A 56815-nucleotide genomic window follows, 5' to 3' on the forward strand; every position below is an offset into this window, starting at 1 on the left:
CACATAGTCGGCGTGGCCTGGGCAGTCAACGTGTGCGTAGTGACGAGTCGGGGTTTCATACTCAACGTGAGAAGTGTTGATGGTGATACCACGAGCCTTCTCTTCTGGCGCGTTATCGATCTGATCAAACGCGCGAGCCTGGCCGCCGTAAGTTTTAGACAGAACGGTAGTGATTGCTGCAGTCAGAGTGGTTTTACCGTGGTCGACGTGACCGATGGTGCCCACGTTTACGTGCAGTTTGTTACGCTGAAATTGCTCTTTCGCCATGGCGATAATTCCTTACGTTATGCCTTCATCATTTGGATGAAGGCATCAGTTCAAATTTAAACCGTAGCCTTATTTGCTACGAGCTTCAATAACGGCCTGCGCTACGTTGTTCGGCGCATCGTCATACTTCAAGAACTCCATGGAGTAAGAAGCACGACCTTTGGTCAGAGAACGCAGCTGAGTTGCGTATCCGAACATCTCAGACAACGGAACTTCAGCGTGAATCTGAACGCCAGTAGCGTTAGATTCCTGCCCTTTGAGCATACCACGACGACGGCTAAGGTCACCGATGACATCACCCGTGTTCTCTTCTGGCGTTTCAACTTCAACCTTCATGATAGGTTCAAGCAGAACAGGTGTCGCTTGTTTAAAGCCTTGTTTGAAGGCAATAGACGCGGCCAGTTTAAACGCCAGCTCTGAGGAGTCGACATCGTGGTAAGAACCGAAGTGCAGACGCACGCCCAGATCCACAACCGGGTAACCAGCCAGAGGGCCTGATTTCAGCTGCTCCTGGATACCTTTGTCAACCGCAGGGATGTATTCACCAGGAATCACACCACCTTTGATGTCGTTGACAAATTCGTAGCCTTTCGGGTTCGAACCTGGCTCCAGTGGGTACATGTCGATAACAACATGACCATACTGACCACGACCACCAGACTGCTTGGCGTGTTTACCTTCAACATCGGTAACTTTGTTGCGAATCGCTTCACGGTAAGCAACCTGTGGTTTACCCACGTTTGCTTCAACGTTGAACTCACGCTTCATACGGTCAACGATGATGTCGAGGTGCAATTCACCCATACCGGCGATGATGGTCTGGTTAGATTCTTCATCAGTCCATACGCGGAATGATGGGTCTTCTTTTGCCAGACGGCCCAGAGCCAGACCCATTTTTTCCTGGTCAGCTTTGGTTTTTGGCTCAACGGCGATAGAGATTACCGGCTCCGGGAACTCCATGCGCTCAAGGATGATGACGTTATCTGGGTCACACAGGGTGTCACCAGTGGTCACATCTTTCAGGCCGATCGCAGCTGCGATATCACCCGCACGAACTTCTTTAATCTCTTCACGCTTGTTAGCGTGCATCTGAACGATACGGCCCAGACGCTCACGGTTTGACTTAACCGGGTTGAAGACGGTGTCACCCGTGTTAACAACACCAGAGTAAACGCGGAAGAAGGTTAAGTTACCCACGAACGGGTCGGTAGCGATTTTGAACGCCAGTGCAGCAAACGGCTCGTTGTCATCAGAGTGACGAACAGCCGGCGTGTCTTTACCGTCGTCCAGCATACCGTTGATCGCGGTAACGTCAGTCGGTGCTGGCAGATATTCAACAACTGCATCCAGCATCGCCTGAACACCTTTGTTCTTAAATGCAGAACCACAGGTTACCAGGATAATTTCGTTGTTCAGAACACGCTTACGCAGAGATGTTTTGATCTCTTCTTCAGTCAGTTCTTCACCACCGAAGAATTTCTCCATCAGCTCATCAGAGCCTTCAGCAGCGGCTTCAACCAGTTTCGCATGCCATTCTTCAGCCAGTTCCTGCATATCAGCTGGAATATCTTCGTAGTCGAAGGTTACACCCTGGTCTGCGTCGTTCCAGTTGATTGCTTTCATTTTCACCAGGTCAACAACACCGGTGAATTTCTCTTCTGCGCCGATAGCCAGCTGCAGAGGAACTGGAGTTGCGCCCAGACGAACTTCCATCTGCTTAACAACTTTCAGGAAGTTAGCACCCATGCGGTCCATTTTGTTAACGAACGCAATGCGTGGAACTTTATATTTGTTAGCCTGACGCCATACGGTCTCAGACTGTGGCTGAACGCCACCAACTGCACAGTAAACCATTACCGCGCCATCAAGCACACGCATAGAACGTTCAACTTCGATGGTGAAGTCAACGTGTCCTGGGGTGTCGATGATGTTGATGTGGTGTGGTTCAAACTGCTTGGCCATACCAGACCAGTAACAGGTGGTCGCAGCGGAAGTGATGGTAATACCACGTTCCTGTTCCTGCTCCATCCAGTCCATGGTTGCTGCGCCGTCATGTACTTCACCGATTTTGTGGTTTACACCGGTGTAGAACAGAACGCGTTCGGTAGTGGTAGTCTTACCGGCGTCGATGTGCGCACTGATACCGATATTACGGTAGCGAGCAATGGGTGTTTTACGAGCCATTTGATTCCTCTGATTCTCGGACGTTCAAAGTAAGTTGAACCCAGCGGGTTAGCTTTTTGAGCGCCCGCTGGTTTAACAACAACTACGTGGCTATTACCAGCGGTAGTGAGCGAACGCCTTGTTGGCTTCTGCCATGCGGTGAACGTCTTCACGTTTCTTAACTGCAGTACCTTTGTTCTCTGCAGCATCAGAAAGTTCGTTCGCCAGGCGGAGAGCCATAGATTTATCACCGCGTTTACGAGCAGCATCTACGATCCAACGCATTGCCAGAGCATTACGACGAACCGGACGGACTTCTACTGGTACTTGGTAAGTAGAACCACCAACGCGACGTGACTTAACTTCGACAGTCGGACGCACGTTTTCGAGGGCTACTTCAAAAGCTTCCAGGGAGTTTTTACCAGAACGTTGAGCCAGGGTCTCAAGAGCGGTATAAACGATTGTTTCTGCAGTAGATTTTTTACCATCTACCATCAGGATATTTACAAATTTGGCCAGCAGCTCTGATCCGAACTTAGGATCTGGCAGAATTTTACGCTGACCAATGACGCGACGACGTGGCATGGAAATACTCCGTTGTTAATTCAGGATTGTCCAAAACTCTATGAGTTTATTTTGACATTTAATTTAAAACGTTTGGCCTTACTTAACGGAGAACCATTAAGCCTTTGGCTTCTTCACGCCGTACTTGGAGCGAGCCTGCTTACGGTCTTTAACACCTGAGCAGTCAAGCGCGCCACGAACGGTGTGGTAACGCACACCTGGCAGGTCTTTTACACGACCGCCACGGATCAGGATCACGGAGTGTTCCTGCAGGTTATGACCTTCACCACCAATGTAGGAGGTAACTTCAAAACCGTTGGTCAAACGCACACGGCAGACTTTACGCAGTGCGGAGTTTGGTTTCTTAGGAGTGGTGGTGTACACACGAGTACAAACGCCACGTTTTTGCGGGCAAGCTTCCAGCGCCGGCACGTTGCTCTTTGCAACTTTGCGGACGCGTGGTTTGCGAACCAGCTGGTTAACTGTTGCCATTAAATAGCTCCTGGATTTGCTTTTGCTTCGTAAACACGTAATAAATCGCCTCGTAGAATTACGAGGAGGCAGAATTTTAGGGCTGAGTCAAAGGGGTGTCAAGAAATAACCAGGTTTTACCTCATTACCAGGTCATTTGTTGTGAATGCTTTTCTGTCAGCGCGACGAAACCATTATAGTTCACTGGCTGTATTTTGGTTGAAGTTTGTTCAGCCAGGCCGCGCGCCATCAGGTCTTCTTCCAATACCCACAAGGTTGCTGGTGTGCTTAACAGCCGTGCCAGCGCCCGACTTCCATTCAATGCAGCGAAAACACCATCCTGCATGAGCAAGACATCATCTTCAGCGTTAAGGAGCAAAAGTAAGGTATCAAGATCGCTATAAGCAGGAGAATGCATCAAGGTGTGCAGCATGAGTCTCTCTTAAAAAGTCAGAATGCGATCATACTGTGCCAGCTTTTGACGCAGCGCAGCAGCGGCAACGAGTTCTACATCCAATATGCGCGATTGCTCAGCAGCCAGTCCCCGCGTCTTGAGGGAATCCAGGCAAAGATAGCAGTGTTCAATATCATAGAGTGCTAGCACGCCGAACGTTGCAGCATAGTGACGACTAAGAATCGCATCAGGTTGCTGGTTCATCATTAATTGCAGCACGCCATCACCTATAAAAAACAGGCCGACCTGATCGCTGAGCGCAGCGGTGGCCAATGCCGCATCTAAACCTTCTCGCCCTGCACTGCTACCATGTGGGCCGCGAGTAAAAACAAAAGCCACGCGATTCATTAAAGAAGCACCTTGTTAAAATTGCACCAGACGGTCGCAGCTCAATGCAGCTTCTGCCAGCGCACCCAAACCACTTAACTCAAAACCGGGCTGCAGATTATTTCCTGAAAGCTGTAAACGCTCCGCCTCTTGCGCATCGGCTACACCGCGTCGCAATGCCGCCGCCACACAAATGTTCAATGCCACGCCCTCTTCATTACTTAGCTTCTGCCAGGCCCGCACCAGATCATATTCATCATTTGCCGGTGCAGTGAGCTGATTAGCGTTCATCACACCTTCGCGATAAAAGAAGACGCTTTCCAGGTGATGCCCTGCCGCTAATAACGCCCGGGCAAACAGCAGCGCACTGCTGGCTTGCTGCGTACCATAGGCAGGACCTGTCACCAACAAGGTGTAGCGCATCAACGATCCTGTCCCTGAAAATCGCCATTCTTGAATTGGCGAATATAAAGGTAAACCGTATGCTTTGAGATATTAAGGCGATCGGCGACCTGGTTGATGGCATCTTTAATGTCAAAAATACCTTTCTCGTACAGATTCAATACTATCTGGCGATTCTTAGCATTGTTTGAAACGTTACGATCTGCGCTCACTTCTTCAATAGTGAACTCCAGCGTTTGCATCACCAAATCGTCCACTGAGCTGGCAAAGTTAACATTCGAATCAACCTGCTGCATTTCGGGCGGCATAAATGTCGACATGATTTGCGAGAACGGCACATCCAGATTCATGTTGATACACAACAAACCGATGACACGTTGCTGGCGATTACGAATGGCAATAGTCACCGATTTCATTAGCACGCCACTCTTGGCGCGTGTGAAATAGGCGCGGGAAACGTTGCTGTCTGCGCCGTGCATATCGTGCAGCATGCGCAGCGCCAGATCGGTAATCGGCGATCCCACTTTACGTCCCGTGTGCTCACCATTTGCGATGCGCACGGCGGAACATTTCAGGTCTTCCAGAGAATGCAGGACAATTTCGCAATGCGAGCCAATTAACATCGCCAGACCATCAACAACGGCCTCGTACGACTTTAAGATATCGTAATCGCTTTGTTCGAACGGACGCTGCTCCAGAAGATCGAAGTCGCTTAGTTCGCCGGGATTGAATGGATTAGACATTGAAGACATCACCCTAAGTGGCTGGAGCCTGTCACAGCGCTGCAGGGCAGACTCAATATTGGGATAGTTATGCAGGCGCTAGTCTGGCAAATGTCGCCCGCTTATGCCAGAGGTTTGTGGTGATGCGGAAATGAAACCGCCGCCCGAAGGCGGCGGTGAACAGATTACTGCGATTTTTTCGCGTCAGCCGCAGGAGCCTGCGCTTTTTCATCTGCTTTAGGTGCAGGTTTGATGTCGAGCAGTTCTACATCAAATACCAGCGTGGAGTTTGCCGGAATACCCGGAACGCCGTTTTTACCGTAAGCCAACTGCGGTGGGATAACCAGTTTGATCTTGCCACCTTTTTTCACGTGCTTCAGACCTTCGGTCCAGCCTGGAATCACGCCGTCTAAACGGAATGACAGCGGCTCGCCACGTGTATAAGAGTTGTCGAACTCAGTACCGTCAGTCAATGTACCTTTGTAGTTCACAACCACAGTGTCGCTGTCTTTCGGTGCGTCACCGGTACCTTCTTTCTCGACTTTATACAGCAGACCACTTTCAGTCTTCTTCACACCGCTTTCTTTAGCAAATTTGGTCGCATAAGCGTCGCCTTTGTCGGCATTTTCTTTCGCGTCTTTTTCCATCTTCGCTTGGGCTGCGCCTTTCACGCGGCCTTCGAATGCTTGCAGAGTCTGCTCAATTTCTTCATCGGACAGTTTGCTTTTGCCACCAAACGCATCCTGAACACCAGAAATCAGCTGATCTTTATCCAGTTTGATGCCCAGTTTTTCCTGCTCCTTCAGGGAGTTGTCCATGTAGCGACCCAACGAGGCGCCCAGCGCGTAAGCGGATTGCTGATCTTCATTTTTGAAGGCCGCATTTTTTGGAGCCTGAGGTGCAGACGTCGCTGCTGCTGCTGCTGGTGCAGCGGCAGTTTCTGCAGCCATTGCCAGCGGAGCATTCAGCGCGACGGCCATGGTGGTAGCTAACAATGTGACTTTTAACAGTGATTTCATCCTTTCTCCAAAACCGAAGCCTCTAACCTCGGGAATCATTGCAGACTTGAGGGCCCACACTATAACTGTACGTGGCAGTGGCGAACACTCCCACAACGTAATTACCCGGTTAACCTCCGACCTTTTTTGCGACAGGAAGTTTCATCAGAGATGATGCCGTAATGTGCTTTTTCAAGCGTAACGCCAGAGAATGGTAAAAAATCGGGTAATTCTGTGCCGTCAGGCCGTAGAATCACGCCCTTAGCCAATCACATCACCCATATTATGAGGAGGGGTCATGCAACAATCAGAGTGGGAACAACGTCTCGAAACGCTGGAAAGCAAACTGGCCTTTCAGGAAATGACCATTGATCAACTGAACACCACCGTGGTGCAACACGAATTGGAAATGGTAAAAATGCGCGAACAGATGCGCATATTACTGGATAAACTGAAAGCCAGCGCGCCATCAATGATTGCTTCGCAATCGGAAGAAACACCGCCACCTCATTATTAAGTCTGGCGCGGCCCGCGCAGTCACGAGACAAGCCCTTACGATACCAAAAGAAAGGCCACCCGAAGGTGGCCTTTTTATCACGCTTTACTTAGTGGCTGCAGCCACAACCGCCCGTACCGCAACCACCTTTACCGTGGTCATGGTCATGGTCGTGATCATGGTCGTGGTGATGACCATCAGCACCGTGAACGTGGCCATGAGCCAATTCTTCCGGCGTTGCTTCACGAATCGCTACCACTTCAACATTGAAGTTCAGGTTCTGACCCGCCAGCATGTGGTTACCGTCGACCACGACGTGATCGTCTTCCACTTCGGTGATTTCAACCGGAACGGGACCTTGATCGGTTTCTGCCAGGAAGCGCATGCCAACCTGCAGTTCGTCAACGCCCATAAATACATCTTTTGGTACACGCTGAACCAGGTTGTCATCGTACTGACCATACGCATCGTTAGCGGGAATATGCACGTCAAACTTATCGCCTGCTACGTGATTTTCCAATGCGTTTTCCAGACCAGAAATCAGGGAACCATGACCGTGCAGATAGTCCAACGGTGCACTCACCGGTGACTCGTCAACCAACACGCCGTCTTCTGTACGTACCTGATAGGCCAGGCTTACCACCAGGTCTTTTGCTACTTTCATGATATCTCCTAACCGTTGAGAGCTGAGATCCCGTCTCATTGGTCTATTTTTGCGTGCAATAACACCAACCAGAAAGGTTCGGGGCTGGGTACGAGAGGGTTTTACTTTCTCTCGCGACCTCAGCGTTAATGGCGCCAATTGTAACGGAATTCAATCCCGCTGTAAGTTCAAGCTTAAAAAAAGCTGCGCCATTCCGCTACTCAGGATGGAAAATTCCAATAACTTGTTCATTGCTGCGAACCTGATCGCGAGCCTGCTTATCAGCCTCACGCATCTGATGGCCGCATTTTACACACTCAACCACATCAACATTATTTTCACGCCACATCGCTAGCGTGTCTTTTTCCTGACAGTGCGGACAGACCGCACCAGCAATAAATCGTTTACGCATTGTGTCCTGCCTGTGTTGTCTTTTTACTCGTCATCATCCCAACCATCCAGCTGACGCTTCTCCTGTTGCATCTCGCGGCGGAAGATATCTTCCAGTTCACGACGCGCCTCACGAACACGAGAAACCTGCGCGCTGTCCGCATGGTTAGGCATAAGCTCACGTAACATGCGCATATCCAAACGACGGAAATGCAGCTGCGCGCGCTGTGCCTGATGTGGATGCATGCCTAACGACATTAATGCCTTACGGCCCAGCTCCAGCGCACTGGAGAACGTCTCACGTGAGAATTGTGTCACGCCCGACAGTAGCAGTTCGTGAGCTTCAACACGTCCACGCGCGCGCGCCAAAATCTGCAACTGCGGAAAATGCTGTTGGCAAAGATGAACAATAGTCATAGTGTCTTCGGGTTCATTACAGGTAATCACAATGGATTGGGCGCTGGCTGCACCTGCTGCACGCAGCAACTCCAGCTCAGTTGCATCACCGTAATAAACCTTGTAACCATATTTGCGCATCAGGCTGACCGCGCTGATGTCACGTTCCAAAACGGTAATCCGCTTGTTATTAGCCATCAACAAGCGTCCGATAACCTGACCAAAACGTCCAAAACCGACCACAATCACCTGCGGCTGGTCGTCTTCAACAAAATGCTTCTCTGCATTCTCATCCGTTTCGTTGAAACGGCGCGCCAGTAGCCGATCAATTCCTTTCATCAGCAGCGGCGTGGTCATCATTGATAAGGTTACTGTCACCAGCAGCAACGGCAGCTGATCGCCAGAGAACAATTTTGCCGATGAAGCGGCGGAAAAGAGCACGAAGGCGAATTCACCACCTTGACTTAACACACCGGCAAACTGCTGACGCTCTGAACTGCGCAAGCCGAACATTCTGCCCAACACATACAGCACCAGCGTTTTAACCACTACCAGAATCAGCACGCCGAGTAAGATGGTAAAGATATGGGTATAAAGCACGCCAAGGTTTAACGCCATGCCCACGGAAATAAAGAACAAGCCCAGCAGCAAGCCTTTGAAGGGATCAATAGCCACTTCCAGCTCATGGCGATATTCGCTTTCCGCCAGCAGAATCCCGGCGATGAATGTGCCAAGCGCCATAGACAAACCCAGCGCGTCCATAAACAGCGCCGATCCCAGCACCAACAGCAGCGACGCGGCAGTAAACACCTCACGCACGCCCGAAGCGGCGATGTAACGGAATATCGGGCGCAGCAAATAGCGGCCACCAATCAACATGCCCGCAAACGCCAGCACTTTCATGCCAAGTTTTAGCCAGTCGATGTGTCCGCTGTCGGTTCCGGCTAAAAGAGGTATCAATGCCAGCGCTGGAATAACCGCGATGTCCTGAAATAGCAGCACAGAAAAGCCCAGCTGCCCTGACTCGCTGCGGTTCATGCCTTTGTCACGCATCAACTGCAATGCCATTGCGGTGGAGGACATGGCTAAACCAATCCCGCCAATCACTGCAGCTTGCCAGTCAAAATGACTCAACCAGAGCAGCGTGCCAAGAATCGCGGCTGAGAAGATAACCTGAGCGGCGCCTACGCCAAAGATTGATCGACGAAGTGACCAAAGCTTTGAAGGGTTCAGCTCCAGCCCAATGATAAACATCAGGAAAACAACGCCAAGTTCGGAGAAATGCAAAATTTCTTCGACGTCGCTAATAAATCCTAATCCCCACGGGCCGATAGCGATGCCCGCCACCAAATACCCCAAAACTGCACCAATACCGAGGCGAGCCGCCACGGGTACAATCAGCACCGCCGCAACCAGATAAATCACTCCTGCGGTCAGCAGCGTTTGTCCTCCCATTACAACCCTCCATTCGACAGCGGTGCTGCCAGCCAATCGCCATAGGCGCGGGCATAATTTTTCATCAACTCGGGATTCTGGCGGCGCGCCCAATAGATAATCATCGGTGGCATCCAGTGCATACTGCACATCTGCGCGGTCAGCTCAAACGGCAGCATGATGTCATTCATGCGATAGCGATTCAGGCCCTGGCTTTGAAAAGCGCCTTCAGGTTCCCCGGTCGTCACCACGCTGCGCCAATATTTCCCTTCCAGCGCATTGCCATCGATACCATTGGCAAACCCGCGCGACAATACGCGATCCAGCCACTCTTTCAGCAGCGATGGACAGCTATAAGTATAAAGTGGGTGTTGAAAAACAATGACCTGATGTTCACGCAAGAGTTCTTGCTCGCGGTGAATATCAATAAAAAAGTCCGGATAGATCGCGTAGAGATCGCGAACCGTGACATGTTCCATTGCCTGAGCCGGTTGCAGCAAAATCCGATTAGCAACCGAATCCTGTGATTCCGGGTGGGCGTAAAGCAGCAAAATCTTCGGTGGCTGCGACATCGTTACCCTCCAAATCGTCGTCATTGGTGCGCTTTTCCGCTACCATGCACGACCAGCAAAATCTTATTATGTTGCCTGTAAATTAACATATTCTGACGATACGGCGCTTATGATTGTCTTTTCAGCCTTACAAATACGCCGCGGCATCCGCGTCTTGCTCGACAATGCCACCGCCACCATCAATCCTGGCCAGAAAGTCGGATTAGTGGGGAAAAACGGCTGTGGTAAATCCACACTGCTGTCGCTGCTAAAAGGTGAGATCACCAGCGATGCCGGCAGCATGACCTTTCCTGGTAACTGGGCATTGGCCTGGGTTAATCAGGAAACCCCTGCCTTGAGCAAACCGGCTCTTGACTACGTTATTGATGGCGATCGCGAATTCCGCCAGCTTGAATCTGAATTAGCTGACGCGAATGCACGCAACGATGGCAACGCCATTGCGCTTTTGCACGGCAAACTGGATGCGGTTCAGGCGTGGAGCATACCGGCTCGCGCCTCAAGTCTGCTGCACGGTTTGGGCTTTAGTCAGGAACAATTGCAACGTCCGGTAAGCGACTTCTCCGGTGGCTGGCGTATGCGCCTCAACCTGGCACAAGCGCTGATTTGCCGCTCTGATTTGCTGCTGCTGGATGAACCAACAAACCACCTCGATCTTGACGCGGTGATTTGGCTGGAGCGCTGGCTTAAAAGCTATGAAGGCACGCTGATCCTGATTTCCCATGACCGTGATTTCCTCGATCCCGTTGTGGACAAGATCATCCATATTGAACAGCAATCGCTGTTTGAATATACCGGCAATTACACGTCGTTTGAGCGTCAGCGCGTCGCCAAACTGGCACAGCAGCAGTCGCTGTATGAAAGCCAGCAAGAAAAGGTGGCGCATTTACACAGCTACATTGATCGCTTCCGCGCCAAAGCATCTAAAGCTAAACAGGCGCAAAGCCGCATCAAAATGCTGGAACGCATGGAGATGATTGCGCCTGCGCACGTGGATAACCCGTTCACCTTCAGTTTCCGTCCACCGGAAAGCTTGCCGAATCCATTACTCAAAATGGAGAAAGTCACCGCCGGCTATGGTGATCGCATCATTCTTGACGCCATCAAACTGAACCTGGTGCCGGGTTCGCGCATCGGTTTACTGGGCCGTAATGGCGCGGGTAAATCAACGCTGATTAAGCTATTGGCAGGCGAACTGGATGCGCTTCAAGGTCAGATTGGTTTAGCAAAAGGCATCAAACTGGGCTACTTCGCTCAGCATCAGTTGGAATTTTTGCGCGCCGATGAATCACCATTGCAACATCTCGCCCGCATTGCGCCCAAGGTATTGGAACAGCAGTTGCGTGATTATTTAGGCGGCTTTGGTTTCCAGGGCGATAAAGTCAGTGAAATTACTGAACGCTTTTCTGGCGGTGAAAAAGCGCGTCTGGTGTTGGCACTGATTGTCTGGCAGCGCCCTAACCTGCTGTTGCTTGATGAACCGACCAACCACCTTGATTTAGACATGCGTCAAGCGCTGACTGAAGCATTGATCGACTTTGAAGGCGCGCTGGTGGTGGTGTCGCACGATCGTCACCTGCTCCGCGCCACCACCGACGATCTCTATTTAGTTCATGACGGTAAAGTTGATGTTTTCCCGGGCGATCTGGAAGATTACCAGCAATGGTTGAGTGATTTGCAGAAGCAGCAGGCGCAACAAGATAGCGCGCCCAAGCAGGATAACGTCAACAGCGCGCAGTCGCGTAAAGATCAAAAGCGCCGTGATGCCGAATTGCGTAGCCAAACTCAGCCGCTGCGTAAAGAGATCGAGAAGCTGGAAAAGCAGATGAGCAAATGGCAAAGCCAGTTGGCTGACGCTGAAGCGCAGCTTTCCGACAGCGCTATTTACGATCAAAGCCGCAAAGCCGATTTAACCGCCGCGCTGCAGCTTCAGGCAGAGAGTAAATCGGCGCTGGAAGAGGTCGAAATGGCGTGGCTTGATGCGCAAGAGAAGTTAGAGCAGATGATGGCGTCAATTTAAGGCGCTTTGCGTGCGAGGTCGTTTGTCCCCCACCTCAGTCCTCCCCCATACATGGGGGAGGAAAATGCTGCAACATGCGAATTCGGTGTCAGCATGTGGCAGCACTTTACCAGCATGTGGCAGCGTCTCCTTCCCCCGCTTAGCGGGGGAAGGCCGGGATGGGGGACAGCCAGCACTGTCTGAGGCACAAACTTCGAATCCAGCCCGCAAAATCAAACCGGTTTATCGCCTAACACTGTCGCCCGATGCATCACCCGCCGCGCCGGATAATAATCCGCATTGGCATAATGCTGTGTTACGCGATTATCCCAAATAGCGACATCGTTCGGCTGCCAGCGCCAGCGCACCTGAAACTCAGGTTTAGTCGCATGGGCAAACAAAAAGCCTAATAGCGCCTCGCTCTCTTTCTCACTCAAATCAACAATCCGCGTAGTAAAGCCTTCATTAACGAACAATGCTTTTTTACCGCTGACCGGATGGGTACGAATAACCGGGTGTTGTACCGGCGGATGCTTCGCCACCGCTTGCTGCCAGCGCTGATGCTCTTCTTCACTCTTGCGGTATTTAAATTCCTGAAACGATTTTTTGAAATCGTGTTCGGCATGCAATTCCGCCAGCAATGTTTTAAGCGGCGTAGAAAGCGCTTCATAGGCGGCAATGCCGCTGGTCCACAACGTATCGCCGCCAGACTCCGGCAACACCTTTGACGCTAAAATCGCAATCGCGGGTGGCGTATCGATAAACGTGACGTCGGTATGCCAGTTATCGTTGTCTGGTGGATTATCCTGATGCGTATCCAGCACGATAATCTCTTCCACGCCTTCAGCATGCGGATAAACCGGATGAATATGTAAATCGCCAAATCGTATTGCCAGCGCCCGCTGCTGCTCCGGGGTAATCACCTGATCGCGTAAAAAAAGCACCTGATGACGCAGCAAGCCATGATAAAGCTGCTCAAACTGCGCATCGCTTAAGGGACGCGCTAAATCAAGGTTAGCAACCTGCGCACCAATGTTCGGACCCAGTGCAGTGATATTCAGACGTTCGTTCATTGTTGTTCTCCATTCCAGGGCGTCAGGCGGCGCTGCAATGCACGCAGCCCGAGTTCTAAGCTAAAAGCAATCACGGCAATCACGGCAATTCCGGCCAGCACCACATCGGTAGCAAGGAATTCTCCGGCTGACTGCACCATAAAACCGAGTCCACGCGTTGCAGCGATCAGTTCAGCAGCCACCAGCGTTGACCAGCCCACCCCCAAGCCAATACGCAGACCGGTAAGAATTTCTGGCAACGCACCGGGCAAAATAACCCAGCGCAAGATTTGCCAACGGCTGGCACCGAGCGCTTGCGCGGCACGAATGCGCACCTGCTGCGCATTACGTACGCCAGCCAGCGTTGACAGCGCAACCGGCGCGAATATCGCCAGGTAAATCAGCAAAATTTTCGAGGTTTCGCCGATGCCAAACCAGATCACCATCAGCGGCAAATACGCCAGCGGCGGTACTGGGCGATAAAGCTCTATTAGCGGATCGAGTAACCCACGCACTGCCGGACTCAGCCCCATCGCAATGCCAACCGGGATACCGATTGCCGCCGCCGCCAGCAAAGCAATGACCATGCGCGTCAGGCTCGCGGCCAGATGCTGCCACAGCGTGGCGTCCATAAATCCTTGGGCGCTGGCAATCAGGAACAGCTTGCTCAGCACCTGCTGCGGTGAAGGCAAGAACAGCGGCGCAATCAGGCCAAGCGCCGTGACGCCCCACCACACCAGCAACAGCATCAGTAAACTCAGCAAGCTCAGGCTGAGTTGCATGGAGAGCGGCCAATGCAGGCGGCGTCGTGCCACGCTGGTTTTGTCGTTGATTAAGGCGCTCATACAAAAGCCTCTCGCTGGGCAAAGACGCGGCTCAGCACATATTCGCGTTGAGCAATGAACGCTGGATCAGATTTGATACTGCGGCACGCTTCACCGCTGGCAAAGCGCTGTCCAAAATCAAGATGCAGTCGCTCAACAATGCGGCCCGGCCCCGGTGAAAGCAGAATCAATTCGCTGGCGAGAAAAATGGCTTCTTCGATATCGTGGGTAATCAACAGAATCTGTTTGCCGCTGTCGCGCCACAGCGTCAGTAGCAACGTTTGCATCTGTTCGCGGGTAAAGGCGTCAAGTGCCCCAAACGGTTCGTCCAGCAATAACAGTTGTGGATCGGCAGCTAAGGCTCGCGCAATCCCTACACGCTGGCGCTGTCCGCCGGAAAGCTGCCAAATCTGGCGTTTTTCCGCGCCTTCCAGTCCCACTTTTTTGATCAACCGACGCGCAATAGTTTCGCGTTCCTGACGCGCCATGCCGGCTAGCTGTAAGCCAAACGCAACGTTGTCGAGAACATTGCGCCAGGGCAGCAATCCTTCATTTTGAAATACCACGCCACGCTCCGCGCCTGGGCCATTGATCGTCTTGCCTTCCAACGTGATGCTGCCAGATTCAACCGGAAGAAAACCGGCAATCAGGTTGAGCAGCGTGGTTTTGCCGCAACCCGATGGACCCAGCACCACCAGCAGTTCGCTTTTATCCACTTGCAGATTGATGTCTTGCAAGGCGGGTTGTCCGGCGTAACGAGCATTAAGATGCGCGATGCGTAGCATGGTGACTCCTTACAAGGTGACTTAGGGTTTAGCTAACGGCGCAACAAAACGCGTAGTGACGAAGCTGCTGTAGTCACTCTCCGCCTGCGGCACACGGCCCTGCTCTTTCAGGAACTGCGCGGTATCGACAATCGCCTTGTTAACCGGCTTGCCTAACTGCTCAACCTGCTGCTGTGCAGTGAGATAAGTGTTGCCTTTCACCAGCCCCGCAACTTGCGCTTCCGGCACGCCGCTCAGACGAGACAGCTTGCTCAGGTTGTCTGGCTGTTTCAGCCATTCATCGGGGTTATCGATGTAAGGTTTCTGCGCTGCCAATGCACTACGGGCGAAAGCCGTTACGATATCGGGATGCTGTTCGGCGAAGTCTTTGCGTACCACCCAAACGTCGAGGGTTGGCGCGCCCCAGCTGCCCACTTGTGAAGAATCTGTCAGCACCTTGCCCTCTTTCTCCAGCTGGTTAACGGCGGGAGCCCAGACGTAAGCGCCATCAATATCACCACGCTGCCAGGCGGCAATAATGGCGGGCGGTTGAAGGTTAACAAGCTGAACCTGCGAAGGCTTGATGCCCCAATGCTTAAGTGCGGCCAACAAGCTGTAATGCGTCGTTGAAATGAAAGGAACAGCGATGCGTTTACCGATCAGGTCTTTCGGGCTGGTAATGCTTTTTTTCACCACGAACGCTTCTGAATTTCCCAGCTGAGAGGCCAGCAGGAATGCTTCTATGGGTAACTGCTGCGTCGCCGCAACTGCTAGCGGGCTAGAACCGATATTACCGATTTGTACGTCACCCGAAGCGAGTGCACGCAACACGCCTGCACCACTGTCGAATTTGCGCCAGTCAACCGTTGCGCCGCTCTCTTTCGCAAACGTATTGTCCGCCTGCGCAACTTTGGCTGGTTCCGCTGAAGTCTGGTACGCCACTGTGACGTTTACCGCTGCCGCCTGGAATGTCAGCAGCGCCAATGCCGCCGCTAAAATTGACAATCGTCCTTTTACTACCATGATGCTGCACCCCGATGCTTTTATGATGCAGGCAGTTTCACTGAGACGTTTAATTTCATGAAGGAATTAAAAATTATCCCTAATAGAAATAAGTTCTTAGATCAAAATCCGCAAAACTCATGCACTGGATGCAATTAGAAAAGCAGTCAAGACTGCAGTTGATAACGTTAAGAAAGCGTAAAGGAGGAAATAGGTTATGCGCTCACATTCGGGTTGTGATATTGGTATATCCTCTTTTTTTGCTGGCTAATGAAGGGCTTTGTGTTCGATGTCGATAGAGAAAGTTGCTCAGTTGGCTGGCGTATCCAAAGCCACCGTTTCAAGGGTTCTGAACCAACATCCCGGCGTTAAACCGGCTACCCGCCAAAAGGTCTTATCAGCTATTTCCGCCAGCGCTTATCAGCCGAATTTGTTAGCGCGCCAACTGCGTACGTCACAAAGCCATATGTTAATGGTGTTAATTTCTGACATCACTAATCCCTTCTGTTCACGGGTAGTTCAGGGGATTGAAGCTGAGGCTGAAATCCACGGTTATCATATTTTGCTCTGTCATTCGGCTTCACAGCTGCAGCGCGAAGCGGCCTATCTGGCCTTGCTGACCGGGAAAGTAGTGGATGGCGTGATTACTATGGATGCGGCGGCAGGTTTACAAGATCTCAACACCATCATCGGCAATGCGCCTTGGGTGCAGTGTTCGGAATTCGATCCGCTGATTCAGGCTTCTTCTGTCACCATCGATCATCTTGGTGCCGCACGTGACACCGTGCATTATCTGGCAGGCAAAGGGCGTAAACGCATCGGGCTGGTAAACGGCGATATGCGCTATCTCTACTCACATCATCGTGAAAAAGGGTATCGCCAGGCGATTGAAGAACTGGGTTTGGATTGGATGGGCGTGGCCTATGCCGAAAACATCTCCTGCGAAGCGGGTAGCAAAGCGTTACGCGAACTGATGACGAAGCCGGAACCACCGGATGCGGTGTTTGCCGTTTCTGACGTATTAGCGGTTGGCGTGATTCATACCGCGCTGGAAGCCGGGTTTCGGATACCCGAAGATTTAGCCGTTGTGGGCTTTGACGGTATTCCTTTTACCAGCAGCCTGAATCCGCCGTTGACCACTATCGAACAGCCGATGTATCAGCTCGGCGCGCGCAGCGTGCAGCTGCTGCTGGAAAAAATTCGCCATCCACGCGCGCCGATTATTAGGGAAGTGTTGCCCTGGAAGCGCGTTGAACGCGCTTCCAGTTAACTCAATGCCAGATCAACAGCACGCAGGCTGCGGTTAATGCGCCCATTGCCACGTTGAAAATTGTCCAAGCCCGGCGGCTGCGAAGGATGCGGCCAATCATCGCGCCAAACCCCATCCAGATTACCCCTGACAGCAAATTCACAATGAACATGCCAAGGCTAATTGCCATCACGGAATGGCGGTACGCCTCGCCCGCCAGACTAAAGCTGGCTACCGCGCCCAACGCCATTAACCAGGCTTTGGGATTGATTAACTGTAATAATCCGCCCTGCCAAAATGGCATGGGTGCTGCGGGTGCATCATCGGTTTCCAGTTTTTCATAAGCTGCGGTCGCAATCTTCCACGCCAGCCACAATAGATAGAGGCTACCGGCAATCTTAAGGAATAAATGCAGTGAAGGATAAAGCACGATCAGGCCGCCCACACCGAACGCCACCATCAGTAACATGACCTGCATGCCGATCATGATGCCAATCATCAGCGGAATGGTGCGCATAAAGCCAAAATTGGCGCCCGAGGCGGTGAGTAACATATTATTAGGGCCAGGCGTGATCGCGGCGACCCAGAGAAAACCCAACATCGATAAAAAAAGGCTCAGTTCCATGAAAATCGGGTGCTCCTCACCCCATCAAGCAAAAAACCTATCGAAGCTAACAGTGTGATATGGAACAGACAAGCCTTTACGACATGAAATTTACTGGCAGTGCAGATGAACGTTTTAACGCACCCGCGGGCTTACGCAACCCGCATCTGCAAACCGTGCTGCCGCGCCTGCTCAGACGCCATGTAACGTTGCAGCCACACTGGCAGCGGCTCGATCTGCCGGATGGCGATTTTGTTGATCTGGCGTGGAGTGAAAATCCGCAGCAAGCGCAGCACAAGCCGCGCGTGGTTCTGTTTCATGGCCTTGAGGGGAGTTTTACCAGCCCTTATGTACATGGTTTGATGGAGATGTGTCAGGCGCGCGGTTGGCTGGCGGTGGTCATGCATTTTCGCGGTTGCAGTGGCGAGCCAAATCGCCTGAACCGTATTTATCACTCCGGCGAAACCGGCGACGCCAGCTTTTTCCTGCACTGGTTACGCGCGCACTGGGGCCATGTTCCCACCGTGGCGGTTGGTTTCTCGCTTGGCGGTAATATGCTGGGCTGTCTGCTGGGTCAACAAGGCAACGAGGCCGCACTGGATGCAGGCGTAATCGTTTCGGCCCCACTGATGCTTGAGCCCTGTAGCCTCCGGCTGGAGCGAGGTTTCTCACGCTTCTATCAATATTACCTGCTCGCTCAACTCAAGAAAAACGCTGAACGCAAGCTGCTTGCCTGGCCGGAAACGCTGCCGGTGGATTTAACTCAATTGAAGGCGTTGCGCCGTTTACGTGATTTTGATGATGCGATCACCGCACGTGCCCACGGCTTTACGGATGCCAGCGACTATTATCGTCGTGCCAGTGCTTTGCCTTTATTAAAGGCGGTGCGTAAACCGCTGCTGATCATTCATGCCAAAGACGATCCGTTTATGAGCGATGAAGTGATACCGCGCAAAGAACAATTATCTGCCACTATTACTTATCAGCTGACGTCACATGGCGGCCATGTTGGTTTTGTCGGTGGTACGCTGCGTCAACCGCAACTGTGGCTGGAACAGCGCGTGCCGCAATGGATTTCCCCTTTTTTGGATTGCTAACCCGTGATTATTCCCTGGCAAGATGTTTCGCCCGAAACACTCGAAAATCTGATTGAAACCTTTGTCCTGCGAGAAGGTACCGACTACGGCGAGCATGAGCGCAGTCTGGAAGACAAAGTTGCTGATGTGCGCCGCCAGCTTGAGCGTGGCGATGTTGTGCTGGTGTGGTCTGAACTGCATGAAACGGTAAATATCATGCCGCGCAATGAATTTCGCAGCTAATGCGCTAACGAGAAATTCATGCTAACAATGCTCTTCGCCCGACCTCACAGGGAGTTTTTTTATGTCTGCTCGGCATCCAATTATCGCGGTGACCGGCTCCAGCGGAGCCGGAACCACCACCACCAGCCTCGCCTTTCGTAAGATTTTTCAGCAGCTGGATCTGCACGCGGCAGAGCTTGAAGGTGACAGTTTTCACCGCTTTACCCGCCCGGAAATGGACATGGCGATCCGCAAAGCGCGCGATCTTGGACGTCATGTCAGCTATTTCGGTCCCGAAGCCAATGACTTCGGCCTGCTAGAACACTCTTTTATCGAATACGGTAAAAGTGGTCAGGGTGAGTCGCGCAAATATCTGCATACCTATGATGAAGCGGTGCCGTGGAATCAAGTGCCCGGCACGTTTACACCCTGGCAGCCGCTGCCGTCGAATACGGATATTTTATTTTACGAAGGCCTGCACGGCGGCGTTATGACAGCACAACACAATGTGGCTGAAAACGTCGATTTACTGGTTGGCGTAGTGCCGATTGTGAATCTGGAATGGATTCAGAAGCTGGTGCGTGATACCAGCGAACGCGGGCATTCACGTGAAGCGGTGATGGATTCAGTGGTGCGTTCAATGGAGGATTACATCAATTTCATTACCCCACAGTTTTCCCGCACGCATATTAACTTCCAGCGCGTTCCTACCGTAGACACGTCAAACCCGTTTGCCGCACGCACCATTCCGTCGCTGGATGAGAGCTTTGTGGTGATCCATTTTCAGGCGTTGGAAGATATCGATTTTCCTTATCTGCTGGCGATGCTACAGGGATCGTTCATTTCGCACATTAATACGCTGGTGGTGCCGGGCGGCAAGATGGGATTAGCGATGGAGTTGATTATGGGGCCATTGGTAAAACGATTAATGGAAGGTAAGCGGATTGAATAAATATCTACCCTAAATAATTCGAATCGCAGGGAGATGGCAACGAATCAATCCTGATGAGCTGATTAAAGTAGATGATACCGGTGAATGCGGGCAGTCAACGCACCAGCAATTTGAAAAATGATGGATAGAGAGGCCGAGAGTCGGCCTCCAGCAATTACCGTTCTTTCACTTCATAGCTGTGGGTCATTTCTACCCCTTTACCCAACATGATCGCGACTGAGCAATACTTCTCAGCCGAAAGATCGACAGCACGTGCAACCGCTTTATCAGCCAGCGCTTTGCCGCTGACAATAAAGTGCAAATTAATATGCGTAAAAATACGCGGCGCCTCTTCGCGACGTTCGGACGTCAGCTTCACTTCGCAATCCACTACATCATTGCGGCCTTTCTGCAAAATGGTGACTACATCAATCGCGCTGCAACCGCCCGCTGCCATCAACACCATTTCCATTGGGCTAGGGGCTTTATCGCCGGCGTTGCCGTCCATCAAAACCTGATGACCAGAAGAGGATTCGCCAAGAAACGTTAGACCTTCAACCCATTTCACTCTTGCCTGCATGATTTAGCTCCCAGAATATGCTGATTTGCCGCCAGAGTACGCTTTCACCTGGTAAACAGCAATCCAGAGAAATCCGCACTTTGCTGAAGCGAGACAACACAAGACAGTCGGCAAAAGCTGTGCTACAAACAGAGCTGAAAATATTTTTCGTCACTTGATGACGGAGCCGGGAAGAATTAAGCGCACTGCGCCAAATGCAGCCCGAATAATTTCCAAAATGGAAAATGCTTTACGCTTTCATCGCCTGACAGGGAAACTGTCCCCTGTATTTTGGGCACGATTACAACAGAGGATAATAGCGAATGGTTCTCGGCAAACCGCAAACAGACCCTACACTCGAATGGTTCCTGTCCCATTGCCATATTCACAAATATCCATCCAAAAGTACGCTGATTCACCAAGGTGAAAAAGCTGAAACGCTTTACTACATCGTGAAAGGTTCCGTTGCGGTTCTGATCAAAGATGAAGAAGGCAAAGAGATGATTCTCTCCTATCTGAATCAAGGCGATTTTATCGGCGAGCTTGGCCTGTTTGAAGAAGGTCAGGAACGCAGCGCTTGGGTACGTGCGAAAACCGCGTGCGAAGTGGCGGAAATTTCTTACAAGAAATTCCGTCAGTTGATTCAGGTAAACCCGGATATTTTGATGCGACTGTCGTCGCAGATGGCGCGTCGCTTACAGGTAACGTCAGAAAAAGTGGGTAACCTCGCTTTCCTCGACGTGACTGGACGCATTGCACAAACACTGCTTAATCTGGCCAAACAGCCAGACGCCATGACGCATCCCGACGGCATGCAAATTAAAATTACTCGTCAGGAAATTGGCCAAATTGTTGGTTGTTCACGTGAAACCGTGGGCCGTATTTTGAAGATGCTGGAGGATCAGAACCTGATCTCAGCACACGGCAAAACCATCGTCGTTTACGGCACCCGCTAATTCCTGTCACTCCCGGCGTGATGGCAACATCACGCCGTTATTATTTGCGCTGAGCTGATGTGGCGTCGAATCATTTATCATCCTGAGATCAATTATGCCCTGCGGCAAACGCTGGTCCTTTGCGTGCCCGTTGCGCTCGGCTGGCTGTTTGGCGATCTGCAAAAAGGTCTGCTGTTCTCACTGGTTCCCGCTTGCTGCAATATTGCTGGCCTTGATACGCCCCACAAGCGCTTCTTCAAACGCCTGATCGTTGGCGGCGGCCTGTTTGCACTTGGCAGCTTTCTTATTCAGTGGCTCACGCTGAAAGGCATTCCCCTGCCCGCGATTCTGTTTGTCGTGCCGCTTTTGCTGGGTGTAACGGGTGAGATCAGTCCACTTCACGGGCGTTTACTGCCCGGCGCGCTGATCGCCTCAATCTTCACCTTGAGCCTGATGGGTCACATGCCTATCTGGGTTCCGCCGCTGCTCTACATTGGCGGTACGCTGTGGTATGGCCTGTTTAACTGGTTCTGGTTTTGGTTGTGGAAAGAGCAACCAATGCGTGAAAGCCTGAGTCTGGTCTATCGCGAGCTGGCAAATTATTGCGACGCGAAATACACCTTGCTGACACAACTCACCGATCCTGAAAAGGCGCTGCCACCTCTGCTGGCGCGTCAGCAAAAAGCGGTGGATTTGATTAATATCTGCTATCAGCAGATGCATATGCTGTCTGCCAACGGTGATGAAACCCATAAACGCCTGAAGCGGGCTTTTCAAGTTGCGTTGGATTTACAGGAGCATATTTCGGTCAGTCTGCATCAGCCGGAAGAAGTGCAAAAGCTGGTTGAGCAAAGCCATGCCGAAGCGGTGATCCGCTGGAACGCTAAAACCATTTCTGCACGGCTGCGCGTCTTAGCTGACAACATCCTTTATCACCAGCTTCCCGATCGTTTCTCAATGGATAAACAGCTGGGCGCACTGGAAAAAATTACGCGCCAGCATCCCGATAACCCGGTCGGCAATTTTTGTCTTTACCATTTCAACCGCATCGCCCGCGTGTTACGTACGCAAAAGCCGCTCTATCAACGTGACTTAATGGCCGATCGCCAACGTCGCCTTCCGCTTCTGTCTGCGTTGCGTAGCTATCTAAGATTCAGATCCGCCGCACTGCGCACCGCCGGACGGTTTTCTGTGATGCTGATGTTTGGCAGCGCGTTGGCGATGTTTTTCAATATCCCCAAACCCTACTGGATTTTGATGACCATTATGTTCGTCAGCCAGAACAGTTACAGCGCCACGCGGGTTCGTATTCAGCACCGTGCGCTGGGTACTTTTGCTGGATTGGTGATTGCGGCCGCCACGCTGCGCTTCGCCGTCCCGGAATCGCTGGTGCTGTTGATCATGCTGGCCATTACTTTTATCAGTTATGTCTTCACTCGCCAGTTTTATGGTTGGGCAACGATTGGTTTTACCGTCACAGCGGTTTATTCGTTGCAGTTGCTGTCACTGAATGGCGCGCAATTTCTGCTGCCGCGCCTGATGGATACCATAATGGGCTGCCTGATCGCCTTTGGCGGTATGGTGTGGCTGTGGCCACAATGGCAGAGCGGTTTATTGCGTCAAAATGCGCATGATGCGCTGGAAACTTACCAGGATGCGCTGCGCATGTTGCTGGGGCCTGAACAATCGGCTGAAAAACTGGCTTATCAGCGGGTGCTGGTTAATCAGGCACATAACGCCTTGTTCAACTCGCTCAATCAGGCGATGCAGGAGCCGGGTTTTAATTCGCAATATTTAAAAGATATGCGCATGTGGGTGACACACAGTCAGTTCATCGTTGAACACATTAACGCCATGACCATTCTGGCGCGTGAACATACCATGTTGCCCCCTTCACTGGCGGAGAGCTATTTGCAGTCGTGTGAAATTGCCTTGCAGCGTTGTCAGCAGCGGCTGGAGTATGACGGGAACAGTTCTCAGACCAACGTGTTGGAAGCCGCAGAGAACATCAACGAAGGCCCGATTACGGTGTTAGAGCAGCATGTTAAACGCATTCAGGCCCATCTGAGCGTGATGCATACCATCTCGTCTTTGGCCTGGAGCCAGCGCCCGCAACACGGTCGCTGGCTGGTGAGGCATTTGCGGAAAAGCTAATTCACGGAGAAAAGGCGTTACGCGTTAAGCACCTTTTCTACCGCTTTGGCGAAACGCATCATGCCTTCTTCAATATCGGCGGGCTCGATCACCAGCGATGGCGCAAAACGAATCACGTCGGTGCCAGCCACCAAAATCATCAAACCTTCTGCCGCGGCAGCATTCAGGATGTCTCGCGCTTTGCCTGCGTACTGCGGTTTCAGCGCCGCGCCAATCAGCAAACCTTTACCGCGAATATCTGAGAACAGATCGTGCTTCGCATCAATAGCCTTCAGCGCTTCAACATATTGCTGACGACGCGTTTCAACCCCGTCCAGGACTTCCGGTGTGTTGATGATGTCCAACGCAGTTTCGGCAATGGCGCACGCCAGCGGATTACCGCCGTAAGTGGTGCCGTGCACGCCCGGCGCCATGGTCGACGCGATTTCATTGGTGGTCAGCATCGCGCTTACCGGAAAACCGCCGCCCAGCGCTTTGGCCGAGGTCAGAATATCTGGCGTCACGCCATAATGTTCATAGGCAAATAGCTTGCCGCTGCGGCCCATACCGCTTTGTACTTCATCCAACACCAGCAGCGCCTGATGTTGATCGCACAATGCGCGTAGGCCTTGCATAAATTCCGGCGTGGCGGGCATCACGCCGCCCTCACCCTGGATCGGCTCAACCACGATGGCACAGGTGTGATCGTCAATCACCGCTTTGACAGCGTCCAGATCGTTGAAAGGCACATGCACAATATCCGCCGGTTTTGGACCAAAGCCATCGGAATACTTCGGCTGCCCGCCAACCGATACGGTAAACAGCGTGCGGCCATGAAAAGCATTGTGGAAAGCGATGATTTTGCTTTTGAAAGGACTATGACGCTTATAGGCATAATAACGCGCCAGCTTGAAGGCGGCTTCGTTAGCTTCTGCGCCAGAGTTGGCGAAAAAAACGCGGTCAGCAAAGGTGGCGTTGATTAACTTGCTGGCAAGACGCAGCGCCGGTTCGTTAGTAAAAACATTGCTGGTATGCCACAGCGTTTCACCCTGGCTTTTCAGCGTTTCTACCAGCGCCGGATGGCAGTGGCCCAACGCGGTCACCGCGATGCCGCCTGAAAAGTCGATATACTCTTTGCCTTGCTGGTCCCATACGCGACTGCCTTTGCCTTTCACCGGCACAAACTGCGCTGGTGCATAAACAGGCAAAATAACGTTATCGAACGTTTCCCGCGTTACCGCAATTTTTTCCGCTGCCATTGACGACCTCATTTGATTGTTTGTTGAGCCAATGTGAAATAATAATCACAAAATATGCATAAAAAATCATTCAAAGGCAAACAGTGTTTTACTGATCAAGAAAATTGCGCAGCAGTTGATGCCCTTGTTCGCTAAGAATGCTTTCTGGATGGAACTGTACGCCTTCCAGCGCCAGGGTTTTGTGGCGGAACCCCATAATTTCATCGGGTTGCCCGTCGCGCAGGCTCCAGGCGGTAATCTCAAATTCGTCTGGCAACGTATCACGCTGGACGATCAAAGAGTGATAACGCGTTACGGTAAGGGGATTCTTCAGAAGGCGGAACACGCCGCAGCTGGTGTGTTGAATGGCAGAGGTTTTCCCGTGCATCACCTGACGCGCGCGCACCACTTTGGCTCCATATGCTTGCGCGATAGCTTGATGACCCAGACAGACGCCCAGTATCGGTATACGTCCGGCAAAATGGCGAATCGCCGCCAGCGAAATCCCCGATTCATCCGGTGTACAAGGGCCGGGCGAAATCACCAGATGCGTCAAAGGCAGCGCCTCTATTTCTTCCAGCGTGATGGCGTCATTGCGCACCACGCTGACTTCTGCGCCGAGTTCGCAAAAGTATTGGTAGAGATTCCAGGTGAAAGAGTCGTAGTTGTCGATGAGCAGCAGCATGACCAATCCTGAGTGGTTAAAAGCGCCGCCATTCTACAGCTGTTACGCTATCTCACTCACCACTTTCGTAAAGACCTTCTCAAGCGGCTTGAGGTCGCCGGAAGCACCCGCCTGATTTGCAGCGTTCCATGCTTCAGACTCGATTTTTCCCCACTCCAGCAAATAACCTGCATGCAGCGCTAACTGTTCGAAGAAGATGCGTTGCGCGCGGCCATTTCCCTCACGGAAAGGATGCAGCACATTGATCTCGCAATAATAATGCGCCATACGCTGCACAAACGCTTCTGGGGAAAGATCGGCTAAACCATTCTCCTCCTCCAATGCGCTCATGAGGGTATTCCCCTCTTTTTCGATATATTCGAAATGGCAAAATGGCGTATCGCCGCGCCAGATATCGATAGTACGTAGCTCGCCTGCCCAGCTGTACACATCCTGGAAGAGGGTGCGGTGAATATAACAAAGATAGGGCAAACCCAGCGTATAGGTGCTGAGCTCTAACGTAGCAAGCCGCGCTGCGCTGAAGCTTAACTCCGCTTTGCGTAGCTGAGCGGCATCGTGAATATCAAGACGATTTTTCAGCACATCATCGTTATGCCACAGATAAGGATCGCGGGCGGCAGCAATATTATTGGCCATATTGCCTCCTCAACGATTCCAGTCGCGCCTGAGCATCTTCACCTTTCAAAGCCAGCTCATTTAACGTGAAGCCTTCCAGCCGACAGCTCGCCTGATAGCTGGCAGCACGCCGCTGTTGCCAGAGCGCAGATTTTTGTTTGTCTGTGAGTTTATGTGCCATGTCGCCTCCTGCTGGGATTTGCCCTAAGTATAAGAGCAAAATTTTCCTTTGCCGGAGGCGGATAGGGTTCGCCATCGGGAGATGGCGATATAAGTGCGTTAAGGCAGGACTTTTGCGGAAATGATAACTACCGGTTTTGACGGTACATTCTGGTATGGGCCTACATCTTTCGTTGGCACCTGAGAAATTTTATCGGCCACTTCAATGCCTTTCACAATTTTACCAAATACCGCATAACCAAAATCACGCTGGCCGTGATCGAGGAAGGCGTTATCTGCCACGTTCAGGAAGAACTGGCTAGTGGCGCTGTCTTTATCAGCCGTACGCGCCATTGAAATGGTGCCACGCAGGTTACGCAAGCCATTGTCCGCTTCATTTTTGATTGGCGCATTGGTCTGTTTCTGCTGCATATCCGTGGTGAAGCCGCCACCCTGAACCATAAAGCTCGGGATCACACGGTGGAAAATAGTATTGTTATAAAAACCGTTGTTCACATAATCGACAAAGTTTTTCACTGAAACCGGCGCTTTTTGGTCGTTCAGTTCGAGTTCGATATTGCCGGCAGAAGTAGTAAGCAGAACGTGTGTATCGCCTTTAGCGGCTAATGCCGAGGCGGAAACTGAGGAGAGCGCTAACAGGGCAACTGCCGCTGTCAAAGTACGTTTAAACATGAAAGATTCCTTACCTTGGAGAGCGAGCTCAAAACGTGATTGATTGTAAAGAGCATGTAATACAAGAGCCAGCGTTTTACCTTAATTTACGCTGAGCTCAACGAAACAGCGCAAACGTTAAACCCAACGTCTTACGTGACTAAAATCACACATTCAATGAAATATGGATCCTGATTTTCACTGGTTGTTTATTAAGATCACAGTTGCGTTTACACTTTCTGACACTTTTGCCGACCTTCCGGTTCTTAACAGGTTCAGAACATGACAAACCGCAATCGACTAGGCCTTACCTGGATCAGCTTCTTTTCGTATGCGCTTACCGGCGCGCTGGTGATCGTCACCGGCATGGTAATGGGTGATATTGCGAAAGATTTCCAGATCCCTATTTCTAGCATGAGTAATACGTTTACCTTCCTTAATACCGGCATCCTGGCGGCAGTTTTTCTTAACGCCTGGTTGATGGTTATTATCCCGCTGAAGCGCCAGTTGATTTTCGGCTTCATATTAATGGTGTTTGCCATCATTGGCCTGATGACCAGCCGCGATCTCAGCATCTTCTCGCTATGCATGTTCGTGCTGGGTGTGGTCAGCGGCATTACCATGTCGATTGGTACTTTCCTGATTACCCATATGTACGAAGGTCGTCAACGCGGTTCACGCCTGCTGTTTACCGACTCCTTTTTCAGCATGGCAGGCACGCTGTTTCCGGTGCTGGCAGGGATTCTGCTGGCGCGTCAGTTGCCATGGTACTGGGTTTATGTCTGCATCGGCGTTATCTATGTGGCTATTTTTGTTCTGGCGATGTTTATTGAATTCCCCGTGCTGCGCAAACCAGAAAACAGCCCAACCGTAGAAAAAGAGAAATGGGGCGTGGGCGTGCTGCTGCTTTCCGTTGCCGCGCTGTGCTACATCCTCGGCCAGCTTGGCTTTATCTCTTGGGTACCAGAATACGCGACCAAAACCATGGGCATGGATATCGCCAGCGCAGGTCAGTTGGTCGGTAACTTCTGGACAGCCTACATGGTTGGCATGTGGGTGTTCAGCTTCCTGCTGCGTTTCTTCGACCTGCAACGCATTCTAATGGTGTTAGCGGGCCTCGCCACGGTATTGATGTACTGGTTTGTCAGCAGCAACGACGCCAGCATGTTGAGTTGGATCATCATGATTCTGGGTTTCAGCTCCAGCGCAATTTACACCACCATCATCACGCTGGGTTCGCTGCAAACCAAAGTCGCTTCACCGAAGCTGGTGAACTTTATCCTGACCTGCGGCACCGTTGGCACCATGTTGACCTTTGTGGTTACCGGCCCGATTGTTGAAAAGAGTGGCGTACACACTGCGCTCTCTACCGCGAATGGCTTGTATGCTGTGGTGTTCGTCATGTGTGTGCTGCTGGGTTTTGTTACCAAGCATCGCCAGCATGGTCACGTTACGCATTAATCCCCGAAGGCGGCGTTACGGCGCCGCCCTGCCTCGTTCAGCGTTTAAAATCCACCCGCTCTGCTTCCCGTAAATAAATCTCGCTCTGCGCCGGTTGGGTCGCCGCAATCAGTGCGCCACCACGAATCGAATAGCGTACGGGAACCTGCCGCCTTACCGCATCAAAACCGTTCTCTGCCGGTAGAATAATCAGATTGGCATCATTACCGACCTCAAGACCGTAACCGCTGAGATTCATGGTCTTCGCGCTGTTGTGAGTAATCAGCTTTAGTCCTGCATCAATCTGTTCATATCCCATTAGCTGACAAACATGCAGACCCATGTGCAGCACCTGCAGCATGTTGGCGGTGCCAAGCGGATACCAGGGATCAAACACATCATCATGACCAAAGCAGACATTAATATCCGCTTCCAGCAGCTCTTTTACCCGCGTAATACCGCGTCTTTTGGGATAGGTGTCGAAGCGTCCTTGCAGATGAATATTCACCAGTGGATTTGCCACAAAGTTAATGCCTGAAAGGCTGAGCAAACGAAACAAGCGTGAAGCATAAGCGCCGTTATAAGAGTGCATTGCCGTGGTATGACTGGCGGTTACGCGCGCGCACATGCCATCTCGATGTGCCAGCGCCGCCACGGTTTCCACAAAGCGCGACTGCTCATCATCAATCTCATCGCAGTGCACATCCACCAGCTTGTCGTAACGATTAGCAAGGGCAAATGCCTTATGCAGCGACTCCACGCCATATTCGCGGGTAAATTCATAATGGGGGATCGCGCCGACCACATCCGCGCCCATGCGCATCGCCTCTTCCAGCAACGCTTCACCATTGGGATAAGAGAGAATCCCCTCCTGCGGAAACGCCACAATCTGGATATCAATCCACGGCGCCATGTCCGCTTTCAACGCCAGCATGGCTTTCAGCGCGGTCAAGGTGGGATCAGAAACATCTACGTGGGTACGCACAAACTGAATGCCATTCGCGATTTGCCACTTCAGCGTTTGCATCGCGCGCTGCTTTACATCTTCATGGCTGAGCAACGCTTTGCGCTCAGCCCAGCGCTCAATGCCTTCAAACAGCGTGCCGGATTGATTCCACGTCGGTTCGCCCGCCGTTTGCGTGGTATCGAGGTGAATATGCGGCTCAATAAATGGCGCACTGGCTAATCCGCCTTCTGCATCCAGCACCGCATTCATCTGCTCGGTGTGCTGCGACTGCTGATGAATAGCGGCGATCTTGCCTTCAGCAATATCGATCTGCCACTCTCCATCACGCCCGGGCAGGCGCAAATTGATAATCGACTTCAGGGACGGTTTAGTCATAGCGATGCGTTCTCCATTCAGACGTATTCGCTTAAAGCTAGCACGATTCAGCTTCATGATGAGAGCGAGCCAGATAACGCTTTTTTCAGCAATATAAGCGGGTTAGATAAAATCTTTCAAAATCAGCCATATAACTCTAAATAGGTATATAAAGCCCTTATTGATATACATCAATAAGGGCTAAAAACGTCGCGCTATTGTAGCCGCAGATATCGCAAATTTGAGGCAACAATGAGCAAGCACAATGTCGTCATTATTGGTAACGGCATGGTCGGCCACCGCTTCATAGAAGAGCTGATCGACAAAGCTGATCCTGGCCAGTTTTCGTTGACCGTTTTTTGTGAAGAACCCCGCGTCGCCTATGATCGCGTTCACCTTTCTGCATACTTCTCCCACCACACCGCCGAAGAACTTTCCCTGGTTCGCGAAGGTTTTTATGAAAAACATCAGGTCAAGCTGCTGCTTGGCGAACGCGCCATTACCCTCAACCGGGAAGAGAAGCTGATTCACTCTAACACCGGTCGCGCCGTTCATTACGATACGCTGATTTTTGCCACCGGTTCTTATCCCTGGATTCCGCCCATCAAAGGGGCCGAGGGCAGCAACTGCTTTGTTTATCGCACGATTGAAGATCTCAACGCTATCGAAGCCTGTTCACGTCGCAGCAAACGTGGCGCGGTGATTGGCGGTGGATTACTGGGTTTGGAAGCCGCAGGTGCGCTGAAAAATCTGGGTGTCGAGACGCACGTTATTGAGTTTGCGCCCGTCTTAATGGCGGAACAGCTCGACAAACAGGGCGGCGAACAGCTGCGTCGCAAGATTGAAGAGATGGGCGTGCAGGTACATACCGGCAAAAATACCCAACAGATTCTTCATCATGACAAAGGCGGCAAAACGCTGCAGTTTGCGGATGGCAGCGAGTTGCAGGTCGATTTTATTGTCTTCTCAACCGGTATTCGTCCGCAGGACAAACTGGCGAAGCAGTGCGGACTTTCAATCGGTACGCGCGGTGGCATTGCCATTAATAACCGCTGCCAAACCAGCGATCCCACTATTTACGCCATCGGTGAATGCGCCGCCTGGCAAGATCGTGTATTTGGCCTGGTTGCGCCGGGCTATAAAATGGCCCAGGTCGCCTGCGATACGCTATTGGGCCGTGATAACGCTTTTTCTGGCGCGGACATGAGCGCCAAATTAAAACTGCTGGGCGTAGATGTCGGCGGCATTGGCGATGCTCGTGGCAACACGCCGGGCGCGAAAAGTGTTGTCTGGCTGGATGAAAGCAAATCTATCTACAAGCGCCTGATCCTCAGCGAAGATCAGAAAACGCTGCTTGGCGCAGTGCTGGTCGGTGATACCAGCGATTATGGCAATCTACTGCAACTGGTCCTGAATGCGATTCCTTTACCTGGCAATCCGGAAGCGTTGATTCTTCCGACCGGCAGCGGCGAAAAGCCGTCAATTGGCGTGGATGCGCTGCCTGACAACGCGCAGATTTGTTCCTGTTTTGACGTCACTAAAGCCGACATCATCACAGCAGTAAAAGGCGGATGTCACACCGTGGCGGCGTTAAAAGGGGAAACCCGTGCCGGCACCGGATGTGGCGGCTGCATACCGCTGATTACGCAGGTGCTTAACAGCGAGCTTAGCCGTCAGGGCATTGAAGTGAATAATCATCTTTGCGCCCACTTCCCTTATTCGCGCCAGGAGTTGTATCACCTGATTCGGGTAGACGAAATTAAAAGCTTTGATGCGCTGTTGGCTAAATATGGTCAGGGTTACGGCTGCGAAGTGTGTAAACCCACGGTGGGATCGCTGCTGGCTTCTTGCTGGAATGATTATGTCCTGAAACCGCAACATACGCCGCTGCAGGACAGCAATGATGTTTTCCTCGGCAATATTCAGAAAGACGGCACTTATTCAGTGATCCCGCGTTCACCGGGCGGTGAAATCACCCCGCAAGGTCTGCAAGTGATTGGCGAAGTCGCACAGCAGTACAACCTCTACACCAAAATCACCGGTTCACAACGTATTGGCCTGTTTGGTGCCCAGAAAGATGATCTTCCGGCGATTTGGTCCCAGCTGGTTGCTGCGGGCTTTGAAACCGGTCACGCCTATGCGAAAGCATTGCGCATGGCAAAAACCTGCGTTGGCAGCACCTGGTGCCGCTTTGGCGTCGGCGACAGCTTGGGCTTTGGCGTGATGCTGGAAAATCGTTACAAAGGTATTCGTACGCCTCACAAAATGAAATTTGGCGTGTCGGGTTGTACCCGTGAATGTGCTGAAGCTCAAGGCAAAGATGTCGGCGTGATTGCGACTGAGAAAGGCTGGAATCTTTATATCTGCGGCAATGGCGGCATGAAACCTCGCCATGCGGATCTGCTGGCAGCCGATCTCGATCAAGCCACCTTAGTGACCTACCTCGATCGTTTCATGATGTTTTACATCCGTACCGGCGATCGCCTCCAACGCACGTCGTTGTGGCTAGAGAGTCTGGAAGGCGGCGTTGAGTATCTGCGCAGCGTGATCGTTGACGACAAATTAGGCATCAATGCGCAGCTGGAAAGTGAATTGAACCGCCTGCGCGGCAGCGTGAGTTGTGAATGGACCGCCACGCTACAGGATCAACAAAGCCAGGCGCGCTTCGCCCACTTTATCAATTCGCCGCAACGCGATCCCAATGTACAAATCGTGACTGAACGCGATCAACATCGCCCGGCGCGCCCATCTGAACGTATTGCCGTCACGCTGATTGAGGAGAGTGAAGCATGAGCCAGTGGACTGTCGTGTGTCAGTTGACACAAATCTTACCCGCGACCGGCGTCTGTGCGTTGGTCAATGGTCAGCAGATTGCCATTTTCCGTCCACGTGATGATGAGCAGCTGTTTGCCATCAGCAATATCGATCCTTTTGCCGACGCCAGCGTGCTGTCGCGCGGCATTATCGCCGAGCATCAGGATGCATTGTGGGTGGCGAGTCCGCTAAAAAAGCAGCGATTTCGCCTCTATGATGGCCACTGTATGGAAGATGAAGCACGCTCGGTCGCTGCGTATCCGGTGCGCGTTAGCGCGGGCCAGGTCGAAGTTTGCGCCTGAATTTCACTTTATGAGACAACACCATGTTTACTGACACACTGAATAAAAGCGCGGCCAACGCGGCGCGTATTGTCCGTACTGCGCAGGAGAGCCCGCTGGCTTTCTGGATTAGCTCGGCGATGGCGGGTGCTTACGTCGGTTTAGCGATCATTTTGATCTTCACGCTGGGTAATCTTGTCGATCCTGCCCTGCGGCCGTTGGTGATGGGTGCCACTTTTGGCATCGCGCTGACGCTGGTGATCGTTGCGGGTTCGGAACTTTTCACCGGCCATACGATGTTCCTGACGATCGGTGTTAAAGCAGGCAGTATTTCGCAAGGCCAGTTGTGGTGTGTTTTGCCGCAAACCTGGTTGGGTAATTTAGTCGGCTCCGTTGCGGTTGCCCTGATTTACTACTTTGCCGCTGGCCCGCTGCTGCCTAATGCTAATTCGCTTATCCACGCGGCTGCACTGGCGAAAACTGCCCAACCCGCCATGGCCCTGTTCTTCAAAGGCGCACTCTGTAACTGGTTAGTTTGCCTGGCGATTTGGATGGCATTGCGTACTGAAGGCGCAGCGAAAATGATTGCGATTTGGTGGTGCCTGCTGGCGTTTATTGCTTCCGGTTTCGAGCACTCCGTGGCTAACATGACGGTTTTTGCACTCTCTTGGTTCGGTCAGCATAATGAGAGCCTGACATTGGGCGGCATCGGTCACAATCTGCTTTGGGTGACGTTGGGTAACATGCTTTCCGGCATGGTGTTTATGGGGCTCGGTTACTGGTACGCCACACCGCGTGCACAGCGCCCACAACCTGATCTTTCAGTCGGACCGGTTAAAACAGCTTAATCCCCCCTATTTCAGCCCGCTTAACGCGGGCTTTTTTCAGGAGTTTTCATGGAGTATTTCCCCCTGTTTTGTCGTCTACAAGGTAAACGTTGTTTACTGGTGGGCGGCGGTGATGTCGCAGAACGCAAAGCGCGTTTGCTGCTGGCAGCGGGCGCAGACCTGTATGTCGGCGCGCTGGATTTCTCTCCGGCTTTCCAACATTGGGCGCAACAGGGAGAGCTGACTTTACTGGATGGCCATTTTGATCCCCGCTGGTTAAAAAATTGCTGGCTGGTTGTCGCAGCGACTAATGACAACAACATCAATCAGCAGGTGGCAGATACCGCTGAAGCCCAACAAATTTTCTGCAATCTGGTCGATGCCCCCGAACAGGCCAGCGCCATCATGCCATCAATTATTGATCGCTCACCGCTGATGGTTGCGGTGTCGTCGGGTGGATCTGCCCCGGTGTTGGCTCGCTTGTTGCGCGAAAAACTCGAAGCGATGCTGCCACAGAATCTTGGTCAACTTGCGCAGTTCGCCGGTAAACTACGCGCTCGGGTAAAAACAGAATTTCATTCAATGGGTCAGCGCCGCCATTTTTGGGAGCGCTTTTTCAATAGCGATCGTCTGGCGCAAACCCTGGCGAATGGCGACAACCCGCGCGCTCAACAAATAACGGAAACGTTATTCAATGCCGCGCCCGAAGCGCTAGGTGAAGTCGCTTTGGTCGGTGCCGGACCGGGCGATGCGGGATTGTTAACGCTGAAAGGTTTGCAACAGATTCAGCAGGCCGATGTCATTGTTTATGATCGGCTGGTATCAGACGACATTCTCAATCTGGTACGCCGTGACGCTGAGCGGGTATTCGTGGGTAAGCGCGCCGGATATCACTGCGTTCCACAGGATCAGATCAATCAGCTGCTGTTGGAGCAGGCGCAGCGCGGTAAACGCGTGGTGCGATTAAAAGGCGGCGATCCGTTTATCTTTGGTCGAGGCGGTGAAGAGCTGGAAGTACTGGCGCAACATAAGATCCCGTTTAGCGTGGTGCCAGGTATCACGGCTGCGTCAGGCTGCGCAGCGTATAGCGGCATTCCACTTACCCATCGCGATCATGCGCAAAGCGTACGGCTGGTCACTGGACATCTACAAAAAGAGGGCAAACTCGGCTGGCAAAAACTGGCTGCCGAGCAACAGACGCTGGTGTTTTACATGGGGCTGGCGCAAGCCCCGGAAATTCAGCGGCAATTGTTAACGCACGGAATGCGCGCCGATATGCCTGTTGCCTTGGTGGAAAACGGCACCAGTGCTCGCCAACGCGTTGTGACCGGCACGCTGGCACAGTTGGGTGAACTGTCGCAGCAGGTAATCAGCCCGAGCCTGATTATTGTGGGCAGCGTAGTGAGTTTACGCGAAACATTGCGTTGGTTTTAAGCACGACAAAATGCTGTACAGAAAGAGGGTGATGCGCGCCTGTTCTGGGAGGGTGCTGAGTTTTCGCTGCATCGAATAAAATCGGAATAAATAAAAACGGCGGGCTATTTCAGCCCGCCGTTTCTGTTTTTACCGATGAACGCTTATGGCTGCGCAACAAACCCCACAGCCTGATACACCTTTTTCAATGTCTCTTGTGCCTGCGCGCGCGCTTTGCTCGCGCCATCACGCATGATCTGTTCAAGCAACGCTTCATCATTACGGAAATGGTTATAACGCTCCTGCAACTCTGTAAGCATGCCAGAAACCGCATCAGCAACCGCGCCTTTCAGATGGCCATACATTTTGCCTTCGAACTCTTGTTCCAGCTCGGCGATGGTTTTGCCGGTGACGCCGGACAAGATATCCAGCAGGTTAGAAACGCCCGCTTTCTCTTTAATGTCATAACGCACCACTGGCGGTTCTGCTGAGTCGGTCATTGCACGTTTGATCTTTTTCACCACCGACTTAGGATCTTCCAGCAGACCGATAACGTTGTTACGGTTTTCGTCAGACTTGGACATTTTCTTGGTCGGCTCAAGCAGCGACATGACGCGCGCGCCCGATTTTGGAATAAACGGCTCAGGCACTTTGAAGATATCACCATACAGCGCGTTAAAGCGGCTCGCGATATCGCGGCTCAGCTCAAGATGCTGTTTCTGATCTTCGCCTACTGGCACCTGATTAGTTTGATAAAGCAGAATGTCTGCTGCCATCAATACCGGATAATCGAACAAGCCCGCATTAATGTTTTCTTCGTAGCGCGCCGATTTATCTTTGAACTGCGTCATACGGCTGAGTTCGCCGAAGTAGGCATAGCAGTTCAGGATCCAGCTCAGCTGAGTGTGTTCTGGCACATGCGACTGAACAAAAATGGTGCTTTTCTCAGGATCAATACCGCAGGCGAGATAAAGCGCCAGCGTATCCAGCGTGGCTTTACGCAGCGCAGTAGGATCCTGACGAACGGTGATGGCGTGCAGATCGACGATGCAGTAAATGCAGTGGAAATCATCCTGCATCTGCACCCACTGACGCAGCGCACCCATATAGTTGCCAATGGTCAGTTCGCCGGACGGCTGTGCGCCGCTGAAAACAATGGGTTTGCTCATGCTTATGTCCTGATAATTACAGCCCGATAGCGGGCAAAAGTTCTTCGAAAGAGTCGAGTGTTAAATCGGGCTGGCTAGTGGCAATGGGTTCACCATAGTTGTAGCCAAACGTCATGCCGATATTCGGTACGCCAGCCGCCTGGGCAGCGAGAATATCATTGCGAGAATCGCCGACAAACAGCAATTGTCCGGGCAGTACACCGAATTTACCCAGCACCAGGAAAATGGCTGCGGGATGCGGTTTTTTCACAATCACATCATCACCGCCGATCACCAGCGGAAACGCATCGGCAATACCCAGGGATGCCAGCAAAGGCGCAACAAAAGGCGTTGGCTTGTTAGTCACGATTGCCATCGGAATCCCTTTGGCTTGCAGCGCTTCCAGGGTCGCTTTTACTTGTGGAAACAGCGTACTGCCCGCTTCCACCGTGTCAGCATAATGCTTGTCAAACAGCGCACGCGCATCACGTTGTTCATCGGGTTGCGGCTCGCGGCCCAACGCATAGGTCAGCGCGCGCGACATCATCACGTCGGCCCCATTACCAATCCAGGTAGAAACGCGCTCAATACCTGCGGCAGGTAATTTTAAATCGGCCAGCGCAAGATCGATGGCATCCGCCAGACCAGGTGCGCTGTGCACCAGAGTGCCATCAAGATCAAAGGCCAGCGCACGAATATCAGTGAAATGAGCCATTGGCTTTCTCCAGTTCATTGCGCATGTCATCAATCACTTTTTTGTAATCGGGATGACCAAAAATGGCAGAACCCGCGACAAACATGTCGGCACCCGCCGCAGCGATTTGTCCAATGTTATCAATCTTTACGCCACCATCAACTTCCAGGCGGATGTTGTAGCCGCTCTGGTCGATGCGTTTACGTGCTTCGCGCAGCTTGTCTAGCGTACCAGGAATAAAGGATTGTCCACCAAAGCCTGGATTCACTGACATCAACAGAATGATGTCTAGCTTATCCATTACATAATCGAGATAGCTAAGTGGCGTTGCCGGATTAAACACCAGACCCGCTTTACAGCCATGTTCTTTGATTATCTGTAGCGTACGGTCAACGTGCTCGCTGGCTTCCGGATGAAATGTGATGTAGGTAGCGCCGGCTTTGGCAAAGTCAGGGATCAGAGAATCGACCGGTTTCACCATCAGATGCACATCGATAGGTGCGGTGATGCCATAGTCGCGCAGCGCTTTTAGCACCATCGGCCCCATGGTCAGATTGGGAACGTAATGGTTATCCATGACGTCGAAGTGAACCACGTCGCCGCCAGCCGCCAGGGCTTTTGCGGTATCTTCACCCAGACGGGCAAAATCCGCCGAAAGGATTGAAGGGGCCAGCAAATATTGTTTCATCCGATTCTCCCACTGTTGTGGCCAACCATACGGTTGGCGTAATGCGTTGGTCGCGGACGAAACAGACTAGCTATAGAGCGCCAGCAGTTCGTCGACCTTCGTGCGACCGCTTATGCTTCGGCTAATAGAACGCCGGGCTTTAACCACATGTAACACTGCATCCTGATACCACAAACGCGTTAGCGCAGTATCGTGATTGGAAATCAATACAGGAATTTGGCTTTCAGTCGCCAGTTTGCCCGCCAACTCCGCCAGATGCTGCTGTTCACGCAGGCTAAAACTGTTGGTGTGATACGCCGTAAAATTAGCCGTTGTCGAGAGCGGTGCATACGGTGGATCACAATACACCACGGAGCCTTTAAGGGCATTGGTCAGGGTAACATCGTATGACTCACAGACAAATGTCGCTTTCTGTGAGCGTTCGGCAAACCATAACAGTTCCGCTTCAGGAAAGTAGGGTTTGCGATAACGACCAAAGGGCACGTTGAATTCGCCGCGCAGGTTATAACGGCACAAACCGTTGTAGCAGTGGCGATTCAGATAGAGGAACAGCAGCGCACGCTGATAGCTGTCAGTGCTGAGATTAAATTCGGTACGGCGCAGGTAATAACAGACTTCGCTGTTCCCTTCTGGGGTGAATAACAGCTGTGCATCACGAATAAATTCTGCCGTGCGGTTTTTGACAATGTTGTAGAGATTGATTAAGTCGTTGTTGATATCAGCAAGGATGTAGCGATCAAATTCAGTGTTAAGAAACACCGATCCGGCACCAACAAAGGGTTCAATCAGGCAGTCGCCTTGCGGCAAGTAGCGATGAATCTCTTCTACTAAGGGAAATTTTCCTCCCGCCCATTTCAGGAAAGCGCGATTTTTCTTCATGCTGTCGTGGTAATACATCTTATGGTAAGGCTGTGGCTGGACCGACAGCAGATCTGCGCTTAAAACGGGGCCAACATCGCTGGCCCCACATCTATTATTGGGCTTCTTTCTTAACCTGGCTCAGCGGTTTGACCCATGGATTCTGCGCACGCACACCGGCTGGCAGCGAGGCAACGGCACGTTTGGCATCGGCTGGTGTCGCATACGATCCACTCACCAGTACGAACCACGACTGACCGTTACGGGTAGTTTTGTATACGTGATAACTGCTTAAATTCTGCTTTTTCGCCCAGGCATTCAGGCTGTCAGCTCGCGATGCCCCGCTCAACTGCAAGGTGTAATTGCCGCCCGGCAGCGATGTGCTGCTCGCGCTATTTGCCGTGCTGCTGGTGCCCGAACCGCTGGTTACTGGACGCGCTGGCGTGGTGTGTGTTTTGCTTTCGCTGGTCGCAGGTTTCGAAGCAGTTCTGTGCGGCTGCTCCTGCTGAGCACGCGCTGGCGTGCTGTTTTTTACCGGTGCTGGACGGATAGCAGGCGCTGCTGTTCCACTATTTGCGTTACCGCTTACCGTCGCAGGCGCCGTTGGCAAAGAGCTGGTAGCGCTCTGGGTAGCATTATCAACTTGCTGCTGCTGATTGCTCAGCGCGCTGTTGAGATCGCCTGGCAAAGTAACACGCTGCTGGTTCGCAGGCGCTTCTACCGGTGCGGCTTGCGTTGGTGTAGAAGAGACCGCTGGCATGGAGACATCACGTGGCGCGCTGCTGGCATTATCCGCCACAGGCGCGCTGTTTTCCGCGGGTGCCTCGGTCGCAGGCGTGTTTTGTCCGCCCGCCATGGAGGTCGATTCGGTAAGATCGATATTCCTGTCACCCGTAGCGTTAGAGCCGCCAGAAGATGCAGGATTGTTTCCAGTCGACGCCGGTTTGCTCTCGTCTGAACCGTTTAACGCCGAGCCAATGCCCAACACTAACAGCAGCAAAACCAAAATGCCGATACCCATCATCATGTGTTGACGGGAAACCGGCACTTTAGGTGCAGAAGACGACTTGCGTGGACGCGAGGGACGGCGGTCACTGGCGTCAGGTTTTAACTCATCTTCCGGTTTGAACTCATCCATTTTGCCTCCTCCGTAAAGCGGTTATCGCGTTACGCTTTTACGCGCCGCTTTACCGCTTAACTGCTAAATATCAAGATTTCTGGCAATCGTTAATTGCAGCCAGCACCCTATCATGAGTCACGCCACTACGCACTTCAGAGCGGCCGATCGACAAAGGCAACACCAGACGCAATTCGCCGGCGAGCACTTTCTTGTCGCGCATCATATGGGGCAAATAATCTTCCGCTTTCATCTCTTCTGGGCCGTGCACGGGTAAACCAGCGCGCTGCAGTAAAGCGATAACACGATCGACATCGTCTGTTTTGAACTGACCTAAACGTTCAGCAGTACGTGCGGCCATCACCATGCCTGCCGCAATCGCTTCGCCGTGTAGCCAGTTGCCGTAACCCATGTGCGCTTCAATCGCGTGGCCATAGGTATGGCCCAGATTCAACAGCGCACGCTGACCATTTTCACGTTCATCAGCCGCAACGACTTCTGCTTTTAACTCACAACAGCGGCGAATACAGTAAGCCATAGCTTGCGTATCCAGCGTCAACAGCAAGTCAAGATTACGCTCCAGCCACGTGAAAAATTTGCCATCAAGAATGATGCCGTACTTAATGACTTCCGCCAGACCCGACGCCAGTTCACGAGGCGGCAGTGAGTGCAAACAGTCGGTATCAATCACCACCGAAGCGGGCTGATAAAATGCCCCGATCATGTTTTTGCCGAGCGGATGATTAACAGCGGTTTTGCCGCCTACCGAGGAGTCAACCTGCGACAGCAAGGTGGTCGGCACCTGAATAAAGCGCACGCCACGTTGATAGCTGGCGGCGGCGAAACCGGTTAGATCGCCAATCACGCCGCCGCCTAAGGCGATGAGCGTGGTGTCGCGACCATGCGGTTTTTGCAGCAATGCTGTAAAGACTTGATCCATCACGGCGAGCGTTTTGTATTGCTCGCCGTCGGGTAAAATCACCTGATCCACTTTCACGCCCGCCGCTGTCAACAGCGTCGACAGTTTCTCAAGGTAGAGCGGTGCCAATGTCTGGTTAGTTACCAGCATGACATTATCGCCTGCCTTTAACGGCCAAAAAGAAGCCGGATCGTTAAACAGTCCGGCGGCGATAGTGATGGGGTAACTACGTTCCCCCAATGAAACAGTGATCTTCTCCATGATGCTCAATACCTGTTACAGAGCTTTTGGGTGTTGGATCAACTTTTTTCCAACATGTGGATAATCTGATTCGCCACCACTTTCGCACTCTGATCATCAGTACGGATGGTGACATCAGCGATCTCTTCATACAGCGGATTACGTTCGCCAGCCAGCGCTTCAAGCACTTCGCGTGGCGGTGAATCCACCTGCAACAGCGGACGTTTTTTGTCACGCTGCGTGCGCGCCAGTTGCTTCTCGATAGTGGTTTCTAAATACACCACGACACCGCGGGCGGAGAGACGATTACGGGTTTCTCGGGATTTAACGGAACCACCGCCCGTCGCCAGGACAATGCCTTGCTTCTCGGTCAGTTCATTAATGATTTTTTCTTCGCGATCGCGAAAGCCATCTTCGCCTTCGACATCAAAAACCCAGCCCACATCCGCTCCGGTGCGTCGCTCAATTTCCTGATCGGAATCGAAAAACTCCATATTGAGTTGCTGAGCCAACTGACGGCCAATAGTGCTTTTGCCGGCACCCATCGGCCCAACCAGAAAGATATTGCGTTTCTCTGCCATTTTGTCGGTATTACTAAGAATTCGTTAATGATACCCCGCGTTCAGCTTCTCGCTGGCGGGACAGGAACTGAGACCTCATGAGCATTAGCAAGAGTCAGATGGAAAATTATCTCAACACTCAAGGCTGTTTGGCAACCGATTATATTGCTTGCAGCACATCCATTTCTGAATTGGCCTGTCGTTCGCGAAACTGTAACGCGTCAGCACTGCGTTTTTACAACGCGGCTTTCAGAGGAGATTACTGATTCCTTTGCTGGATTTTAACCAACATGGACGGTTACAACGTATTGAAAATCGCTAAACCTTGTATGCTAATTCCTGCGCTGCGTCAACGTAGATGGCATTTAGGGCGCTATTTTCCGGTTTATCCGGCGGTAAGCGCTGCTTCCCTGACCAATCGCGGTGTAATAAAGATAACCAGCTCCTTTTTTTTACGCTCTTCCGTTTGTTGACGAAACAGCGCGCCTAATAGCGGTATATCACCGAGTAGTGGCAGCTGATTTTGCCCCCGGCTTCGCTGCTGCTGAAAAATACCACCGAGCGCTAGCGTCTGACCATCTTTCAACGTCACTTGCGTTTCAATCTCTTGTTTATCAATGGAAAGCACCTCGGTTTCACCCGTTTTAATGCTGCGGCCCGGCACATTCTGACTGATGCGAATTTTCAGCTGAATGCGCCCATTGCCCAACACCGTCGGCGTGACTTCCATGCCCAGCACCGCTTCTTTGAACTCAATGCTGGTCGCACCGCTGTTTCCCGCTGATACTTCATAAGGAATTTCAGTGCCCTGCTTAATAGAAGCGGTTTGCTGATGAGACGTAAACAAACGTGGACTGGCAATGATTTCGATTTGATTCTCTTGTTCCAGCGCGCTTAGCTCCAGGTCAAGCAATTGTCCACCGATTCGTGCCAGCGTAACGCCGACGCTTACGCCAGCCGCATTGATAGCAAGGGGTATATTCAGTTGAGGATTGCGTAAGGCATTAATCACAGCACCTTCGGCAGTGTGCAAACCCCAGTTCACACCCAACTCATGCAAATGCTCCTCACTGATGGTCACAATATGCGCGGCCAGCTCCACCTGCTCCAGCGGCACATCTAGCGCTTGCAGCCAGCGCTCAGTTTCTTTCAACGCCGCCTCGGTATCGCGTAACAGCAACGTGTTAGTACGACTATCGACAGTGGCGCTGCCGCGCGGCGTCATCAATGACTGGCGTTCTCCCTGCAGGCTGCGATGCACATCGCTGGCATTAGCGTAATGCAGCACGACACGACGCTGTTTCAAGGGTAGCTGATGTTGCTTCTCTTCCTGCTGCGCTTTTTCCTCTTTCTGCTGTTGCTGCTGCCAGCTTTCGGGATAAACCAGTAGGACGTTCTCCTCTTCAATCAGCGTCAGGCGCGCCATACGTGAAACCAGATCCAACGCCTGGGACCAAGGCATATCATCCAGCCGCAGCGTGAGAGCACCTTGTACGTCGGGTGCGATCAGCAGATTGATACCTTGATAATCAGCCAGCGCCTGTAAAATGCGCTCCACCGGTGCATCATCAAAGGCAAGGCTGAGTTTTTCATCATTGGCGAAGGCTGGCGTCAGACAACACAAGGCCAACGTTAAAATGATCGTCCTTATCACGTGCGCGTCCTTTTAATTGGAATGAGATTGTTTGCATTGAGCAGCTGTTTTCAACGCTCAGCGAGACGCTATGCCGCGTTAATGTCTTCACTCTCCACGGCACAAGCGGAAAAGGATCACCTGTATGTACTTTGACGGCTTTTCCCTGTGGGGCGAGCAGCCATGCCTGGAAATGGTTGTCACGGCCAATGATGCCCTGCAAGCGCCAGCCCGCTAGCGGTTCAATTGGCTGAACACAGGCTGTATCCAGAACAGGTTGAAACGGATCGCGTGCCAGCACGCTGCAACAACACAGCAGTAAAAGGAGCAGGCTACGGTGCATCTTCATGCTCCAGCCAAAGTTCAGCCACTAAGTGCGTCTGCTGCATAGCCAACTGAAAACGCTGAGGAAACGGCGCAGAAGATGTAGCCATTTCGGCGAACAGCGGCTGAAATTGCGCCCACTGAAGATGCAATGTTAACGCTCGCGGTTGAGCATCCGGCTGCCATTGTTCCAGTTGCTGACCCCGCGCCGCTAAAAGGGCTTCTAACGCGGGGGCTGAAGAAGCGGAACGCAACTGCGCCGATGCTTGCACCCACTGTTGTTGCAATGTTTCCAGTGAGGGATTTTGCGCAAGCTGGTGTTGACGCCGTTGCAAGCTATGTTGCTGCTGTTCCAGAGAAAGCAGCAATGCGCTCTGGGCTACTTTTAGCGGACGCAATATCGCTATCCAGCAAATGAGTAGCAAACTCAGCGCTGCCGCCATTAACAGGATATAGCGCGGCAATGTACTCAGATTTAACCAGCGCTGTATCCACTCATTCATCGGTTATCTCCTGCAGTTGCGCCCGCAATGAGAAACGATAATGTCCTTCTGACTGGCGCTTTACGCTGCCCTGCTGCACTAAAGTGAAAAGTGGATAATTCGCCAGTTGATGACGGAAAGCGCGAATTGCCTGCATATCCTGCGCATGCCCCTCTAAAAATAGCTGGAGGTCGCGCATTTCCAGCCGTTGAAGCCAGAGCGTGTCAGGCAGTAAGGCCGGTAAATCGAGCCAAAATTGTTGCCAGCGGGCAAGCTGTTGAATCTGAATTTGCTGGTTATCCAGCCGCTTTTGCTGCGTAGCCAGCCGTTGCATCGCCTGTTTTTGCAGCGTCAGGCGTTGAGCGATCTCATCCAATGCCGTGCGTAGCGTCTCTTGTTGCTGAAGCGCGGCTTGCGAAATCGAATGCGTACGCCACGCCTGTAGCGCAACGAGTAACACAATGGCAGACAGCAACAGCGAAACAATACTGAAGCTTTGTCGCCGCTGACGCTGCCAGTGCAACTGACGCCAGGGCAGAAGATTCACTGCGACCATCAGCGATCCTCCGCACGTAAAGCAAGTCCAGCAGCGAGCGTAAAATCGCTGGCGTATTCCGGCATTGGTGGCTGCTTATAGTAAAACAAATCGAAGGGGGAAAACGGCTCTGCGCCAGCGGAAAGGGCAATTTCTCTGTTATCACATAATCGGATATTGATACCTTGCGGCAGTAACTGCTGTTGCAGTTCTGCCAGCGTGGCGAGTTCGCTAGTGCCGTGGCTTGCGGCGCCATTGCTCCACAGCCAGCGCGTCTCATGACGTAAAACCAGTACGCCATTTACAGGTAACCTGGCGGCTTTAGCTGTCACATTAAATGCCTGAGAAGTCAGTTCAAATACCGCGGGTTGTAACCCTGCCTGGTGTAACGGTGCATACCACTGTTCAACCACGGCTTGCCGCGCCGCCGTGACGCAGAGCTGGCCGCTCGCGGGATCGGCACGGTAATCAAGCGCCAGCGCCTCCGGCTCAATGGGAAACAGTTTTCGCGCCGCGGCCTGAACGTAACGCCGCATTGCGGGTTCTCGCAGCAATTGTGTTGGCAGCGGCAAAGGCCGTTGCAGTATCAGATGATCAGGCAGTGCAACGCGTAGCGAATAGCGCTGCGGTAAGCGCTTGCGCCATGTGGTTAACGCCGCGACTAATTCAGGCGAAGATTGCAGCACGCCGTTTCTTAACGTATCTTGCGGCAGCCGCTGCTGCCACCAGTGGCACAACTTCCAGCCTTCTCGACGAGGCTGGATGGCGAGGGCACAAAGCTGCCTATTCTGAATATCCAGTCCAATTTGCCATGTGTGAAAAGCCATGCGCGCGATCTCCTTATCGTCAGGGGAAAATGGACATATCAAAGCGTCTGGCTTGCCTTTATACTACCGCGCGGTTGTTTATAAACTGCCCAATTGACAACAGATGGGAAATCTCAGGTGAAGTTCGTAAAGTATTTATTGATCCTTGCAGTGTGTTGCATTTTGCTGGGAGTCGGCTCGGTTTATGGTCTTTTTAAGTACATAGAGCCGCAGTTACCCGACGTAAACACACTGAAAGATGTGCGCCTGCAAACCCCAATGCAGGTTTACAGCGCAGACGGCGAATTGATGGCTCAATATGGTGAGATGCGCCGTATTCCACTGAGCTTGCAACAGGTGCCGCCTGAGATGGTAAAAGCGTTTATCGCGACCGAAGACAGCCGCTTTTATGAGCATCATGGCGTCGATCCGATCGGGATATTTCGTGCCGTCAGCATTGCGCTGGTCTCTGGCCACGCTTCGCAAGGTGCAAGTACCATTACTCAGCAGCTCGCCCGTAATTTTTTCCTTAGCCCTGAACGCACCTTGATGCGTAAAATCAAAGAAGCATTTCTGGCGATCCGCATTGAACAGCTGCTGACGAAAGATGAAATCCTTGAGCTTTACCTGAATAAGATCTACCTCGGCTATCGCGCGTATGGCGTGGGTGCTGCTGCACAGGTCTATTTCGGTAAGCCAGTGGATCAGCTTTCCTTGAGCGAAATGGCGATGATTGCCGGTCTGCCAAAAGCGCCGTCTACCTTTAACCCGCTCTACTCTCACAGCCGCGCGCTGTCGCGCCGCAACGTGGTGCTGGCCCGTATGCTGGATCAGCATTACATCACCCAGCAGCAGTATGATGAAGCGCACAACACACCGCTGGTGGCCAAATATCACGGACCGGAAATCGCCTTCTCCGCACCCTATCTCAGCGAAATGGTGCGTCAGGAAATGGTGAAGCGGTACGGCGAAAATGCCTATACCGAAGGATTCAAGGTTTACACCACCGTGACGCGTCGACTGCAGCAAGCTGCGCAGGAATCGGTGCGCAACAACGTGATGGCTTACGATATGCGTCATGGCTATCGCGGCCCAACCAATGTGTTGTGGCGAGTGGGTGAACCCGCACTGAACCAGACGGAAATCGAAAAAGCACTGAAAAAGTTGCCGGTTTACGGTCCGCTGATTCCGGCGGTGGTCACCAATGCGAACAGCGATGAAGCCACAGCCATAATGAAAGATGGCACCAACGTGTCGTTAACGCTGGCCAGCGTGCGCTGGGCGCGTCCTTATAAATCAGACACGCTGCAAGGGCCAACGCCGAAGAGCGTGACGCAAGTGTTACAGGCCGGGCAGCAAATCTGGGTACGCAAAGTCGGTGACAGCTGGTGGCTGGGACAGGTACCAGATGTGAACTCTGCGCTGGTTTCACTCGATCCGACAGACGGTTCAGTTCGTGCACTGGTGGGTGGATTTGACTTCAATCAGAGCATGTTTAACCGCGCAACTCAGGCGCTGCGTCAGGTCGGTTCAAACATCAAACCGTTCTTGTATACCGCAGCGATGGATCGCGGTTTAACGCTGGCTTCAATTCTGAATGACGTACCGATTTCGCGCTGGGATGCAGGCGCAGGTGCGGACTGGCGTCCGAAAAACTCACCGCCAACCTACGACGGCCCGATTCGTCTGCGTCAGGGTTTAGGTCAGTCGAAAAACGTCGTGATGGTGCGAGCAATGCGTGCAATGGGTGTTGATTATGCTGCTGAGTATTTACAGCGCTTCGGCTTCCCTGCACAAAACATTGTTCATACCGAATCGCTGGCGTTGGGTGCAGCCTCGTTTACGCCTCTGCAGGTGGTACGTGGATATTCAGTCATGGCGAACGGCGGCTTCCTGATCAATCCTTATTTCATCAAAAAGATTGAGGATGAACAGGGACAAACCCTGTTTGAAGAGAAGCCAAAAATTGCCTGTCCGCAGTGCAATCTGCCGGTGATTTATGGTGATACGAAGAAAGCCCTCGCGTTAAACGAGGAGAGCGTCGAAAACGTCGCGGCTTCCGATCAGAATCAAAACAGTGCAGTGCCGCAGCCGGAACTGGAGCAGGTTCCCACTCAGTCACAGCAAAATGGCGATCAGCAATATGCGCCACATGTGGTTAATACCCCGCTGTCGTTCCTGATCAAGAGCGCGCTTAACACCAATATATTTGGCGAACCGGGCTGGATGGGAACGGGCTGGCGCGCCTCACGCGATCTGAAGCGTAATGATATCGGCGGTAAAACGGGTACCACTAACAGCTCAAAAGATGCGTGGTTCTCAGGGTACGGCCCGGGCGTAGTCACGTCGGTGTGGATTGGCTTTGATGATGCACGTCGCGATTTGGGTCGTAGCACCTTGTCTGGTGCGATTCCCGATCAGATTTCTGGTTATGAAGGCGGCGCGAAGAGTGCGCAACCGGCGTGGGACGACTATATGAAAGCCGCGCTGGATGGCGTACCGGTGCAACCGTTAACACCTCCCGATGGCGTGGTTACGGTCACTATCGACCGTAACACCGGCAAACTGGCTAACGGCGGAAATACGCGTCAGGAATTCTTCATTAATGGCACGCAGCCTACTGAGTATTCTGTCCATGATGTTGGTACTACCATCATGGATAATGGCCAAAGTCATGAGCTGTTCTGATGTAAAAAGGGACGACTAACGTCGTCCCTTCCGAATGCCGAGGCTGACGATGTCAGCCTTTTTTTATGCCTTAGCTTTTTGAAGTTTCGTATTGAATACGGCCCTGCTTCACCAGCCATTCACGCACCATAAACAGCGCGCTGACGTTGCGTGCTTCGCGGAAGTCGGGCTCCTGCAACAGCGAAAGCATGTCGCTCAGAGGCCAGCGGCGCACGATTAACGGTTCCGGCTCATCCCCTTCCAGCTTCTCTTCATACAAGCCTTCCGCCACCACAATATTCATTTTGCTGGAGAAGTAAGAAGGTGCCATGGTGAGTTTGCCAAGCGACGTCAGCTCACCCGCGCCAAAGCCTACTTCTTCTTTCAGCTCTCGATCGGCCGCTTCATTCACCGACTCGCCCGGATCAATTAAGCCTTTAGGAAAACCGAGCTCGTAGCTTTCCAGCCCGACGGCATATTCCTCAATCAAAATTAGATGATCATCCACGATGGGCACGATCATTACGGCTTCACGTTCCGAAGGTTTCATGCGTTCGTAAACGCGATGAGCACCGTTACTGAAGGTTAAATTGACCGCTTCGATCGTGAATAGCCGCGAGCGCGCCACAGTTTCCACCTTGAGGATGTCAGGTTTTTTTAACGTATTTTTCATATCAGCCTCAAACATTGCTGCACTAGCGGTCAGGAGCGGATCAGCATACCTAACCGCGTCCAAATGTGCGACAGTCAGTTAATCGGGGGAAGCAGGAAGCGTCAGCACAATGCCATAAACCTCTTAGGTTACTACTGAACACTATTTTTAATTAGTCAATGCTCCACTTTAAAATTCAGATAATACCGATATTTAATTAAGCATTTGCCAGTTACCATTCCGACAAGGCATGTTGTAAAAACTTCTAATTAAATGATTTGCAGCAGTATTTCATCTGGTGTTTAACTTGTCAGCGTTGTTTATTCCCGCATAATTTGTCTTAACTTGTGGGAGCATCCAGGAGTGCGTATTTAACGTGAAGGCAGTATTTTGGCTGAATTGAGCAAAGCATGAGCACAATAATTACCCTATTGGCCGTAGTGCTAACCTGTTCAATTTTGGCAGGCATCGGATTTTGGTACGCTATGCGGCATCGCCCGCCGTTGGCGAAACCACTGCCATTTATCAGTCCGCCTTGCAGAAAACTCTCTGATGAAGAACGCATCGCCGTTGAAAAATATGTCGCGACACTGGAAAAGCAGCCGCGCGATGCTTTGCCCGGCGAGAAACGCCCTAGCAATGGCAAAATCGCGCTAACCGCGCAAAGCAATAATGTCTATCCCGTTACCCGTGCAATTACGCGCTACGGTTTATCGACCGACGATCCGCACAAGTGGCGTTATTATCTGGATGAAGTCGAAGTTCATCTGCCGCCATTATGGGAACAATACATCGCCGACGAGAACTACGTTGAGCTGATTCGCACCCAATCCATTCCTTTGGTTATTTCGCTTAATGGCCACTCGCTGATTGATTACGCCTTAAATCAATCTGCCCTGCCGACGTTGATGCGGCCCATGTCCACCAACGCCTCCATTCGTAAAGCGGAAAGTGAGAACGTTGAGCTACTGCAGGTGCGCAAAGAGACGCCGGAAGAGTATCGTCTCTCCCGCCCGGATGGCACACGCGAAGCCGTGACTATCTCGTTGGCCTTTTTGCTGTTTTTTGTCAGTCTGCTGCTTCCCACGAGTTTGATGATCTGGCTGCTGCTGGCTGGATGCGCCATGATTGGCGTTAGCCTGTGGTTGTTGTATCGCTTTCCCGCTGAAAGTAGCCTGCGTGACATTCACTGTTTGCGTGGCGCACCTAAACGCTGGGGCTTGTTTGGCGAATCTAATCAAGAGCAGAGCAACATCACGCTAGGCATTATTGATTTAACCTATCCGCCACACTGGCTGCCTTACGTCGCCCACGATTTGGGCCAGGTGACTGATGTCGAGATCTACCTCAATCGACAAGTCGTGCGTCAGGGACGTTTTCTTTCTCTGCAGGACGAAGTCAAAAATTTTCCGATTCAACGCTGGCGTAAGAACGTGGTACTGGCATGCGGGTCGCTGCTGGTGCTGACGCTACTGGTAACCTGGGTTCCACTTAGCATGCCGATCAAGCTCAGCCTTGCCTGGGCGAAAGGCACCGATAGCCTGCAAGTCAGCAGCGTAGATAAACTTAATGGCGTTGCTCTCAATATTGGTGACAGCCTGAAGGTCAGCGGTACAGGCATGTGTTCAGTGCCTGATAATTATCAAAGCAATCGCAGCTACGCTTACATGCCATTCGATTGCTCAGCCGTTTACTGGAACAACGCCACGCCGTTACCCCAGCCGCAATCAGATATTATTGATAAAGCGGCTGCGCTGCTGGATACCACTACCCGACAGTTGCACCCGGAAACCAATACCGATCCCAAACTCAACCCGCAACTGGCTTCAGCCATTCAAAAATCGGGCATGATTTTGTTAGACGATTTCTCAGATTTAGTCCTGAAAACACAAGATCTCTGTAGTCAGCAGCAAGATTGCGTACGTCTGAAAAATGCGCTGGTTAACCTGGGCAATGCAAAAGACTGGGAAGCGCTGGTACGTCGCGCGGACTCGGGCCAGTTGAATGGGATGAACGTGCTGCTGCGTCCGGTCAGCGCTGAAGCGCTGGAAAACCTGGTTAATACCGCCACATCGACTTTCTTCTTCCGTGAAACGCGTCGTGCGTCTGAAAATCTGAATAGCCCGCCGCCGGGTGGTTTCTTGATTGTCAGCGATGAGGGTCGTCAGTTAGTGAATCAGCCGCAGCCGGGTGTGTCACTGTTTGATCTGGATGCACCTTCGCAGTGGAATGAGCTGCAGCGTTTGTCCGCTATGTTGCTGCACACTCCCTTTAGCGCCAATGGTATTATTACCAGCATCACCACCGATGCGAACGGCACGCGTCACATTGCCCTGCATAACGAACCTGACGCGATGGCGCAGTGGCGCTATCTCGGCACCGCGCTGCTGCTGCTGGTGCTGGTGACTTGCGGGATCATTAACGGTTTGCTGGCGCTACGCCGCATGCACCTTAATCGACAGCGCATGACCGACATCCAGCACTATTACGATAAGTGCTTCAATCATAACCTCGGCTCTATACAGAGCGTGCGCTCGTTATTCTGAGCCCTCTCCTTCTGTGCTACCCTGTTGCCCAATTTTTTCGGGTAAAGCTTCGGGGTTAAACCAATGATGTTCGACTGGTCTGAAATTGATACCGTGCTGCTCGATATGGACGGCACGCTGCTTGATCTGGCGTTTGATCGCCATTTTTGGTTGGAGCATGTACCGGAAGCACTCAGCCTGCAACGGGGTATTACGCTGGCGCAGGCCGAGCAGATCATTGCGGAAAAGTATCAGGCCGTCGCGCATACGCTAAACTGGTATTGTCTGGATTATTGGGCGCAGGAGCTGGCGCTGGATATTCGTGCCATGACCTGGGAGAAGCGCAGCCGCGCTAAGATGCGCGAAGATACGCTGCCTTTTTTGCAGGCTCTTCGTCGCGCCGGCAAGCGCACCATTTTGCTCACCAATGCGCATCCTTACAATCTGGACGTCAAACTGGCTCAAACCGGTTTAGCGCCACACCTTGATTTATTACTTTCTACCCACACCTTTGGGTATCCGAAAGAAGACCAACGTTTATGGCAAGCGGTACAACAGCAAACCGGATTTATTAGTCCGCGTACGCTGTTTATTGATGACAACGAAGCGATTCTGGATGCCGCAAAGGTTTGGGGCATTGGCTGGTGCTTAGGCGTGAGTAATCCCGATTCGGGTCGACCTGAGCAACTCTTTCAGCGTCATGTCGCAGTAAGCGATTACCGCACGCTGATTTGATTCAGGAGCAGCGATGAAAGAAAAAGTTAGCGAGGGCGTGCGCCTCGACAAATGGTTATGGGCCGCGCGCTTTTATAAAACCCGCTCAATCGCGCGTGAAATGATTGAAGGCGGCAAAGTGCATTACAACGGCCAGCGCAGCAAACCCAGCAAACTGGTTGAGCTGAATGCTGAGTTGACGCTGCGGCAGGGCAATGACGAACGCACCGTGGTGATTATGGACGTAAGCGATCAGCGTCGTCCCGCCAGTGAAGCACAACAACTGTATCGTGAAACCGACGCCAGCATTGAGAAGCGCGAGAAAATGGCGCAGGCGCGCAAAATGAATGCACTCACGATGCCACATCCCGATCGCCGACCAGATAAAAAAGAGCGTCGCGATCTGATGAAATTTAAATTATCGGGCGATGAGTAGCGCTACACCTTTCAGGCGCTGAAACGCCTCGCCCTCACCGAGAGAAAACCTATGTCTGTACAAGATCAACTGCATCGTTACCTGTTTGAAAACGCGGCCGTGCGCGGCGAGCTGGTGAACGTCTCCAATACCTGGCATGAGACCGTTAAAAATCATGATTATCCTGCGCCAGTGCAGACGCTATTGGGCGAAATGCTGGTTGCAACCAGCCTGCTGACCGCAACGCTGAAATTTGACGGTGAAATTACCGTACAGCTGCAGGGCGATGGCCCGCTGTCGCTGGCGGTGATCAACGGCAACAATAACCAGGAACTGCGCGGCGTAGCACGTTTTAAAGGTGAAATCCCCGATGACAGCACACTGAAAAGCATGGTGGGCAACGGTTATCTGGTCATCACTATTTCGCCAGAAAAAGGCGAGCGTTATCAAGGCGTAGTGGGTCTGGAAGGTGAAACGCTGGCCGAGTGTCTGGAAGATTATTTCATGCGTTCTGAACAGCTGCCTACGCGTCTGTTTATTCGTACCAATGAAAAAGGCGCGGCAGGCATCCTGCTACAAGTCATGCCTGCACAAGAGACCAATAAAGACGATTTTGATCATCTTGCAGCGCTCACCGAAACCATCAAAACCGAAGAGCTGATTGACCTGCCAGCCAACGACGTGCTGTGGCGTTTATATCATCAGGAAGAAGCCACCGTTTATGAACCGCAGCCAGTCGTTTACAAATGTACCTGTTCGCGCGAGCGTTGTGGTGATGTGTTAAAAACGCTACCACAGGAAGAAGTCGATGAGATCATTGAAGAAGATGGCAAAATCGACATGCACTGTGATTATTGCGGGTCGCATTACATTTTTGATGCAGTAGACATTGCGGCTATCCGCACCAATACGGTCGAAAACAGCGATCGTTTGCACTAATTTTTTGCGGGCGGCCTTGCCGCCCTTTTCAATTCCTGCCACCTATCCCCATAATTTTCAAAGCAAATTATCTTTTTTTACTTTCTTAACAACTTCAAAACGTTCGAAATATCACCTTAACGCGCCCTGCGTCGCATTTCTGAGGAACAAGACTTTTACCGAGGTTTCAGAAGAGTAAACTGCGCGCGATCGTGCAGTTGCCTGAAAAATGACGGCATGAAAACTGCATGACTCCAACCTTTCTCTGCCTTTGCAGAACAGATACTGATTTGAGGAGCAGTAAAATGCGCGTTAACGGCCTGACCTCGCAAGACCTTGCCGACATGGGCATCATTGATACTACGGAAGTGGTTTATAACCCTGATTACGACACGCTATTTCAGGAAGAGACTCGCCCGGAACTCGAAGGTTTTGAACGTGGCACCCTGACGCACAGCGGCGCAATTGCGGTGGATACGGGTATTTTCACCGGTCGCTCGCCCAAGGATAAGTACATCGTTCGTGATGACACCACGCGCGATACCCTGTGGTGGAACGATCAGGGAACCGGCAAAAATGACAACCAGCCGCTTTCTCAGGAAACCTGGCAAGCGTTGAAAACCTGTGTCACGCAGCAGCTGTCCGGGAAACGTTTATTTGTAATTGATGCCTTTTGTGGTGCCAACCCCGATTCACGTTTAAGCGTACGCTTTATTACCGAAGTCGCGTGGCAAGCGCACTTTGTTAAGAACATGTTCATTCAGCCAAATGAAGAGGAACTGGCGACCTTTAAGCCCGATTTCGTGGTCATGAATGGCGCTAAATGTACCAATCCAAACTGGCAAGAACAGGGCCTGAACTCTGAGAATTTCATTGCTTTCAATCTCACTGAACGCATGCAACTGATTGGCGGAAGCTGGTACGGTGGCGAGATGAAGAAAGGCCTGTTTGCGGTAATGAACTATTTGCTGCCACTCAAGGGTATTGCTTCTATGCACTGTTCGGCAAACGTCGGCAAAGCGGGCGATGTAGCGGTGTTCTTTGGTCTTTCCGGTACCGGTAAAACGACGCTGTCGACCGATCCTGATCGCCAGCTGATTGGTGATGATGAACATGGCTGGGATGATGACGGCGTGTTTAACTTCGAAGGGGGTTGCTACGCCAAAACCATCAACCTTTCTGAGCAGGCCGAGCCGGAAATTTACCGTGCTATTCGCCGCAATGCCTTGCTGGAAAACGTGGTGGTACGCGCCGATGGCAGCGTGGACTATGCCGACGGCAGCAAAACTGAGAATACCCGCGTCTCCTACCCAATCAATCACATCGACAACATCGTTCAACCCGTATCTAAAGCGGGACACGCAAAGAAAGTGATCTTCCTGACGGCTGATGCCTTCGGCGTTCTGCCAGCCGTTTCGCGCTTAACGCCAGAGCAAACGCAGTATCACTTCCTTTCTGGCTTTACCGCTAAGCTGGCGGGTACGGAACGCGGCGTCACGCAGCCGACACCAACCTTCTCTGCTTGTTTTGGTGCCGCCTTTCTGATGTTGCATCCCACTCAGTACGCTGAGGTACTGGTGAAGCGCATGGAAGCCGCGGGCGCGCAGGCTTATCTGGTCAATACCGGCTGGAACGGCAGCGGTAAACGCATCTCGCTGAAAGATACCCGCGCCATCATCAACGCGATTTTGGCCGGCGAGCTGGATGATGCACCCACTGAAACACTGCCGATTTTCAATCTGCAGATGCCGAAAAGCTTGGGTGATCTGGATGCCTCGAAGCTGGATCCCCGCAGCAGTTGGGAAAGCGAAGAGAAATGGCATGAAGCCGCGCAGGATCTGGCGCAGCGCTTTATTGTTAACTTCGAGAAATATACCGATAACGCTGCAGGCGCCGCATTGGTAAACGCGGGTCCACAACGCTAAAAAACAGAGGCGCGGCGATCACTGCCGCGCCTGATTTAGCTTGGTACGCTCAGGCTGGTGACGGCCGGAGCGGGTGTTTCGACTAACGGCAACCAGGCTCGAATGCGTAACCCTCCGCGTTCGCTTTCACCAATTTCCAGTGAACCCTGATGCGCATCAATAATGCGCTGTACAATCGCTAAGCCTAAACCGGTGCCGCTGGTGCTGCGTGCACTGTCACCGCGTACAAAGGGCTGGAACAGATGCGCAAGCTGATCGGGCTTAATGCCCGGACCATCATCTTCAACCTGAAACCACGCGCGATGCAGTTCATGGCCACTACTCACTTTTATCCAGCCGTTGCCGTAGCGTGCCGCATTCACCACCAGATTCGCTAATGCACGCTTAATCGAAAGTGGGTTGATATTGAGCATCAGCTCTTCTGGCATCACCGCATTTTCAATCTCGCGCTCGTAGCCGCTTTCTGCTGCGACAACTTCACCTAACACGCTGTTCAAATCGGCACGCTCGGTTTGCATCTCCTGACCCGTGCGAAGGTAGTCGATGAACTGTTCGATGATGGCATTACACTCTTCGATGTCTTTGTTAATCGACTCGGCAAGGTAACCATCCTGCTCGCTCATCATCTCGGTTGCGAGACGAATACGCGTCAGCGGCGTACGTAGATCGTGGCTGACACCCGCCATCAGTAATGTGCGATCGTCAGCCAGCTGCTTCACGCCCGCCGCCATTTGGTTAAAAGCACGCGTCACCGAACGCACTTCTGAAGCGCCATATTCGCGCAGCGGCGGCGGAATCATGCCTTTACCCACCTGCAACGCGGCGTGTTCCAAATCGACCAAGGGTCGGTTCTGAATACGAATAAACAGCCAGGCGCCACCAATCGCCAGCAGCATGATGGCTAAGGTGTAACGGAACAGTGGCGAGAAGTCGCCTTGATGGATCTCGGTCAGCGGCACACGCACCCAGATATCGGGCGACAGCCAGGTTTTCAGCCACACGACCGGCGAATTTTTGTTAACTTCAACCCGCACATCGGTTGGACCACCGAGTTGCTGGCCCATTTGTTCACTGAGAAATTCATAGTGCTGCGCCCAACGCAATCCGCCCTCCTCTGCTGCCGCGTTGGTGTAGAGCGAAATACCCAGCTCGCGATAGATTTCCCGACGAAACGCCGGTGGCACTTCTAACTGCGTCCCATCTTCCAGCTGCAATCGGTCTGTCATCAACATACGAACTTCGTAAGCGAGGACTTTATTGAACTGCTGCAAACTTGGCAGAATGGCGAAGTTAAGCACCACCAGATAGGTCGTTACCAGGCTGACAAACAGCAAGGTAACGATCAACAGCAAAGTGCGGGCAAAGGAACTGCGGGGCGAGAAGCGCAGCCGCCTCATGCTTTACTGCCGTCCGGCACAAAGACGTAGCCCAAACCCCAAACGGTCTGGATATAGCGCGGGTGCGCCGGATCTTCTTCCACCATACGGCGCAGGCGGGAGATCTGTACGTCGATAGAACGTTCCATGGCGCTGTATTCGCGGCCACGCGCCAGGTTCATCAACTTATCACGCGATAACGGTTCACGCGGGTGGCTAACCAGCGCTTTCAATACCGCAAACTCACCGCTGGTTAATGGCATCGGCTCATCTTCACGGAACATTTCGCGCGTACCCAGGTTCAGCTTGAATTTACCAAAGGCGATTACCGCTTCTTCCTGCGAAGGCGCGCCCGGCAATTCGTTGGCCTGACGACGCAGCACAGCACGAATACGCGCCAGCAGTTCACGTGGATTAAACGGTTTTGGAATGTAGTCATCCGCGCCAATTTCTAATCCAACGATGCGATCAACCTCTTCCCCTTTTGCCGTCACCATAATGATCGGCA

At 52.2% G+C, this 56815-nt stretch carries 59 protein-coding genes (1 of these 59 cut by a window edge); 19 read left to right on the plus strand and 40 right to left on the minus strand.

All coding sequences use genetic code 11. The features are described from left to right. The 9 genes from MUG06_RS20145 to fkpA all read right to left on the minus strand — a co-directional run. Nucleotides 1-267, minus strand: a 267-nt coding sequence (locus MUG06_RS20145; RefSeq protein WP_243079828.1) for a GTP-binding protein, incomplete at its 3' end; no start/stop codon positions are given. A gap of 69 nt (nt 268-336) precedes the next feature. Further along, entirely contained in the window at nt 337-2451 is a 2115-nt protein-coding gene (gene fusA, locus MUG06_RS20150) for an elongation factor G (RefSeq protein WP_003852908.1), read from the minus strand. A 93-nt stretch (nt 2452-2544) separates the two neighbouring features. Continuing rightward, entirely contained in the window at nt 2545-3015 is a 471-nt protein-coding gene (rpsG, locus tag MUG06_RS20155; RefSeq protein ID WP_243079829.1) for a 30S ribosomal protein S7, read from the minus strand. A gap of 96 nt (nt 3016-3111) precedes the next feature. Beyond that, nucleotides 3112-3486 (minus strand): 30S ribosomal protein S12, encoded by a 375-nt coding sequence (rpsL, locus tag MUG06_RS20160; RefSeq protein WP_003852912.1) that lies wholly within the window; start codon nt 3484-3486, stop codon nt 3112-3114. Nucleotides 3487-3610: 124 nt separating this feature from the next. After that, nucleotides 3611-3898: a sulfurtransferase complex subunit TusB gene (gene tusB, locus MUG06_RS20165; protein WP_243079830.1), complete on the minus strand. Its 288-nt coding sequence runs from the start codon at nt 3896-3898 to the stop codon at nt 3611-3613. A 9-nt stretch (nt 3899-3907) separates the two neighbouring features. Next, the gene (tusC, locus tag MUG06_RS20170) at nt 3908-4267 is read right to left on the minus strand and encodes a sulfurtransferase complex subunit TusC (RefSeq protein ID WP_215845416.1); all 360 of its coding nucleotides are present in this window, start codon (nt 4265-4267) and stop codon (nt 3908-3910) included. A gap of 15 nt (nt 4268-4282) precedes the next feature. Beyond that, entirely contained in the window at nt 4283-4669 is a 387-nt protein-coding gene (gene tusD / locus MUG06_RS20175; RefSeq protein WP_243079831.1) for a sulfurtransferase complex subunit TusD, read from the minus strand. Continuing rightward, entirely contained in the window at nt 4669-5391 is a 723-nt protein-coding gene (locus MUG06_RS20180; protein WP_193405631.1) for a transcriptional regulator, read from the minus strand. Before MUG06_RS20180 ends, tusD begins: the two co-directional genes overlap by 1 nt. Before the next feature lie 164 nt (nt 5392-5555). After that, on the minus strand, nt 5556-6389 hold the full coding sequence (gene fkpA, locus MUG06_RS20185; protein WP_243079832.1) for an FKBP-type peptidyl-prolyl cis-trans isomerase: 834 nt from the start codon (nt 6387-6389) through the stop codon (nt 5556-5558). Nucleotides 6390-6666: 277 nt separating this feature from the next. Here fkpA and MUG06_RS20190 point away from each other — a divergent pair, with 277 nt between their 5' ends. Continuing rightward, complete coding sequence (locus MUG06_RS20190; protein WP_215845413.1) at nt 6667-6885, plus strand: SlyX family protein; 219 nt, start codon at nt 6667-6669, stop codon at nt 6883-6885. Between the two features lie 88 nt (nt 6886-6973). Here the strand turns inward: MUG06_RS20190 and slyD are convergent, their stop codons facing one another. The 4 genes from slyD to kefG form a co-directional block, all read right to left on the minus strand. Further along, the gene (gene slyD, locus MUG06_RS20195; protein ID WP_054632984.1) at nt 6974-7528 is read right to left on the minus strand and encodes a peptidylprolyl isomerase; all 555 of its coding nucleotides are present in this window, start codon (nt 7526-7528) and stop codon (nt 6974-6976) included. Nucleotides 7529-7724: 196 nt separating this feature from the next. After that, nucleotides 7725-7919 (minus strand): YheV family putative zinc ribbon protein, encoded by a 195-nt coding sequence (locus tag MUG06_RS20200; RefSeq protein ID WP_006120567.1) that lies wholly within the window; start codon nt 7917-7919, stop codon nt 7725-7727. A 23-nt stretch (nt 7920-7942) separates the two neighbouring features. Beyond that, complete coding sequence (kefB, locus tag MUG06_RS20205) at nt 7943-9748, minus strand: glutathione-regulated potassium-efflux system protein KefB (RefSeq protein WP_215845412.1); 1806 nt, start codon at nt 9746-9748, stop codon at nt 7943-7945. Continuing rightward, on the minus strand, nt 9748-10299 hold the full coding sequence (kefG, locus tag MUG06_RS20210; RefSeq protein WP_243079833.1) for a glutathione-regulated potassium-efflux system ancillary protein KefG: 552 nt from the start codon (nt 10297-10299) through the stop codon (nt 9748-9750). The genes kefB and kefG overlap by 1 nt, the downstream gene beginning before the upstream one ends. Nucleotides 10300-10408: 109 nt before the next feature. On the opposite strand from kefG, the gene MUG06_RS20215 reads away from it, so the two are divergent. Continuing rightward, on the plus strand, nt 10409-12316 hold the full coding sequence (locus MUG06_RS20215; protein WP_243079834.1) for an ABC transporter ATP-binding protein: 1908 nt from the start codon (nt 10409-10411) through the stop codon (nt 12314-12316). Between the two features lie 212 nt (nt 12317-12528). Here MUG06_RS20215 and tauD read toward each other — a convergent pair whose 3' ends face one another. The 4 genes from tauD to tauA are packed head-to-tail and all read right to left on the minus strand — an operon-like array spanning nt 12529 to nt 15958. Next, nucleotides 12529-13368 carry a taurine dioxygenase gene (gene tauD, locus MUG06_RS20220; protein ID WP_243079835.1) on the minus strand — a complete coding sequence of 280 codons (840 nt, stop codon included), beginning with the start codon at nt 13366-13368 and terminating at the stop codon, nt 12529-12531. Then, the gene (tauC, locus tag MUG06_RS20225) at nt 13365-14192 is read right to left on the minus strand and encodes a taurine ABC transporter permease TauC (RefSeq protein ID WP_243079836.1); all 828 of its coding nucleotides are present in this window, start codon (nt 14190-14192) and stop codon (nt 13365-13367) included. Before tauC ends, tauD begins: the two co-directional genes overlap by 4 nt. After that, nucleotides 14189-14956, minus strand: a complete 768-nt coding sequence (gene tauB / locus MUG06_RS20230) for a taurine ABC transporter ATP-binding subunit (protein WP_215845410.1) — start codon at nt 14954-14956, stop codon at nt 14189-14191. Before tauB ends, tauC begins: the two co-directional genes overlap by 4 nt. Before the next feature lie 21 nt (nt 14957-14977). Continuing rightward, on the minus strand, nt 14978-15958 hold the full coding sequence (tauA, locus tag MUG06_RS20235; protein ID WP_243079837.1) for a taurine ABC transporter substrate-binding protein: 981 nt from the start codon (nt 15956-15958) through the stop codon (nt 14978-14980). Between the two features lie 268 nt (nt 15959-16226). On the opposite strand from tauA, the gene MUG06_RS20240 reads away from it, so the two are divergent. Beyond that, nucleotides 16227-17207, plus strand: a complete 981-nt coding sequence (locus MUG06_RS20240; RefSeq protein WP_215845409.1) for a LacI family DNA-binding transcriptional regulator — start codon at nt 16227-16229, stop codon at nt 17205-17207. 1 nt (nt 17208) lies between these two features. On the opposite strand, the gene MUG06_RS20245 is transcribed toward MUG06_RS20240, so the two are convergent. Continuing rightward, a complete protein-coding gene (locus MUG06_RS20245; protein WP_243079838.1) occupies nt 17209-17811 on the minus strand; it encodes a LysE family translocator in 603 nt (200 codons plus the stop codon). Between the two features lie 59 nt (nt 17812-17870). Between MUG06_RS20245 and MUG06_RS20250 the strand changes: the two genes are divergently transcribed. The 3 genes from MUG06_RS20250 to MUG06_RS20260 all read left to right on the plus strand — a co-directional run bounded on the left by MUG06_RS20250 (nt 17871) and on the right by MUG06_RS20260 (nt 20040). Then, the gene (locus MUG06_RS20250) at nt 17871-18887 is read left to right on the plus strand and encodes a hydrolase (RefSeq protein WP_243079839.1); all 1017 of its coding nucleotides are present in this window, start codon (nt 17871-17873) and stop codon (nt 18885-18887) included. 3 nt (nt 18888-18890) lie between these two features. Continuing rightward, the gene (locus MUG06_RS20255; protein WP_215845406.1) at nt 18891-19109 is read left to right on the plus strand and encodes a YheU family protein; all 219 of its coding nucleotides are present in this window, start codon (nt 18891-18893) and stop codon (nt 19107-19109) included. Between the two features lie 61 nt (nt 19110-19170). Further along, the gene (locus MUG06_RS20260; RefSeq protein ID WP_215845405.1) at nt 19171-20040 is read left to right on the plus strand and encodes a phosphoribulokinase; all 870 of its coding nucleotides are present in this window, start codon (nt 19171-19173) and stop codon (nt 20038-20040) included. 154 nt (nt 20041-20194) lie between these two features. Here the strand turns inward: MUG06_RS20260 and MUG06_RS20265 are convergent, their stop codons facing one another. Continuing rightward, nucleotides 20195-20599: an OsmC family protein gene (locus tag MUG06_RS20265; RefSeq protein WP_215845404.1), complete on the minus strand. Its 405-nt coding sequence runs from the start codon at nt 20597-20599 to the stop codon at nt 20195-20197. A 302-nt stretch (nt 20600-20901) separates the two neighbouring features. Between MUG06_RS20265 and crp the strand changes: the two genes are divergently transcribed. Both crp and MUG06_RS20275 read left to right on the plus strand, forming a co-directional pair. Beyond that, nucleotides 20902-21534 carry a cAMP-activated global transcriptional regulator CRP gene (gene crp, locus MUG06_RS20270; protein ID WP_000242758.1) on the plus strand — a complete coding sequence of 211 codons (633 nt, stop codon included), beginning with the start codon at nt 20902-20904 and terminating at the stop codon, nt 21532-21534. Nucleotides 21535-21591: 57 nt separating this feature from the next. Beyond that, entirely contained in the window at nt 21592-23667 is a 2076-nt protein-coding gene (locus tag MUG06_RS20275) for a YccS/YhfK family putative transporter (protein ID WP_215845403.1), read from the plus strand. 17 nt (nt 23668-23684) lie between these two features. Here the strand turns inward: MUG06_RS20275 and MUG06_RS20280 are convergent, their stop codons facing one another. The 5 genes from MUG06_RS20280 to ppiA all read right to left on the minus strand — a co-directional run bounded on the left by MUG06_RS20280 (nt 23685) and on the right by ppiA (nt 27036). After that, nucleotides 23685-24905 (minus strand): aspartate aminotransferase family protein, encoded by a 1221-nt coding sequence (locus tag MUG06_RS20280; RefSeq protein ID WP_243079840.1) that lies wholly within the window; start codon nt 24903-24905, stop codon nt 23685-23687. Nucleotides 24906-24993: 88 nt separating this feature from the next. Next, entirely contained in the window at nt 24994-25569 is a 576-nt protein-coding gene (locus tag MUG06_RS20285; protein WP_243079841.1) for an aminodeoxychorismate synthase component II, read from the minus strand. 42 nt (nt 25570-25611) lie between these two features. Next, on the minus strand, nt 25612-26205 hold the full coding sequence (locus tag MUG06_RS20290; RefSeq protein WP_215845401.1) for a putative adenosine monophosphate-protein transferase Fic: 594 nt from the start codon (nt 26203-26205) through the stop codon (nt 25612-25614). Next, nucleotides 26195-26365: a YhfG family protein gene (locus MUG06_RS20295; protein WP_215845400.1), complete on the minus strand. Its 171-nt coding sequence runs from the start codon at nt 26363-26365 to the stop codon at nt 26195-26197. The genes MUG06_RS20290 and MUG06_RS20295 overlap by 11 nt, the downstream gene beginning before the upstream one ends. A 98-nt stretch (nt 26366-26463) precedes the next feature. Then, nucleotides 26464-27036, minus strand: a complete 573-nt coding sequence (gene ppiA, locus MUG06_RS20300) for a peptidylprolyl isomerase A (RefSeq protein ID WP_215845399.1) — start codon at nt 27034-27036, stop codon at nt 26464-26466. A gap of 261 nt (nt 27037-27297) precedes the next feature. Between ppiA and tsgA the strand changes: the two genes are divergently transcribed. Further along, nucleotides 27298-28476, plus strand: coding sequence for an MFS transporter TsgA (gene tsgA / locus MUG06_RS20305; protein WP_215845398.1), 1179 nt, complete (start codon nt 27298-27300; stop codon nt 28474-28476). A gap of 37 nt (nt 28477-28513) precedes the next feature. On the opposite strand, the gene MUG06_RS20310 is transcribed toward tsgA, so the two are convergent. Beyond that, complete coding sequence (locus MUG06_RS20310) at nt 28514-29797, minus strand: cytosine deaminase (protein ID WP_243079842.1); 1284 nt, start codon at nt 29795-29797, stop codon at nt 28514-28516. A gap of 231 nt (nt 29798-30028) precedes the next feature. Here MUG06_RS20310 and nirB point away from each other — a divergent pair, with 231 nt between their 5' ends. The 4 genes from nirB to cysG are packed head-to-tail and all read left to right on the plus strand — an operon-like array spanning nt 30029 to nt 35132. Continuing rightward, entirely contained in the window at nt 30029-32569 is a 2541-nt protein-coding gene (nirB, locus tag MUG06_RS20315; protein ID WP_243079843.1) for a nitrite reductase large subunit NirB, read from the plus strand. Further along, the gene (gene nirD / locus MUG06_RS20320) at nt 32566-32892 is read left to right on the plus strand and encodes a nitrite reductase small subunit NirD (protein WP_243079844.1); all 327 of its coding nucleotides are present in this window, start codon (nt 32566-32568) and stop codon (nt 32890-32892) included. Before nirB ends, nirD begins: the two co-directional genes overlap by 4 nt. Before the next feature lie 23 nt (nt 32893-32915). Beyond that, nucleotides 32916-33719: a nitrite transporter NirC gene (gene nirC, locus MUG06_RS20325; protein WP_243079845.1), complete on the plus strand. Its 804-nt coding sequence runs from the start codon at nt 32916-32918 to the stop codon at nt 33717-33719. A gap of 48 nt (nt 33720-33767) precedes the next feature. Next, on the plus strand, nt 33768-35132 hold the full coding sequence (gene cysG / locus MUG06_RS20330; protein WP_243079846.1) for a siroheme synthase CysG: 1365 nt from the start codon (nt 33768-33770) through the stop codon (nt 35130-35132). Nucleotides 35133-35275: 143 nt separating this feature from the next. Here cysG and trpS read toward each other — a convergent pair whose 3' ends face one another. From trpS to pilM, 12 genes are all read right to left on the minus strand, one after another. Beyond that, nucleotides 35276-36280 carry a tryptophan--tRNA ligase gene (gene trpS, locus MUG06_RS20335; protein ID WP_215845394.1) on the minus strand — a complete coding sequence of 335 codons (1005 nt, stop codon included), beginning with the start codon at nt 36278-36280 and terminating at the stop codon, nt 35276-35278. Nucleotides 36281-36296: 16 nt separating this feature from the next. After that, entirely contained in the window at nt 36297-36974 is a 678-nt protein-coding gene (locus MUG06_RS20340; RefSeq protein ID WP_215845393.1) for a phosphoglycolate phosphatase, read from the minus strand. Next, nucleotides 36958-37641, minus strand: coding sequence for a ribulose-phosphate 3-epimerase (rpe, locus tag MUG06_RS20345; protein WP_243079847.1), 684 nt, complete (start codon nt 37639-37641; stop codon nt 36958-36960). Before rpe ends, MUG06_RS20340 begins: the two co-directional genes overlap by 17 nt. Nucleotides 37642-37707: 66 nt before the next feature. Then, nucleotides 37708-38520 carry an adenine-specific DNA-methyltransferase gene (dam, locus tag MUG06_RS20350; protein WP_215845392.1) on the minus strand — a complete coding sequence of 271 codons (813 nt, stop codon included), beginning with the start codon at nt 38518-38520 and terminating at the stop codon, nt 37708-37710. A gap of 94 nt (nt 38521-38614) precedes the next feature. Beyond that, entirely contained in the window at nt 38615-39637 is a 1023-nt protein-coding gene (locus tag MUG06_RS20355) for an SPOR domain-containing protein (protein WP_243079848.1), read from the minus strand. 70 nt (nt 39638-39707) lie between these two features. Next, nucleotides 39708-40796 (minus strand): 3-dehydroquinate synthase, encoded by a 1089-nt coding sequence (aroB, locus tag MUG06_RS20360; RefSeq protein WP_243079849.1) that lies wholly within the window; start codon nt 40794-40796, stop codon nt 39708-39710. Nucleotides 40797-40834: 38 nt separating this feature from the next. Continuing rightward, a complete protein-coding gene (aroK, locus tag MUG06_RS20365; protein WP_243079850.1) occupies nt 40835-41356 on the minus strand; it encodes a shikimate kinase AroK in 522 nt (173 codons plus the stop codon). Nucleotides 41357-41720: 364 nt separating this feature from the next. After that, entirely contained in the window at nt 41721-42989 is a 1269-nt protein-coding gene (gene hofQ, locus MUG06_RS20370; protein WP_243079851.1) for a DNA uptake porin HofQ, read from the minus strand. Further along, nucleotides 42928-43311, minus strand: coding sequence for a HofP DNA utilization family protein (locus tag MUG06_RS20375; protein ID WP_243079852.1), 384 nt, complete (start codon nt 43309-43311; stop codon nt 42928-42930). The genes hofQ and MUG06_RS20375 overlap by 62 nt, the downstream gene beginning before the upstream one ends. After that, the gene (locus MUG06_RS20380) at nt 43301-43795 is read right to left on the minus strand and encodes a hypothetical protein (protein WP_243079853.1); all 495 of its coding nucleotides are present in this window, start codon (nt 43793-43795) and stop codon (nt 43301-43303) included. The genes MUG06_RS20375 and MUG06_RS20380 overlap by 11 nt, the downstream gene beginning before the upstream one ends. Beyond that, entirely contained in the window at nt 43788-44330 is a 543-nt protein-coding gene (locus MUG06_RS20385) for a PilN domain-containing protein (protein WP_243079854.1), read from the minus strand. Before MUG06_RS20385 ends, MUG06_RS20380 begins: the two co-directional genes overlap by 8 nt. Further along, the gene (gene pilM / locus MUG06_RS20390) at nt 44330-45136 is read right to left on the minus strand and encodes a pilus assembly protein PilM (protein ID WP_243079855.1); all 807 of its coding nucleotides are present in this window, start codon (nt 45134-45136) and stop codon (nt 44330-44332) included. The genes MUG06_RS20385 and pilM overlap by 1 nt, the downstream gene beginning before the upstream one ends. Before the next feature lie 117 nt (nt 45137-45253). On the opposite strand from pilM, the gene mrcA reads away from it, so the two are divergent. Then, nucleotides 45254-47803, plus strand: coding sequence for a peptidoglycan glycosyltransferase/peptidoglycan DD-transpeptidase MrcA (gene mrcA / locus MUG06_RS20395; RefSeq protein ID WP_243079856.1), 2550 nt, complete (start codon nt 45254-45256; stop codon nt 47801-47803). Between the two features lie 70 nt (nt 47804-47873). Here the strand turns inward: mrcA and nudE are convergent, their stop codons facing one another. Continuing rightward, nucleotides 47874-48455, minus strand: a complete 582-nt coding sequence (gene nudE, locus MUG06_RS20400) for an ADP compounds hydrolase NudE (protein WP_243079857.1) — start codon at nt 48453-48455, stop codon at nt 47874-47876. A 389-nt stretch (nt 48456-48844) separates the two neighbouring features. Between nudE and MUG06_RS20405 the strand changes: the two genes are divergently transcribed. The 5 genes from MUG06_RS20405 to pckA all read left to right on the plus strand — a co-directional run bounded on the left by MUG06_RS20405 (nt 48845) and on the right by pckA (nt 54931). Further along, nucleotides 48845-50980, plus strand: coding sequence for an intracellular growth attenuator family protein (locus MUG06_RS20405; protein ID WP_243079858.1), 2136 nt, complete (start codon nt 48845-48847; stop codon nt 50978-50980). 66 nt (nt 50981-51046) lie between these two features. Then, the gene (gene yrfG / locus MUG06_RS20410) at nt 51047-51694 is read left to right on the plus strand and encodes a GMP/IMP nucleotidase (protein WP_243079953.1); all 648 of its coding nucleotides are present in this window, start codon (nt 51047-51049) and stop codon (nt 51692-51694) included. Between the two features lie 13 nt (nt 51695-51707). Continuing rightward, nucleotides 51708-52109 (plus strand): ribosome-associated heat shock protein Hsp15, encoded by a 402-nt coding sequence (gene hslR / locus MUG06_RS20415; protein ID WP_215845384.1) that lies wholly within the window; start codon nt 51708-51710, stop codon nt 52107-52109. Between the two features lie 51 nt (nt 52110-52160). Next, the gene (gene hslO, locus MUG06_RS20420; protein WP_215845383.1) at nt 52161-53027 is read left to right on the plus strand and encodes an Hsp33 family molecular chaperone HslO; all 867 of its coding nucleotides are present in this window, start codon (nt 52161-52163) and stop codon (nt 53025-53027) included. 284 nt (nt 53028-53311) lie between these two features. Next, nucleotides 53312-54931 carry a phosphoenolpyruvate carboxykinase (ATP) gene (pckA, locus tag MUG06_RS20425; RefSeq protein WP_243079859.1) on the plus strand — a complete coding sequence of 540 codons (1620 nt, stop codon included), beginning with the start codon at nt 53312-53314 and terminating at the stop codon, nt 54929-54931. Nucleotides 54932-54966: 35 nt separating this feature from the next. On the opposite strand, the gene envZ is transcribed toward pckA, so the two are convergent. Both envZ and ompR read right to left on the minus strand, forming a co-directional pair. Continuing rightward, a complete protein-coding gene (gene envZ, locus MUG06_RS20430) occupies nt 54967-56328 on the minus strand; it encodes a two-component system sensor histidine kinase EnvZ (RefSeq protein WP_243079860.1) in 1362 nt (453 codons plus the stop codon). Next, a protein-coding gene (gene ompR, locus MUG06_RS20435) for a two-component system response regulator OmpR (protein WP_001157751.1) crosses the window boundary here: on the minus strand, nt 56325-56815 show its 3' portion. It continues 229 nt past the right edge of the window; only the last 491 of its 720 coding nucleotides appear in the window; its start codon lies beyond the right edge, outside the window; its stop codon occupies nt 56325-56327. Before ompR ends, envZ begins: the two co-directional genes overlap by 4 nt.

The sequence above is a fragment of the Pantoea sp. MQR6 genome (assembly GCF_022761075.1).
GTDB classification, from domain to species: Bacteria; Pseudomonadota; Gammaproteobacteria; order Enterobacterales; family Enterobacteriaceae; genus Pantoea; species Pantoea phytostimulans.

Coding starts and splice junctions, on each gene's coding strand:
- fkpA (WP_243079832.1), bottom strand. CDS start 6,389: ATGAAATCACTGTTAAAAGTCACATTGTTAGCTACCACCATGGCCGTC.
- MUG06_RS20380 (WP_243079853.1), bottom strand. CDS start 43,795: ATGAATGAGTGGATACAGCGCTGGTTAAATCTGAGTACATTGCCGCGC.
- crp (WP_000242758.1), top strand. CDS start 20,902: ATGGTTCTCGGCAAACCGCAAACAGACCCTACACTCGAATGGTTCCTG.
- nudE (WP_243079857.1), bottom strand. CDS start 48,455: ATGAAAAATACGTTAAAAAAACCTGACATCCTCAAGGTGGAAACTGTG.
- yrfG (WP_243079953.1), top strand. CDS start 51,047: ATGTTCGACTGGTCTGAAATTGATACCGTGCTGCTCGATATGGACGGC.
- tauC (WP_243079836.1), bottom strand. CDS start 14,192: ATGAGCGCCTTAATCAACGACAAAACCAGCGTGGCACGACGCCGCCTG.
- slyD (WP_054632984.1), bottom strand. CDS start 7,528: ATGAAAGTAGCAAAAGACCTGGTGGTAAGCCTGGCCTATCAGGTACGT.
- MUG06_RS20250 (WP_243079839.1), top strand. CDS start 17,871: ATGGAACAGACAAGCCTTTACGACATGAAATTTACTGGCAGTGCAGAT.
- pilM (WP_243079855.1), bottom strand. CDS start 45,136: ATGGCTTTTCACACATGGCAAATTGGACTGGATATTCAGAATAGGCAG.
- aroB (WP_243079849.1), bottom strand. CDS start 40,796: ATGGAGAAGATCACTGTTTCATTGGGGGAACGTAGTTACCCCATCACT.
- MUG06_RS20215 (WP_243079834.1), top strand. CDS start 10,409: ATGATTGTCTTTTCAGCCTTACAAATACGCCGCGGCATCCGCGTCTTG.
- MUG06_RS20375 (WP_243079852.1), bottom strand. CDS start 43,311: ATGCACCGTAGCCTGCTCCTTTTACTGCTGTGTTGTTGCAGCGTGCTG.
- tauB (WP_215845410.1), bottom strand. CDS start 14,956: ATGCTACGCATCGCGCATCTTAATGCTCGTTACGCCGGACAACCCGCC.
- rpsL (WP_003852912.1), bottom strand. CDS start 3,486: ATGGCAACAGTTAACCAGCTGGTTCGCAAACCACGCGTCCGCAAAGTT.
- hslR (WP_215845384.1), top strand. CDS start 51,708: ATGAAAGAAAAAGTTAGCGAGGGCGTGCGCCTCGACAAATGGTTATGG.
- envZ (WP_243079860.1), bottom strand. CDS start 56,328: ATGAGGCGGCTGCGCTTCTCGCCCCGCAGTTCCTTTGCCCGCACTTTG.
- tusB (WP_243079830.1), bottom strand. CDS start 3,898: ATGCTGCACACCTTGATGCATTCTCCTGCTTATAGCGATCTTGATACC.
- MUG06_RS20180 (WP_193405631.1), bottom strand. CDS start 5,391: ATGTCTAATCCATTCAATCCCGGCGAACTAAGCGACTTCGATCTTCTG.
- rpsG (WP_243079829.1), bottom strand. CDS start 3,015: ATGCCACGTCGTCGCGTCATTGGTCAGCGTAAAATTCTGCCAGATCCT.
- MUG06_RS20275 (WP_215845403.1), top strand. CDS start 21,592: ATGTGGCGTCGAATCATTTATCATCCTGAGATCAATTATGCCCTGCGG.
- MUG06_RS20385 (WP_243079854.1), bottom strand. CDS start 44,330: ATGGTCGCAGTGAATCTTCTGCCCTGGCGTCAGTTGCACTGGCAGCGT.
- MUG06_RS20190 (WP_215845413.1), top strand. CDS start 6,667: ATGCAACAATCAGAGTGGGAACAACGTCTCGAAACGCTGGAAAGCAAA.
- MUG06_RS20280 (WP_243079840.1), bottom strand. CDS start 24,905: ATGGCAGCGGAAAAAATTGCGGTAACGCGGGAAACGTTCGATAACGTT.
- MUG06_RS20310 (WP_243079842.1), bottom strand. CDS start 29,797: ATGACTAAACCGTCCCTGAAGTCGATTATCAATTTGCGCCTGCCCGGG.
- MUG06_RS20260 (WP_215845405.1), top strand. CDS start 19,171: ATGTCTGCTCGGCATCCAATTATCGCGGTGACCGGCTCCAGCGGAGCC.
- cysG (WP_243079846.1), top strand. CDS start 33,768: ATGGAGTATTTCCCCCTGTTTTGTCGTCTACAAGGTAAACGTTGTTTA.
- nirD (WP_243079844.1), top strand. CDS start 32,566: ATGAGCCAGTGGACTGTCGTGTGTCAGTTGACACAAATCTTACCCGCG.
- MUG06_RS20245 (WP_243079838.1), bottom strand. CDS start 17,811: ATGGAACTGAGCCTTTTTTTATCGATGTTGGGTTTTCTCTGGGTCGCC.
- MUG06_RS20340 (WP_215845393.1), bottom strand. CDS start 36,974: ATGGCTCATTTCACTGATATTCGTGCGCTGGCCTTTGATCTTGATGGC.
- dam (WP_215845392.1), bottom strand. CDS start 38,520: ATGAAGAAAAATCGCGCTTTCCTGAAATGGGCGGGAGGAAAATTTCCC.
- MUG06_RS20295 (WP_215845400.1), bottom strand. CDS start 26,365: ATGGCACATAAACTCACAGACAAACAAAAATCTGCGCTCTGGCAACAG.
- fusA (WP_003852908.1), bottom strand. CDS start 2,451: ATGGCTCGTAAAACACCCATTGCTCGCTACCGTAATATCGGTATCAGT.
- trpS (WP_215845394.1), bottom strand. CDS start 36,280: ATGAGCAAACCCATTGTTTTCAGCGGCGCACAGCCGTCCGGCGAACTG.
- MUG06_RS20200 (WP_006120567.1), bottom strand. CDS start 7,919: ATGCGTAAACGATTTATTGCTGGTGCGGTCTGTCCGCACTGTCAGGAA.
- rpe (WP_243079847.1), bottom strand. CDS start 37,641: ATGAAACAATATTTGCTGGCCCCTTCAATCCTTTCGGCGGATTTTGCC.
- tsgA (WP_215845398.1), top strand. CDS start 27,298: ATGACAAACCGCAATCGACTAGGCCTTACCTGGATCAGCTTCTTTTCG.
- MUG06_RS20355 (WP_243079848.1), bottom strand. CDS start 39,637: ATGGATGAGTTCAAACCGGAAGATGAGTTAAAACCTGACGCCAGTGAC.
- tusC (WP_215845416.1), bottom strand. CDS start 4,267: ATGAATCGCGTGGCTTTTGTTTTTACTCGCGGCCCACATGGTAGCAGT.
- aroK (WP_243079850.1), bottom strand. CDS start 41,356: ATGGCAGAGAAACGCAATATCTTTCTGGTTGGGCCGATGGGTGCCGGC.
- MUG06_RS20405 (WP_243079858.1), top strand. CDS start 48,845: ATGAGCACAATAATTACCCTATTGGCCGTAGTGCTAACCTGTTCAATT.
- tauA (WP_243079837.1), bottom strand. CDS start 15,958: ATGGTAGTAAAAGGACGATTGTCAATTTTAGCGGCGGCATTGGCGCTG.
- kefG (WP_243079833.1), bottom strand. CDS start 10,299: ATGTCGCAGCCACCGAAGATTTTGCTGCTTTACGCCCACCCGGAATCA.
- kefB (WP_215845412.1), bottom strand. CDS start 9,748: ATGGGAGGACAAACGCTGCTGACCGCAGGAGTGATTTATCTGGTTGCG.
- nirC (WP_243079845.1), top strand. CDS start 32,916: ATGTTTACTGACACACTGAATAAAAGCGCGGCCAACGCGGCGCGTATT.
- MUG06_RS20265 (WP_215845404.1), bottom strand. CDS start 20,599: ATGCAGGCAAGAGTGAAATGGGTTGAAGGTCTAACGTTTCTTGGCGAA.
- MUG06_RS20290 (WP_215845401.1), bottom strand. CDS start 26,205: ATGGCCAATAATATTGCTGCCGCCCGCGATCCTTATCTGTGGCATAAC.
- MUG06_RS20240 (WP_215845409.1), top strand. CDS start 16,227: ATGTCGATAGAGAAAGTTGCTCAGTTGGCTGGCGTATCCAAAGCCACC.
- MUG06_RS20285 (WP_243079841.1), bottom strand. CDS start 25,569: ATGCTGCTGCTCATCGACAACTACGACTCTTTCACCTGGAATCTCTAC.
- ppiA (WP_215845399.1), bottom strand. CDS start 27,036: ATGTTTAAACGTACTTTGACAGCGGCAGTTGCCCTGTTAGCGCTCTCC.
- tusD (WP_243079831.1), bottom strand. CDS start 4,669: ATGCGCTACACCTTGTTGGTGACAGGTCCTGCCTATGGTACGCAGCAA.
- hslO (WP_215845383.1), top strand. CDS start 52,161: ATGTCTGTACAAGATCAACTGCATCGTTACCTGTTTGAAAACGCGGCC.
- nirB (WP_243079843.1), top strand. CDS start 30,029: ATGAGCAAGCACAATGTCGTCATTATTGGTAACGGCATGGTCGGCCAC.
- pckA (WP_243079859.1), top strand. CDS start 53,312: ATGCGCGTTAACGGCCTGACCTCGCAAGACCTTGCCGACATGGGCATC.
- tauD (WP_243079835.1), bottom strand. CDS start 13,368: ATGAACGAACGTCTGAATATCACTGCACTGGGTCCGAACATTGGTGCG.